52 protein-coding genes (1 of these 52 only partly in view) are annotated in these 57,671 nt (G+C 53.1%); 22 read left to right on the top strand and 30 right to left on the bottom strand.

The annotated features are described in order from the left end of the window. A protein-coding gene (gene metL, locus ATY27_RS07215; protein WP_208931967.1) for a bifunctional aspartate kinase/homoserine dehydrogenase II crosses the window boundary here: on the bottom strand, positions 1-2,355 show its 5' portion. The gene continues 78 nt to the left of window position 1, outside the view; the window shows 2,355 of its 2,433 coding nt (coding positions 1-2,355); the start codon lies at positions 2,353-2,355; its stop codon lies beyond the left edge, outside the window. 5 nt (positions 2,356-2,360) lie between these two features. Further along, a complete protein-coding gene (metB, locus tag ATY27_RS07210; protein WP_208931968.1) occupies positions 2,361-3,644 on the bottom strand; it encodes a cystathionine gamma-synthase in 1,284 nt (427 codons plus the stop codon). Between the two features lie 177 nt (positions 3,645-3,821). Here metB and metJ point away from each other — a divergent pair, with 177 nt between their 5' ends. Beyond that, positions 3,822-4,157 (top strand): met regulon transcriptional regulator MetJ, encoded by a 336-nt coding sequence (gene metJ, locus ATY27_RS07205; RefSeq protein WP_031567174.1) that lies wholly within the window; start codon positions 3,822-3,824, stop codon positions 4,155-4,157. 124 nt (positions 4,158-4,281) lie between these two features. On the opposite strand, the gene ATY27_RS07200 is transcribed toward metJ, so the two are convergent. Both ATY27_RS07200 and rpmE read right to left on the bottom strand, forming a co-directional pair. Further along, positions 4,282-5,526, bottom strand: coding sequence for a malic enzyme-like NAD(P)-binding protein (locus ATY27_RS07200; RefSeq protein WP_208931969.1), 1,245 nt, complete (start codon positions 5,524-5,526; stop codon positions 4,282-4,284). Between the two features lie 515 nt (positions 5,527-6,041). After that, positions 6,042-6,254: a 50S ribosomal protein L31 gene (gene rpmE / locus ATY27_RS07195; protein ID WP_208931970.1), complete on the bottom strand. Its 213-nt coding sequence runs from the start codon at positions 6,252-6,254 to the stop codon at positions 6,042-6,044. 240 nt (positions 6,255-6,494) lie between these two features. On the opposite strand from rpmE, the gene priA reads away from it, so the two are divergent. The 5 genes from priA to ATY27_RS07170 all read left to right on the top strand — a co-directional run bounded on the left by priA (position 6,495) and on the right by ATY27_RS07170 (position 11,634). Next, the gene (gene priA / locus ATY27_RS07190; protein WP_208931971.1) at positions 6,495-8,663 is read left to right on the top strand and encodes a primosomal protein N'; all 2,169 of its coding nucleotides are present in this window, start codon (positions 6,495-6,497) and stop codon (positions 8,661-8,663) included. 99 nt (positions 8,664-8,762) lie between these two features. Beyond that, on the top strand, positions 8,763-9,287 hold the full coding sequence (locus tag ATY27_RS07185) for an SPOR domain-containing protein (protein ID WP_208931972.1): 525 nt from the start codon (positions 8,763-8,765) through the stop codon (positions 9,285-9,287). 80 nt (positions 9,288-9,367) lie between these two features. Further along, the gene (gene hslV / locus ATY27_RS07180; protein ID WP_208931973.1) at positions 9,368-9,889 is read left to right on the top strand and encodes an ATP-dependent protease subunit HslV; all 522 of its coding nucleotides are present in this window, start codon (positions 9,368-9,370) and stop codon (positions 9,887-9,889) included. Positions 9,890-9,898: 9 nt separating this feature from the next. After that, positions 9,899-11,230, top strand: coding sequence for an HslU--HslV peptidase ATPase subunit (gene hslU / locus ATY27_RS07175; protein WP_208931974.1), 1,332 nt, complete (start codon positions 9,899-9,901; stop codon positions 11,228-11,230). 26 nt (positions 11,231-11,256) lie between these two features. Then, positions 11,257-11,634, top strand: coding sequence for a DUF971 domain-containing protein (locus ATY27_RS07170; protein WP_208931975.1), 378 nt, complete (start codon positions 11,257-11,259; stop codon positions 11,632-11,634). A 60-nt stretch (positions 11,635-11,694) separates the two neighbouring features. On the opposite strand, the gene ATY27_RS07165 is transcribed toward ATY27_RS07170, so the two are convergent. From ATY27_RS07165 to ATY27_RS07155, 3 genes are all read right to left on the bottom strand, one after another. Then, on the bottom strand, positions 11,695-13,557 hold the full coding sequence (locus tag ATY27_RS07165; protein WP_208931976.1) for a HAMP domain-containing methyl-accepting chemotaxis protein: 1,863 nt from the start codon (positions 13,555-13,557) through the stop codon (positions 11,695-11,697). An 83-nt stretch (positions 13,558-13,640) separates the two neighbouring features. After that, positions 13,641-14,165, bottom strand: coding sequence for a phosphatase PAP2 family protein (locus ATY27_RS07160; RefSeq protein WP_208931977.1), 525 nt, complete (start codon positions 14,163-14,165; stop codon positions 13,641-13,643). A gap of 81 nt (positions 14,166-14,246) precedes the next feature. After that, positions 14,247-16,256, bottom strand: coding sequence for a bifunctional diguanylate cyclase/phosphodiesterase (locus ATY27_RS07155; RefSeq protein ID WP_208931978.1), 2,010 nt, complete (start codon positions 16,254-16,256; stop codon positions 14,247-14,249). A gap of 162 nt (positions 16,257-16,418) precedes the next feature. Here ATY27_RS07155 and rraA point away from each other — a divergent pair, with 162 nt between their 5' ends. Together rraA and ATY27_RS07145 are read left to right on the top strand one after the other, a co-directional pair. Continuing rightward, positions 16,419-16,904 (top strand): ribonuclease E activity regulator RraA, encoded by a 486-nt coding sequence (gene rraA / locus ATY27_RS07150; RefSeq protein ID WP_208931979.1) that lies wholly within the window; start codon positions 16,419-16,421, stop codon positions 16,902-16,904. Next, entirely contained in the window at positions 16,897-17,955 is a 1,059-nt protein-coding gene (locus ATY27_RS07145; RefSeq protein ID WP_244151356.1) for a formimidoylglutamase, read from the top strand. Before rraA ends, ATY27_RS07145 begins: the two co-directional genes overlap by 8 nt. A gap of 13 nt (positions 17,956-17,968) precedes the next feature. Here ATY27_RS07145 and ATY27_RS07140 read toward each other — a convergent pair whose 3' ends face one another. Next, positions 17,969-19,498 carry a bifunctional diguanylate cyclase/phosphodiesterase gene (locus ATY27_RS07140; protein ID WP_208931980.1) on the bottom strand — a complete coding sequence of 510 codons (1,530 nt, stop codon included), beginning with the start codon at positions 19,496-19,498 and terminating at the stop codon, positions 17,969-17,971. 80 nt (positions 19,499-19,578) lie between these two features. Further along, positions 19,579-20,808 (bottom strand): imidazolonepropionase, encoded by a 1,230-nt coding sequence (gene hutI / locus ATY27_RS07135; protein ID WP_208931981.1) that lies wholly within the window; start codon positions 20,806-20,808, stop codon positions 19,579-19,581. Between the two features lie 191 nt (positions 20,809-20,999). Between hutI and hutC the strand changes: the two genes are divergently transcribed. After that, a complete protein-coding gene (hutC, locus tag ATY27_RS07130) occupies positions 21,000-21,731 on the top strand; it encodes a histidine utilization repressor (protein ID WP_208931982.1) in 732 nt (243 codons plus the stop codon). 38 nt (positions 21,732-21,769) lie between these two features. On the opposite strand, the gene ATY27_RS07125 is transcribed toward hutC, so the two are convergent. Next, positions 21,770-21,991, bottom strand: coding sequence for a hypothetical protein (locus ATY27_RS07125; protein WP_208931983.1), 222 nt, complete (start codon positions 21,989-21,991; stop codon positions 21,770-21,772). On the opposite strand from ATY27_RS07125, the gene ATY27_RS07120 reads away from it, so the two are divergent. After that, the gene (locus tag ATY27_RS07120) at positions 21,990-24,014 is read left to right on the top strand and encodes a methyl-accepting chemotaxis protein (RefSeq protein WP_208931984.1); all 2,025 of its coding nucleotides are present in this window, start codon (positions 21,990-21,992) and stop codon (positions 24,012-24,014) included. The two genes, ATY27_RS07125 and ATY27_RS07120, sit on opposite strands and share 2 nt — an antisense overlap. A 424-nt stretch (positions 24,015-24,438) precedes the next feature. Here the strand turns inward: ATY27_RS07120 and ATY27_RS07115 are convergent, their stop codons facing one another. The 9 genes from ATY27_RS07115 to typA all read right to left on the bottom strand — a co-directional run bounded on the left by ATY27_RS07115 (position 24,439) and on the right by typA (position 33,967). After that, on the bottom strand, positions 24,439-24,990 hold the full coding sequence (locus ATY27_RS07115) for a hypothetical protein (RefSeq protein ID WP_208931985.1): 552 nt from the start codon (positions 24,988-24,990) through the stop codon (positions 24,439-24,441). Positions 24,991-25,114: 124 nt separating this feature from the next. After that, entirely contained in the window at positions 25,115-25,915 is an 801-nt protein-coding gene (locus tag ATY27_RS07110) for a hypothetical protein (RefSeq protein WP_208931986.1), read from the bottom strand. Beyond that, positions 25,915-26,820, bottom strand: a complete 906-nt coding sequence (locus tag ATY27_RS07105) for a bifunctional GNAT family N-acetyltransferase/hotdog fold thioesterase (RefSeq protein WP_244151357.1) — start codon at positions 26,818-26,820, stop codon at positions 25,915-25,917. Before ATY27_RS07105 ends, ATY27_RS07110 begins: the two co-directional genes overlap by 1 nt. A gap of 31 nt (positions 26,821-26,851) precedes the next feature. Then, a complete protein-coding gene (gene dtd, locus ATY27_RS07100; protein ID WP_208931988.1) occupies positions 26,852-27,301 on the bottom strand; it encodes a D-aminoacyl-tRNA deacylase in 450 nt (149 codons plus the stop codon). Further along, on the bottom strand, positions 27,298-28,260 hold the full coding sequence (pip, locus tag ATY27_RS07095; protein ID WP_208931989.1) for a prolyl aminopeptidase: 963 nt from the start codon (positions 28,258-28,260) through the stop codon (positions 27,298-27,300). Before pip ends, dtd begins: the two co-directional genes overlap by 4 nt. Next, positions 28,247-29,185: a virulence factor BrkB family protein gene (locus ATY27_RS07090; RefSeq protein WP_244151358.1), complete on the bottom strand. Its 939-nt coding sequence runs from the start codon at positions 29,183-29,185 to the stop codon at positions 28,247-28,249. Before ATY27_RS07090 ends, pip begins: the two co-directional genes overlap by 14 nt. Positions 29,186-29,292: 107 nt before the next feature. Further along, positions 29,293-30,330 (bottom strand): FAD:protein FMN transferase, encoded by a 1,038-nt coding sequence (locus ATY27_RS07085; protein WP_208931990.1) that lies wholly within the window; start codon positions 30,328-30,330, stop codon positions 29,293-29,295. Between the two features lie 66 nt (positions 30,331-30,396). Continuing rightward, positions 30,397-32,007, bottom strand: coding sequence for a response regulator (locus ATY27_RS07080; RefSeq protein ID WP_208931991.1), 1,611 nt, complete (start codon positions 32,005-32,007; stop codon positions 30,397-30,399). A 139-nt stretch (positions 32,008-32,146) separates the two neighbouring features. Continuing rightward, positions 32,147-33,967 carry a translational GTPase TypA gene (gene typA, locus ATY27_RS07075; RefSeq protein ID WP_208931992.1) on the bottom strand — a complete coding sequence of 607 codons (1,821 nt, stop codon included), beginning with the start codon at positions 33,965-33,967 and terminating at the stop codon, positions 32,147-32,149. Between the two features lie 579 nt (positions 33,968-34,546). Between typA and glnA the strand changes: the two genes are divergently transcribed. The 4 genes from glnA to glnG all read left to right on the top strand — a co-directional run bounded on the left by glnA (position 34,547) and on the right by glnG (position 39,189). After that, positions 34,547-35,956 carry a glutamate--ammonia ligase gene (gene glnA / locus ATY27_RS07070; RefSeq protein ID WP_208931993.1) on the top strand — a complete coding sequence of 470 codons (1,410 nt, stop codon included), beginning with the start codon at positions 34,547-34,549 and terminating at the stop codon, positions 35,954-35,956. A 141-nt stretch (positions 35,957-36,097) separates the two neighbouring features. Continuing rightward, the gene (locus ATY27_RS07065; protein WP_244151359.1) at positions 36,098-36,637 is read left to right on the top strand and encodes a DUF4124 domain-containing protein; all 540 of its coding nucleotides are present in this window, start codon (positions 36,098-36,100) and stop codon (positions 36,635-36,637) included. Positions 36,638-36,708: 71 nt separating this feature from the next. After that, positions 36,709-37,779 (top strand): nitrogen regulation protein NR(II), encoded by a 1,071-nt coding sequence (gene glnL / locus ATY27_RS07060; RefSeq protein WP_244151360.1) that lies wholly within the window; start codon positions 36,709-36,711, stop codon positions 37,777-37,779. A gap of 3 nt (positions 37,780-37,782) precedes the next feature. Continuing rightward, a complete protein-coding gene (glnG, locus tag ATY27_RS07055; protein ID WP_208931994.1) occupies positions 37,783-39,189 on the top strand; it encodes a nitrogen regulation protein NR(I) in 1,407 nt (468 codons plus the stop codon). Positions 39,190-39,302: 113 nt separating this feature from the next. Here glnG and ATY27_RS07050 read toward each other — a convergent pair whose 3' ends face one another. Continuing rightward, the gene (locus ATY27_RS07050; RefSeq protein WP_208931995.1) at positions 39,303-39,743 is read right to left on the bottom strand and encodes a Spy/CpxP family protein refolding chaperone; all 441 of its coding nucleotides are present in this window, start codon (positions 39,741-39,743) and stop codon (positions 39,303-39,305) included. 196 nt (positions 39,744-39,939) lie between these two features. On the opposite strand from ATY27_RS07050, the gene ATY27_RS07045 reads away from it, so the two are divergent. Genes ATY27_RS07045 through ATY27_RS07035 form a run of 3 tightly spaced genes read left to right on the top strand, consistent with a single transcriptional unit; the run spans position 39,940 to position 43,030 of the window. Beyond that, positions 39,940-40,635 carry a response regulator transcription factor gene (locus tag ATY27_RS07045; RefSeq protein ID WP_208931996.1) on the top strand — a complete coding sequence of 232 codons (696 nt, stop codon included), beginning with the start codon at positions 39,940-39,942 and terminating at the stop codon, positions 40,633-40,635. Beyond that, a complete protein-coding gene (locus tag ATY27_RS07040) occupies positions 40,635-42,026 on the top strand; it encodes an ATP-binding protein (RefSeq protein ID WP_208931997.1) in 1,392 nt (463 codons plus the stop codon). Before ATY27_RS07045 ends, ATY27_RS07040 begins: the two co-directional genes overlap by 1 nt. Further along, complete coding sequence (locus tag ATY27_RS07035) at positions 42,023-43,030, top strand: alpha/beta fold hydrolase (protein WP_208931998.1); 1,008 nt, start codon at positions 42,023-42,025, stop codon at positions 43,028-43,030. Before ATY27_RS07040 ends, ATY27_RS07035 begins: the two co-directional genes overlap by 4 nt. Here ATY27_RS07035 and ATY27_RS07030 read toward each other — a convergent pair. Beyond that, entirely contained in the window at positions 42,987-43,874 is an 888-nt protein-coding gene (locus tag ATY27_RS07030; protein WP_208931999.1) for a cation diffusion facilitator family transporter, read from the bottom strand. The genes ATY27_RS07035 and ATY27_RS07030 overlap by 44 nt on opposite strands. A gap of 25 nt (positions 43,875-43,899) precedes the next feature. Continuing rightward, a complete protein-coding gene (locus tag ATY27_RS07025) occupies positions 43,900-44,364 on the bottom strand; it encodes a tRNA (cytidine(34)-2'-O)-methyltransferase (RefSeq protein ID WP_208932000.1) in 465 nt (154 codons plus the stop codon). A gap of 158 nt (positions 44,365-44,522) precedes the next feature. Between ATY27_RS07025 and ATY27_RS07020 the strand changes: the two genes are divergently transcribed. Next, the gene (locus tag ATY27_RS07020) at positions 44,523-46,280 is read left to right on the top strand and encodes an EAL domain-containing protein (RefSeq protein ID WP_208932001.1); all 1,758 of its coding nucleotides are present in this window, start codon (positions 44,523-44,525) and stop codon (positions 46,278-46,280) included. A 14-nt stretch (positions 46,281-46,294) separates the two neighbouring features. On the opposite strand, the gene gpsA is transcribed toward ATY27_RS07020, so the two are convergent. The 4 genes from gpsA to ATY27_RS07000 are packed head-to-tail and all read right to left on the bottom strand — an operon-like array spanning position 46,295 to position 48,517. After that, entirely contained in the window at positions 46,295-47,293 is a 999-nt protein-coding gene (gene gpsA, locus ATY27_RS07015) for an NAD(P)H-dependent glycerol-3-phosphate dehydrogenase (RefSeq protein WP_208933450.1), read from the bottom strand. 17 nt (positions 47,294-47,310) lie between these two features. Continuing rightward, complete coding sequence (gene secB / locus ATY27_RS07010) at positions 47,311-47,793, bottom strand: protein-export chaperone SecB (RefSeq protein WP_208932002.1); 483 nt, start codon at positions 47,791-47,793, stop codon at positions 47,311-47,313. A 21-nt stretch (positions 47,794-47,814) separates the two neighbouring features. Then, positions 47,815-48,078 (bottom strand): glutaredoxin 3, encoded by a 264-nt coding sequence (grxC, locus tag ATY27_RS07005; RefSeq protein ID WP_208932003.1) that lies wholly within the window; start codon positions 48,076-48,078, stop codon positions 47,815-47,817. 13 nt (positions 48,079-48,091) lie between these two features. Further along, positions 48,092-48,517, bottom strand: a complete 426-nt coding sequence (locus tag ATY27_RS07000) for a rhodanese-like domain-containing protein (protein ID WP_208932004.1) — start codon at positions 48,515-48,517, stop codon at positions 48,092-48,094. A gap of 225 nt (positions 48,518-48,742) precedes the next feature. Here ATY27_RS07000 and gpmM point away from each other — a divergent pair, with 225 nt between their 5' ends. The 3 genes from gpmM to ATY27_RS06985 all read left to right on the top strand — a co-directional run bounded on the left by gpmM (position 48,743) and on the right by ATY27_RS06985 (position 52,568). Next, positions 48,743-50,287 carry a 2,3-bisphosphoglycerate-independent phosphoglycerate mutase gene (gene gpmM, locus ATY27_RS06995; protein ID WP_208932005.1) on the top strand — a complete coding sequence of 515 codons (1,545 nt, stop codon included), beginning with the start codon at positions 48,743-48,745 and terminating at the stop codon, positions 50,285-50,287. Next, positions 50,287-51,444, top strand: coding sequence for a peptidoglycan DD-metalloendopeptidase family protein (locus ATY27_RS06990; RefSeq protein ID WP_208932006.1), 1,158 nt, complete (start codon positions 50,287-50,289; stop codon positions 51,442-51,444). Before gpmM ends, ATY27_RS06990 begins: the two co-directional genes overlap by 1 nt. Positions 51,445-51,509: 65 nt before the next feature. After that, positions 51,510-52,568: a divergent polysaccharide deacetylase family protein gene (locus tag ATY27_RS06985; protein WP_208932007.1), complete on the top strand. Its 1,059-nt coding sequence runs from the start codon at positions 51,510-51,512 to the stop codon at positions 52,566-52,568. 116 nt (positions 52,569-52,684) lie between these two features. Here ATY27_RS06985 and rpoH read toward each other — a convergent pair whose 3' ends face one another. Continuing rightward, a complete protein-coding gene (gene rpoH, locus ATY27_RS06980; RefSeq protein WP_208932008.1) occupies positions 52,685-53,539 on the bottom strand; it encodes an RNA polymerase sigma factor RpoH in 855 nt (284 codons plus the stop codon). A 271-nt stretch (positions 53,540-53,810) separates the two neighbouring features. On the opposite strand from rpoH, the gene ATY27_RS06975 reads away from it, so the two are divergent. Then, on the top strand, positions 53,811-55,034 hold the full coding sequence (locus tag ATY27_RS06975; RefSeq protein WP_208932009.1) for an HDOD domain-containing protein: 1,224 nt from the start codon (positions 53,811-53,813) through the stop codon (positions 55,032-55,034). 9 nt (positions 55,035-55,043) lie between these two features. On the opposite strand, the gene ftsX is transcribed toward ATY27_RS06975, so the two are convergent. From ftsX to ftsY, 3 genes are read right to left on the bottom strand one after another with little or no spacing between them, the layout of a single operon-like run. Beyond that, positions 55,044-56,018 (bottom strand): permease-like cell division protein FtsX, encoded by a 975-nt coding sequence (ftsX, locus tag ATY27_RS06970; RefSeq protein ID WP_208932010.1) that lies wholly within the window; start codon positions 56,016-56,018, stop codon positions 55,044-55,046. Then, positions 56,015-56,698, bottom strand: coding sequence for a cell division ATP-binding protein FtsE (ftsE, locus tag ATY27_RS06965; protein ID WP_208932011.1), 684 nt, complete (start codon positions 56,696-56,698; stop codon positions 56,015-56,017). The genes ftsX and ftsE overlap by 4 nt, the downstream gene beginning before the upstream one ends. A 2-nt stretch (positions 56,699-56,700) precedes the next feature. Next, the gene (ftsY, locus tag ATY27_RS06960; protein ID WP_244151411.1) at positions 56,701-57,669 is read right to left on the bottom strand and encodes a signal recognition particle-docking protein FtsY; all 969 of its coding nucleotides are present in this window, start codon (positions 57,667-57,669) and stop codon (positions 56,701-56,703) included. Positions 57,670-57,671 lie beyond the last annotated feature (2 nt).

Genomic DNA, 57,671 nt, shown 5'->3' with positions numbered 1-57,671 from the left:
GGCCAGGATCGCGAGGTCAGCGTGAATGCCACCTGCAGTGACCTGACGGCCAGCACCTGGCCCTTTTAGCACCAGCGGATTAGCCTGATACCAGTCACTCTCAATGACAAACACATTATCGCAGGCCTGGATCGCCGCCAGCGGATGATCAGGTGCCACTGTCAGCAGCTCGACCCGGGCTTGCGGGCCTTGTGGAGTCACTGTCAGCGTTGCGACATACCGCAGCACTTTACCGGCCGCTTGAGCGCGGGCATAAGTATCGGCAAGAGCATTGTCGAGCTCGGCCCGACGCGCCCAGAACTCGTCCCAGCTCAGCGTATCCAAACCGGCCGGCAGCAACGGCGTTAATGCGATGTCGCTGATATCCAGGCTAAGACCCAGCTCCCGCGCCAACACCAGTAATTTACGTTGTACGTCTTTGCCGGACAGATCGTCACGCGGATCCGGCTCAGTTAATCCCTCCGCCTGCGCCTGCAGCACAAACTCGGAGAAAGGCGCACTGCCGTCGTATTTGCACAATAACCAGGACAAAGTGCCGGAGAAAATGCCACTGATTTGCTGGATCTGGTCACCGGAACTTTGTAACTCCTGCAACAGCCGCTGCACCGGTAAGCCGGCGCCACAAGTGGTATTGGCCTGCCAGCTGACCTGCTGTTCTGCTACTGCGGCGATGATCTGCTGATACTGCGGCAATGGCAGCGTGACGCCTTGTTTATTGGCGCTGATCAGATGGCAACCGGTACGGACGATATCAACATAATCTTCGGCAAAACTGCGGCTTGGCGTGATATCGACCAATACTTTGGGATCCGGTAACCCGGTCAGATAATCCAGCAGATCCTGCTTTTGATATGGTGCTGCAGTGGCTAAGGTTTGCTGCCAGTCGGCAACATTGATCTGGTCACTAAACTCAGCCCGACGCGAATTAAACAAACCGGCCAGGCGCAATTCAATTTGACCGGCATAAGCTTGTTGCTGTTTCGCTAACAGGCTCAAAAACTCTGAGCCGACATTGCCGGTCCCTGCCACCACAATATTCAGCCGCACTGTGCTTGGCAGCAGCAACTGGTGTAATTCGGTCAGTTCGTTGGCCGTCAGCGCCGGGCTAAATAACCACAATGCCAGTTCGTCATCCTGGAAACTATGCACCGGTTGTTGCCGTTCCAGCCAATGCGCGGCCTGCAGCGGCAGCTGGCGTTGTTGGCGGGCGGCCGGTTTGAGCCAGGCGACGGCATAAAATTGTTCAGAGCTGACGCGTGGGTAAATTTGTTGCTGACCAAGGAACTGCAACAAAACTTCCAGATTTTTCTGCGCCACCAGCCATTGTTTGCCGTTGGTTGCCGGCGCGGCAAAGACCGGAAACTGTAATGCCGCCGCCGCTTGTTGCGGACTGACTTTACAATGCGCCGGTAATGTCAGCAGCACAGCATCAGCCAGATCTGTGACAAATTGCACTTCAATCGCACTCTGACGGCTGACACGGCAACCCGGTTGCTCCGGTTCATAACTACTGCGCACAATCAGTTCCGCCGGATGTTGCAGCAGTGGATTCAGCGTTTTGGCATGCAGTACCGGATTGCCCAGCTCCGCCAGCCGGATCGCCAGTGGCCACGGCACCTGGCGGTATGCACGCGCAGACGGCACTTTACGTGGATCAGCACTGTAGATCGCATCCACATCTGTCCAGATATGTACGGCATCGGCTTTGATCAGCGCTCCGACTATCGTCGCCGAATAATCACTGCCGTTGCGGCCCAATGTGATGCTGTTATGCTGCGCATCACGGGCAATAAAGCCAGTGACGACATTAAATCCGCGTTGCTGCAGCGGGGCCAATAATGCGGCCGATTGCTGCCACAGTACTTGCGCATCACCAAGCGGTTGCAGTTCAAGGCGTAAAAAATCACGGGCATCAATGGCTTGGGCTTCATTGCCACGCTCTGTCAGTACCGCACTTAACAACAAAGCTGATAATTTCTCACCGGTCGCCAGTACTTCATTGTGCTGACCCGCCTGTACCAACGCCGGCAGCTGCGCCAGCCAGTTATTTAGCGTATTCAGTGCCTGTGGTGCAGTTAACGCGGTTAGAGTCCGATTGACCAGTAAGCGCAGCTGCGCCGACAGTTGCTGCCATTGGGTGTCAAAACTACCTGCATCCGCTGCAGCAGCGATTAGATCCAGCAAATGGTCGGTGGTATCGCCCGGCGCCGATACGACGACCCAGGCACTGCGTTGCGGTTGCTGCAGCAGAATATCTGCCACGGCATGAAAACGTTCGGCGGTGGCCAGGCTGCTGCCACCGAATTTATGTACGATGACCTTGTCGGCCTCGGCGGAAAGTTGTTGTAGTGCCATGATCATTACCAAAAAGCGGCCAGGGCTGGATTCAGCCGGAATTGTTGTTCGTTGTGTGCGTTTGCCGGTTTGACTGCGCCCGGTGCAGTGTCATGACCTGCTGCGGCGTTGCCACCATCTGCCCGGATTGCCACTGCAACGGCAGTAAATGCCTGCTCCAGATCGGCCAGCAAATCGCGTGGATCTTCAATGCCGACCGACAGACGGATTAATGTCGGGCCTATGCCGGCGGTTTTTTGCGCGGCGGCGTCCATCGACGCATGTGTCATAGTGCCGGGATGGCAAATCAGGCTTTCAATACCACCTAACGATTGTGCCAGCGTGAAACACTCCAGCGCGGCAAAAAAAACAGCCAGATATTTGGCATCTGCCGCTAAATCAAAGCTGATCATGGCGCCAAAGCCATGTTGTTGCGCTTTGGCAATGGCATGGCCCGGATGGTCTTTTAAGCCCGGATAATAAATCTTACCGGCCAGCGGTTGCTGTTGCAGGTAGTCCACCACCAATGCAGCATTTTCCTGATGCGCTTTGATCCGCGGTAACAAAGTGCGGATGCCGCGCAGTGTCAGATGCGAATCAAAGGCACCGGCGGTGACGCCGAGACAATTGGCCCACCATTTCAATTCATCACCCAATGCAGCGTCTTTCACAATCAAAGCGCCGCCGACAATATCACTGTGGCCATTTAAATATTTGGTGGTGGAATGCAACACCAAATCGGCGCCGAGCGCGATCGGGTTTTGCAGTGCCGGTGATAAAAAGGTGTTGTCGACCAGCACCAGTGCCTGCAGCGTTTTCGCCAGGTCACAGACAGCACGCACATCGGTGATTTGCAGCAACGGATTGCTTGGTGTTTCCAGCCAAATCAGTTTTGGTGCTGCGGCGCTGACCAGTTCTGCCCAGTTATCTTGCTGAAAATTGACGATCACTAACTTAAAGGCGCGTTTTTTATTGGCCAGATTGGTGAATAAGCGGTAGCTGCCACCGTAACAATCGTGCGGGATCACCAGAGTATCGTCCGGCGTCAGCACCTGTAGCGCCAGCACACAGGCCGACATGCCGGTATTGGTCACCAGAGCCTTGGCACCGCCTTCGAGTTGACACAACGCATCACCCAGCAGGTCACGGGTTGGGTTATTCGACCGTGAATAATCGTATTTTCCCGGCTGTTTAAACGCTGGTAATTCGTAGGTAGAGGTCAGATACATCGGCGGCGTCACGGCACCATACGCGGGGTCCTGCGCGATACCGGCGCGGGCTGCAACTGTGGCGGAGCGACGTGTGGACATATCAACCTCATACTTTTAGATGTTTAGACGGCTAAAAGTATACAGCGCCGAAAAAGGATGTCAAAACATTTAGACGTCTATCATGATTATTTCTTGCGCAGCGTTTGTTTATACGCGTATAAAGAGATAAAATTTCGGGCCAAAACGCACAACAAATAATTAAATCAAGGTACAACTATGGCAAAGTGGAATGGTGAATACGTTCACCCCTATGCAGAACACGGCAAGAAATCAGAACAGGTGAAGAAAATCACCGTCTCCATCCCCCTGAATGTATTAAAAGTTTTAACTGATGAGCGCACCCGCCGCCAGGTCAACAACTTACGCCACGCCACCAACAGCGAATTATTATGCGAAGCTTTTTTGCATGCATTTACCGGCCAGCCACTGCCTGCCGATGAAGATTTACGCAAAGATAACCCACATCAAATCCCAATCGAAGTGCGCAATATCCTGACCAGCATGGGTAAACCCATTCCGGACATTCAGGAAGCTGAATCAGACGAAGAATAAAGACCGACGCAACCGAAAAATTAACAACGACAGGTTGCCGCAAGAGTCGATAATAAATTCAAACAACAGGCATAAAAAAAAACCGCGGCTCGCCGCGGTTTTTCTTTTTATTGCAGCGGAAAAATCAGCTTTCCATATAGTGTTTTGGCATTGGGATGCGCGCGACACCTGAGGCGACAGCCGCATCGGCCACCGCTTTGGCCACGCGCGGCAACAGGCGTGGGTCCATTGGTTTTGGAATGATGTATTCAGCGCCAAATTCAAGCTTAGCGACCTGCGCGGCCTGTAACACTTCCGCAGGCACCGGCTCTTTGGCGATGGCGCGGATCGCATGCACAGCGGCAATCTTCATCTCATCGTTAATGACACTGGCCCGCACGTCTAATGCGCCGCGGAAAATAAACGGGAAACACAACACGTTATTGACCTGGTTCGGATAATCCGAACGGCCGGTGGCCATGATGATATCTTTGCGCTCGGCATGCGCCAGCTCTGGCTTTATTTCCGGATCCGGGTTTGAGCAGGCAAAAATCACCGGATTCGCCGCCATCAGTTTCAGCGCTTGTGGTGGCAATGCATCAGGCCCGGACACACCGATAAAGACATCTGCACCATCCAGTGCGTCTTCCAGCGTGCGTTTATCCGTGTTATTGGCAAACAAAGTTTTGTATTTGTTCAGATCTTCACGGCGGGTATGGATCACGCCTTTGGTGTCCAGCATGTAGATGTATTCGCGTTTGGCGCCGCATTTAATCAGCAGCTCCATACAAGCGATTGCGGCAGCGCCGGCGCCCATACAAACAATGGTGACTTTACGGATATCTTTGCCCTGAATTTCCAGCGCGTTTAACAGACCGGCCGCGGTGACAATGGCGGTGCCGTGTTGGTCGTCATGGAATACCGGAATATTGCAGCGTTTGATCAGCTCTTTTTCAATCTCAAAACATTCCGGCGATTTGATATCTTCGAGGTTAATACCGCCAAAAGTGTCGGCGATATTCGCTACTGTATTGATGAAATCTTCAGTGGTGCGGTGCGTCACTTCGATGTCAATCGAATCCAGATTGGCAAAACGCTTGAACAACAGCGCCTTACCTTCCATCACAGGTTTAGACGCCATCGGGCCCAGATTGCCTAGGCCTAAAATCGCGGTGCCATTGGTGATCACGGCCACCAGATTGCCTTTGCCTGTGTATTTGTAAACATTGTCGATGTCGTCGGCAATTTCGCGCACCGGCTCAGCGACACCGGGGCTGTAGGCCAGCGCTAAGTCTTTGACCGTCTCAGCCGGTTTGGTGATTTGAATGCCGATTTTGCCCGGCGTGGGATTGGCATGATAATCGAGCGCTGCTTTCCTGAAATCTGACATGGTAAGAGTCCTGAGGCTTAGCCCTGTGGGCTTTATGTTATTTGCCAATACTTTTGCGAGGGTAAGCGCAAAAGGCGGCCCATTGTAAAGAGCCTGACGCGGCATGCCTATTGACTTCACGCTGGTTGTACCTCTGTCCAGAGTGGCCTTGTGAACACAATAGTTGCCTTTTTACGTGGAGGAGCGGCGGAAAATGTCTGTGCACTTTTTGGCCATCAGGCTTGTTATAACAACTTTTGGCCGTGGTGCCAAGCGACAAAATCCCAAGAGGTAAGACCAGCAACCGCAATTTGCTTAAAGATGCAAGAAGCTGTCATGAAAAGGCAGATAGTTGTGCAGACTGGCTGAATTTACATGCACACTCGTAGCGAAGAATATCGCTAATTGATTGATTTTAAATAAACTAAATAGATTTCATTTCGAAGATGAATAAATAATAGCCAAACAGGTTATGCAATAAGTTACAGGCACAAAAAAAGCACCCGGAGGTGCTTTTTTGCGGTAACGCGACTGGATTATTTGGCGCCCAGTACTGCGAAACGTTTCTTGAAGCGGTCAACACGACCACCTACGTCCAGAACTTTTTGCTTACCTGTGTAGAACGGGTGGCAAGCTGAGCAAACGTCCAAGTGGATGTCTTTGCACAGTGCTGAACGGGTTTTGAATGCATTACCGCAAGTACAAGTTGCAGTGATTTCTTTGTATTCCGGGTGGATACCTGGTTTCATGGCTTACCTCGTTAGGCCGTATCGCTATCTGATCAGCTCACTGTCAGACACCATACGCATTTCAGTTAATTTAGGGCGCGTAGCTTAATAGATCCGACCTGCCGGTTCAACTTTTTCTTCATTTTTTGCAGAAAAAAGCAGCGGATTGTTGCCGTTGCTGAGCTGCACTGAAAAAAGCATTGTGGCAGGTCAGCCCGACTCGCTACACTTTGCCGCATTCTGGCCCTGAGATCTTGCCTGTTGAACCGAGTCCGCGTCGCACTGCCTGTCCCGCTGCATCAGCATTTTGATTATTTGTTGCCCGAGGGTATGCAGGTCCAGGTCGGTGTGCGGGTACGGGTGCCATTTGGCAAGCGGGAACTGATTGGCATTGTCTGGCAACTCGAGCCGGAAAATGCCCATCCGGATAAGCTGAAAGCGCTGCTGGAGGTTCTGGACCAGACGCCATTATTTGGCAATGAAATCAAACAGTTGTTAAGTTTTGCTTCAGACTACTACCATCATCCGCTCGGCGAAGTGCTGGTCAGTGCCCTGCCAGCGCTGCTGCGGGAAGGCAAGTCTGTGTTAGCCGGACACGGCCGGTTGCTGCAACTGACCCCACAAGGCAGCAGTCTCAAACCGGATTCGCTGCAACGCGCGCCACGCCAGCTGGCGCTGTGGCAACGCCTGCAACAGTCCGCTTGCCGTGAAGATGAACTCGTTGGTGAAAGCCCGCAAATTAAAGCTTTGCTGGAAAAAGATTTGGTAGCATGGCAAGCCATTGAATTTAAGCCTTTTACACCACAACCAGACCGGCAGACGCCATTACAGCTCAATCCGGCGCAGGCATTGGCGGTTAGCGCTATCAATCAGTCGGCCGGTTGCTTCAGCCGGTTTTTACTGGAAGGTGTCACCGGCTCCGGTAAAACTGAAGTCTATCTGCAATGTATCAGCCCGGTACTACAGCGCGGCCAACAAGTGCTGGTCTTGGTGCCGGAAATTGGTCTGACCCCACAGACGCTGGCGCGTTTTGCCAAACGCTTTGCGGTGCCTTTGCAGATTTGGCATTCCAACATGACCGATCAGGAGCGATTACTGGCCTGGCAACGCAGCCAGAGCGGCGATGCCGCGATCACCATAGGTACCCGTTCCGCGCTGTTTTTGCCGTTTTTACAGCTCGGCTTGCTGATCATTGATGAAGAACACGACGCTTCATTAAAGCAACAGGAAGGCTTCCGGTATCACGCCAGGGATCTTGCCGTGAAGCGCGCCGCACTGGCGGGTTGCCCGATCGTGCTGGGTTCGGCCACCCCCAGTCTTGAATCGTTGTACAACGTGCAGCAGGGCAAATTTGCCCATTTACCATTGCCAGAGCGCGCCACCAGCCAAAAAGTGCCCAAAATTGAGCTGATGGATTTAAAGCAGCAGGTACTTAAACATGGCCTGGCGGATGGCACGCTGGCCCAGATCAAACAGCGGTTGCAACGCGGTGAACAAGTGATGTTGTTCTTAAACCGCCGCGGTTTTGCCCCGGCACTGATCTGCCATGAATGTGGCTGGCTGACCGAATGCCAGCGCTGCGCCGCCTTTACCACGTTTCATAAACAAAGCCGCCAGCTGGTATGTCACCATTGCGGCGCCAGCCGGCCGGTTCCACATCAATGTGGTCATTGCGGCAGCACGCAGCTCGCGCCGGTCGGGCAAGGCACTGAACAGCTCGAAGAGCAGCTACAACAGCTGATCCCAGACTTCCGGGTGATCCGGCTCGATCGCGACAGCACGCGGCGTAAAGGCAGTCTGGAAGCCTTGCTGGAGGAAATTAATCAGGGCCAGCCGGCCATTATTGTCGGCACTCAGATGCTGGCCAAAGGCCATCATTTCCCCAAAGTCAGTCTGGTGGTGATTGTTGATGTCGACAGCGCTTTGTATTCCAGCGATTTTCGCGCCTCTGAGCAACTGGCGCAGCTGCTGACCCAAGTGGCAGGCCGGGCCGGGCGTGGTGATGTGGCCGGCACTGTGTTGCTGCAAACCCATTATCCGGGTCATCCGCTATTACAGGACGTGATCCAGAATGGTTACAACTCGTTTGCCCGCAGTGCTTTGCTGGAACGCCAGCAAACCCGCTTGCCGCCTTATCAGCATCTGGCGTTATTTCGTACCGAATCTTTTGACAGCAATGACGGTCTGATGTTTTTAACCGGCATTCAGCAGCTGATCGCCGCTGAATGCCCACAAATACAATATTTAGGCCCGCTGAAACCACCACTGGAACGAAAAGCCGGCAAATTCCGCTGGCAACTACAGCTGTTTTGCCGTGATCGCCGACAACTGCATCAGGCGCTGGATCTGGTGTTAAACCAATGTTGCAGCACTGCACTTTCGCGCAAAATCAAATGGCAACTGGATGTCGACGCGCTTGATCTGAGTTAAAAACCGCTGGCGCCAGCGTGCAGAAGCGCAATTCAACCTTACTTTTTTGCCGCCAAATCCAGTACAATCCCCTCACATTTGTCGCCGCAAGAATTTGGCATGCCTCATCAAGATTATGTAAAAACGGCCCGGCCAGCACCGCGTCCGAAGAAAAAACCAAACGAAAAGAAACCACTACCAGTATTACTGATAGGCGTCGTGACCCTATTGCTGGTCGCATTTAGCGCTTTTTTATGGCACATCTCACACCGGCCAGGCGCGGATGCGGCGGCTGAACAGGCCAAAGCAGCGGTAGCGACCCCACAATCGTTGGATGAATTGCCACCAAAACCGGCCAAAGAGCCGTATACCTACATCAAAGAGCTGCAAACCAAAGAAATTCAGGTGGAAGCCGACCAGCTCGCCACCAAAGCACCGGCCAACATGTTTTGTGGCACCTTTAAAGCGATGGACGGTGCGCAGCAATTAAAAGCCAAAATGGCTTTTGCCGGTGTCAGTTCGGAGATCCGCGAATCTTCCGGCAAATACCGGGTGGTCTCCGGCCCATATGTCAGCAAACGTCAGGCCCAAAACGACAAAAACAAACTGCTGAAACAAAAAATAGCCAACTGCTGGGTACTCTAAATCCCAACACGGGCCGCACGCTTGAAAAATGCGGCCCTGCCCCACATATCTGCGTTATCTGTCCTCTTTGAATTGATGTTATGACCACTATTGTTTCTGTACGCCGCAACGGCCAAGTTGCGCTCGGTGGTGACGGCCAGGTCACCCTCGGTAACACTGTGATGAAAGGCAACGCGAAAAAAGTGCGCCGGCTTTATCACGGCAAGGTACTGGCTGGTTTTGCCGGTGGTACAGCGGACGCTTTCACACTGTTTGAACGTTTTGAAGCCAAGCTGGAACTGCACCAGGGCCATCTGATGCGCGCGGCTGTGGAACTGGCCAAAGACTGGCGCACCGACCGGATGCTGCGCAAGCTCGAGGCTTTGCTGGCAGTCGCCGATGCCAACTGCTCGCTGATCATTACCGGTAACGGCGATGTGATCCAGCCAGAGCAGGATTTGATTGCCATTGGTTCCGGCGGGCCATTTGCTCAGGCTGCTGCCACGGCGTTACTGAATAACACTGAATTACCCGCCAGCGCTATTGTCGAAAAAGCGCTGACTATCGCCGGTGATATCTGCATTTACACCAATCATCATCACACGATTGAAGAATTAAAATAAGGCCATCTGATGTCGGAAATGACTCCCCGCGAAATCGTCCACGAACTGGACCGCCATATCATCGGTCAGCAAGGTGCCAAACGCGCCGTGGCTATTGCACTGCGTAACCGCTGGCGCCGGATGCAGCTTGACCCAGCATTGCGTCAGGAAGTAACGCCAAAAAATATTCTGATGATTGGCCCGACCGGCGTTGGTAAAACCGAAATTGCCCGGCGCCTGGCTAAACTGGCTAATGCTCCATTTATCAAAGTGGAAGCGACCAAATTCACCGAAGTCGGTTATGTCGGCAAAGAAGTCGACAGTATCATTCGCGATCTGACCGACAGCGCAGTGAAAATGGTGCGTGAACAGGAAGTGGTGCGGAACCGTTTTCGTGCCGAAGAAGCCGCTGAAGAACGGATCCTGGATGTGTTGTTACCACGCGCCCGCAACAACTGGGGTGAAGTAGACAATAACGACAGCGATTCCAATACCCGGCAGATCTTCCGGAAAAAACTGCGTGAAGGGCAGCTCGACGACAAAGAAATTGAGCTGGATCTGGCGGCAGGCCCGATGGGCGTTGAAATAATGGCGCCACCGGGCATGGAAGAAATGACCCAGCAACTGCAGTCTATGTTTCAGAATCTCGGTCAGGAGCGCACGAAAAAACGCAAACTGAAGATCAAAGATGCTCTGAAGCAACTGATTGATGAAGAGGCCGCCAAACTGATCAATCCGGAAGAGCTGAAAGCCAAAGCGCTGGAAGCCGTGGAGCAAAATGGCATCGTCTTTATCGATGAAATCGACAAGATCTGCAAGCGTGGTGAAAGCAACGGGCCAGACGTATCCCGCGAAGGTGTACAACGCGATTTGTTACCGTTAATCGAAGGATGCAGTGTCAATACCAAACACGGCATTGTCAAAACTGACCACATTCTGTTTATCGCTTCCGGTGCTTTCCAGCTGGCCAAACCGTCAGATCTAGTGCCGGAACTGCAGGGTCGCTTGCCGATCCGGGTTGAGCTGCAACCCCTGACTGCGGCGGATTTTGAGCGGATCCTGACTGAACCTAAAGCCTCGCTGACCGAACAAACTGTGGCGATGCTGGCAACAGAAGGTGTCCAGCTGCAATTTACAAACGATGGTATTAAGCGCATCGCTAATGCGGCCTGGCAGGTCAACGAACGCACCGAAAATATCGGAGCCCGCCGCTTGTACACTGTGATGGAACGCCTGCTGGAAGACGTGTCGTTCGACGCGGCTGACCATCAGGGCCAGCAAGTGACGGTGGACGCTGCTTATGTCGACGATCACCTGGATGCGCTGGTGCAGGATGAAGATTTAAGCCGGTTTATTCTGTAACTTTGCAGGCATCTTAAGGACTCCCCATGCAGCAGGTCAGCAAATTGCATTATCACCGCCACAGCAAACTGCTGGATGTCTGGTTTGCCGACGGCCTGCAGGTGCAGTTCAGTGCAGAGATGCTGCGGGTATTGTCGCCCTCTGCGGAAGTGCGCGGTCATGGCACACCGCAGCTGGTTGCCAATAAACGCGATGTGGCCATTAGTCAATTGTTACCAGTCGGCCAGTATGCCGTGCGGCTGGTCTTTGATGACGGCCACAACAGCGGGCTGTACAGCTGGAGCTATCTGCGCCAGCTCCACGAACAACGCGACACTTTGTGGCAGGATTATCTGGTCAGGCTCAAAGCGGCCAATGCAGTTCGTGATGCAAAACTAGAGGTCCGGTTTCATAGCGGCATTTAAATCCTCGAAAGAAAAAAACCAGCAAATGCTGGTTTTTTTTCGCCACCAATACAGGACAGATCAGGCTTTAAACTTGTCTACTGTCTGATGTAACCGAGCTGCCTGCGCTGCGACCTCTTCGCTGATTTGTGCATTATGTTCGGCAATTTTCAGTGATTGCTCGGAAATATCCCGGATACGAATGACATTTTTATTCACTTCTGCGGCAACATGACTTTGCTCTTCCACGGCCGTCGCGATTTGCGTAGTCATTTCCATAATATTGGTAACATCACCGGTGATTGCTACCAACAACTTACTGGCAACACCCGCCTGCTCAGCACCACTTTGGCCACGTTCCCGGCATTGTTGCATCGAATTGACGATAGCGCGGGTCCGGCCCTGCAAACTGGAGATAATTTGCTCAATCTGCCGGGTCGATTCGGCAGTACGCTGTGCCAGACTGCGGACTTCGTCAGCGACCACAGCAAAACCACGGCCTTGTTCCCCGGCCCGAGCCGCTTCAATCGCCGCATTCAGTGCCAGCAGGTTGGTTTGTTCAGCAATGCCACGGATCACATCAATGACGGAGCCGATAGTCGTGCTGTCCTGTTCCAGTTCCGCCACCACATTGGCGGCTTGTTGCAATTCATCCGACAAAGCCCGGATCCGGCTGACCGTTTGCTCAACCTCTTTCATACCCTCTGCAGCATTTTGATTGGTCGCATCGGCTTTGTTGGCGGTGTTTTCGGTGTTACCGGCGATTTCATCAATAGTGGCGCCCATCTCGGTTACGGCCGTGGCGACCATGTCACTTTCGAGTTGTTGCTGCGCCATACCACGACTGGTCTCCGCCGTCGATTGCGCCAGCTCGGCTGTGGCCTGATCCAGCATTTCCAGCGCCTGATTGACACTGCGGACTAAATCCTGAAAATCGCTGAGCATCGCGTTGAAATCCTGCGCCAGCAACGTCATTTCATCGCGGCCCTCCACGCTGACCCGTTGCCGAAAGTCATTGTCTTTGCGGATCACCCCGATGGTGCGACAGACATTCTGAATGGGTTGCAGGATGCTACGCGAGGTCAGCAGCACCAGCACTATCACCACCGCCAGCACCACAAAAAACAGTGTGAAGGCCAGATAACGGGCCGCTGCAGATGCTTTCTGCAGTGCTTCGTTGGCTTTCGTGGTTAAGGTACTGAGACTGGTCTCTGTTTCATGCACGGCTTTACGCATATCGCCCATAATGCCGGCATCATGTTTCAGCCCCATCTGCTGGCTGCCGCTGACCAGATTGCGATATGCATCAGCGTAGCTGTCGGCCGCACTTTGCAGTGCACTGCTGGCTTGCTGGCCATCTAACAACGACTTAAAACGGCTGAATTCGGCATTAAAGCTATCGAGGTACTTCAGATCGGAGCGCAGCATGAAGTCTTTTTCGGCGCGACGCAGCTGCAGCAGACTGACCAGCAACGTGTCGTTATTAATTTGTTTAAACTCATTTTCCAGTTGATGTGCAGCAGCCCTGAGCGCGCCATACAAACCAGACTGAGGATCTAATCCAACCCGCTCAGCGGTACTGACCAGTAGCTCAAACTTCTGCTGGTAGCTGGCGGTCTGGGTGCGGAAATTCTGTAATGCAACAGTATCAATGTCATGATCGATTAAATTGGCTTCAAGCTTAGACAGACCTTGATTCAGTTCCTGCATGGTCTTGTTGAATTTATCTTTATAAGACAAATCCTTACGCATCAGAAAATCTTTTTCGTGCCGGCGCAGTACCAGAACATCACGCTCCATTGCTGCGATCTCGACATTAATCGCCGACAGGCCACTGAACTGCATATTCTGAAAAACTAACAATAACAACATCACCAGCATGGCGGCACCAACCACCAGACTATTCACCATCAAACGATTCTTGATTGATAAATTGCGTAACATCCCACCCTCCTGCAAACCAGCTAACTGCCTAATCATAGGTAAGAAAATCAGTGCTGCAGGAATTTACCGGGAATTTTTATTTTTTAACTGAGTGTAAAGGCGGCCAGCAGCACGCTGCCAGTGCCCAGCAGCATGCCCGCCAGAATATCGCCGGGAAAATGCACGCCCAGCAGTACACGCGACAGGCCAACGGCCAGTCCCCAGATAAGTAACAACGGCAGCCAGATGGGGGCATAAAGTGCAATGACGCTGACCAGCACAAAAGCGCCGGCGGTATGGCCAGACGGCAGGCTGAAACGATCGGAAGGTTCTATGTGGGCGCGGATCTGTCCGGCCAAAGCCACGGCAGGCCGTTGCCGGCGAAACAGGTTTTTCAGTAACAAATAGGTAGGTAATTCAATGGCAAAAGCCAGTGCCAACAAGCTGACCAGCTGCAGCGCGACTGCATCACCCTGCCAGTATAACCACAGCGCCAACAGCGCATACGCCGGGCCGTCCGCCGACTTTGACACCCAGTAGCTGAGCCGGCGTAAACGCCCTTGCCCAAGCCCCAGAAACAAACGGGCGAAACAGCGCTGATCCAGTTCTATCCAACGTTGTCTGTACATGGCGCGCTCCGGTCACTGTTGCTGCCTGCAAACAGGCTAACCAGTGACCGTGACAGCGATATGACAAAGCCTGCGCCGGCCTCAGAACGACAATTTTTGTTGCAGCAGTGCCAGCGCATCCAGTTCAGGTAACGGCTTCGCAATCAGATAGCCTTGCGCTGCATCACAAGCCATATGCTTGAGCAACAGCAGCTGATTGGCGTCTTCGACCCCTTCGGCCAGAATGCGTTTGCCAAGACCATGCGCCAGCGTGATCATAGTTTTGACGATCATCATGTCAGAATCACTGCCGGCCATGTCCATGATAAAACTGCGGTCAATTTTGATTTTGTCGATCGGCATCCGGCGTAAATAACCCAAAGACGAATAGCCGGTGCCGAAGTCGTCAATTGAAACACGGATCCCCATCTGCTGCAGTTCCGTCACATAGTTACGGCCCTGCTCCATGTCGCCCATCGCAGTGTTCTCGGTGATCTCCAGTTCCAGCATCGTTGGCGGCACTTCGTATTGTTGTAACAGTTGCTGGATCCGTTGTTTCAGGCCCGCCTGTTCAAAATGGATTGGCGACATATTCACTGCCACCGACAGCTGTACCTGCTTTTTCCGCCAGCGCCCCAGTGTCTCCACTGCCTGTTCCAGCAGCTGCATATCGAGCTCACGCATCAGGCCAATTTGTTCCATTTGCGGTAAAAACTGTCCGGGCATCAGGATGCCGCGGTCCGGGTGATGCCAGCGCACCAAGGCTTCAAAACCATCGATGCGTTGTTCCCGGATATTCCACTGTGGCTGGTAATACAACACAAACTGTTTCAGTTCCAGCGCCTGCAGCAGTTCTTTTTCCAGCATCAGTAAGCGGGCCGTTTCTTCTTCCATGCCCTGATGGTATTGGATCCAGCGCTGTTGCTGCCGCTTGGCCTGGTGAAAAGCGATGTTAGCTTTTTGCAGCAAAGACTCGGCACTGGCGGCATGTTCCGGAAACTGCGCAACACCAATAGTGGCGGTCAGTTTTAGTAAACCAGAATCAAAATTAAACGGTTTTTCAATCAATTGCTCGATGTGGTGCAGGCAGAACTGGCGTTGTTTGTCGGTCAGAATGTCCTGTAATACCAGCGCAAATATATCACCGCCGGTACGCGCGACCAGTCGTGGCTTCAGGATGCTGGTATCAAAACGCCGGGTGACTTCCCGCAGGATGCGGTCGCCCTGCTTCAGGCCTACTGTTTCGTTGACGGTTTTAAACCGATCCAGCCCGATCATCACCAGTAACAGCGGCTGTTGCTGCGGTAGCTGGATCAGGCCGGATAACTCCTGTAACAAGGCATCCCGGTTCAGTGAACCGGTTAACTGGTCGTGGGTATCGAGATAACGGGTCTTTGCTGTCAGCTGCTGATTGGTGCTGCGTTCATCATCCTGCAACCAGACTACCAACCCCAGCCCTAACAAGGTCTGGAAAAACAATTCCAGGTGTTTACAGACGACCACCACACGCAAAAACGCCTGCCCTTCACCGAGCCAGCCCGACAACATCGCCATGACAAACATCAGCAGGCCCCACAGCATAATGGACAGGGCAACCAGCTTGGCAATCAGGATCCGATGTGGCAGTGCAAACAACCAAATCCCGCCAACAAATAATGCCGCACCGATAAACAGCAAACGTAAATTCAGCTGGACCGTCGTTTTCCACACCGACGGCTCAGTATCTGTCACAAACAGCGCCACCGAGACAAACGCCAGTGCAGCAACCAGTAACAGTAATTGATTGACCAGCCGGCTGGAGATCCGCTCTGTGCTGACCGCTTCACGCACCCCGACCAGAATAAAAATAGCGAAGGCGTAACTACAGAATAAATAACCAAATTCCAGCCCCAACAACGGCCAGAATAACCAGTCTGTGCGCGGGCCAATCAGGGCGTAGCCCGTTAACATCAGCAGATACAAAGCGAAAACAGCAAAGGCCACTGACCAGGATTTCAGGTAATGACGCTGATAAATCCGGTAGAAGTACCACAGAATAAAACTGAGAGCGCAAGCCAGTCCGGCCTGGATCAGGAACAACGAGATGCGGGCCAGTGTCAGTTCAAAGCTCAAGGGGTAAGACCAGAATCGACAAAATTAAGCAAAAACTAACACAGCTGAACTAGTTTTGCACTGTGATTCCCAATTGAATTCCGCCAAAGTTGAATGCTTGAGCTTAGGGGAGATCCGTTTATACTGTTCCCCTAACCAATTGATCAACAGGCGGGAAATACCATGCAATACAATACTTCTGAGTTATGTGATCTGTATGCAGACATGATTGATGTGGTGGAGCCTATTTTTGCCAACTACGGCGGTCGCCGCTCGTTTGGTGGTGTGATCCATACGGTGAAATGTTTTGAAGACAATGGTCTGGTGCGTCAGATGCTGGCGGAGCCAGGTGTTGGCAAAGTGTTGTTGATTGACGGTGGTGGTTCAGCACGTCGGGCGCTGATTGATGCCGAACTGGCGGCGCTGGCCTCTGAAAACGGCTGGGAAGGGATTATCTGCTACGGCAGCGTGCGCGATGTTGATACGCTGGAAGATTTTGAGCTGGGCATTCAGGCCGTCAACGCCATCCCGGTTCGCGCCGATGACCAGGGGTTTGGTGAAACGGACGTACCGGTTAATTTTGCCGGCGTGACCTTCCTGCCGGAAGACCATATTTATGCCGACAGCACCGGTATTATCCTGTCCGCGGAGCCGCTGGACATTGAGTAATCACCTGCAAATCATGCAGGCCGCCGATTTAGCGGCCTGGCAACAACACCGTGCCGGTGAGACCCGGCTCGGTGCCGCTTTACAGTTTCTGAACCCGTTATTGCCGCTGGAAGATGCACTCGCGAGCGCCGTGCAACATGGTTGCCGCTACATACTGCTCGGGATCCCTGAAGATATCGGTCCCCGTGCCAATCTGGGCAATGGCGGCGCCGATCAGGGTTTTGCCGCGTTTTTAAGCCGGTTTATCAATTTGCAGGACAATGTGTTCGCCAAATCGGGTGAACTACTACTGGCCGGGACTATAGCCTGTGCCGATTTGCAGCAACGATCACAAAGCCTCGACAGCAACGACGCCACGCAGCTGGCACAGCTGCGTGCACTGTGCGCCGAGCTTGACCTGCGCGTCAGCACTGTATTACGCGCTTGTTTTGATTCGGGTCTGGTCCCCATTGTGATTGGCGGTGGTCACAATAACGCTCTGCCGATTTTACAGGCCTTGGCGGCACATGCCGGTCAAAGCGCCGATGCAATTAATCTGGATCCGCATTGTGATTTTCGCTTGCTGGAAGGCCGTCACAGCGGCAATGGCTTCAGCTACGCCCATCAGGCGGGCTGGCTGCGCAAATATTTTGTGTTGGGTTTGCATGAACTAAAAAATTCACAGGCGGCTTTGGCGCAATTACAGCAGGCTGGCGCAGCCTTTTGTAGCTATCAGCAGATTTGGCAACGCCGACAGCTGACGTTACAGGATGCTATTGCGCAAGCCATTCGCTTTGTTGGCGCCGAAGATACCAGACCACTTGGTATCGAACTGGATACAGACAGTATCAGCGGTATGCCGGTCAGTGCCTATACCAATTGTGGTGTGTCAGTGGCAGATGCTGAGTGTTATGTCTGGCAGCTTGCACAGTTACCGCGGGTGCGATATCTGCACCTGGCCGAAGCGGCACCGTCGCAACATCCGGCCGGACTCAAAGCCGGATTCAATGAAGCGGGTCAAGTCCTGACCGCGTTGGTGCTGGCATTTCTGCAGGCAAGGCAGCAACAGTGAGCAGCGGCGGCCTTTACAGCGTGCCTGGCCGCTCTATGGTGCCGCTGTTAAACTGATGCTGCCGCATCCACGCCGGTAATCCGGCCAGTGCAAAAGGCTGACTGAATAAAAATCCCTGTGCCCGCAAACAGCCCATCCGCGTCAGTTTCTCGGCACAGGCCTGCTCCTCTACCCCTTCTGCAACCACGTCAAGTTTCAGATTTTTTGCCAAATCAATAATGGCGCCGGTGATGGCCACCTGCGCCTCCGACTTATGCATGCCACTGATGAACTGTGCATCGATCTTGACTTGCTGTAACGGAAACTCGCGCAACATGCCGAGCGACGTATAGCCAGTGCCGAAATCGTCCAGCACCAGCATCAGGCCCAATGAGCGTAAGCGTTGCAACATGGGCAGCACCGCCTCTGGGTCAGCCATTAACGCCTCTTCTTTCAGTTCGAGGATCAGTTGGCCGGGCTTTACCTGATATTGCAACAACAATTGCTGGATGTGTTCCACCAGTTCGATTTGGAGCAAATCGCTGCTGCTGATATTAACCGCCAACTGCACCCGGATCCCCTCTTGTTGCAGGGTCGCCAGCATCTGTACGGTCTGACGCAGTACCCAGCAGGTCAGCGGAAACATCAGCCCCATGCTCTCGGCGAGCGGAATAAACTGTTTAGGCGCTAACAAGCCGTGCACAGGATGAGCCCAACGCAGCAAGACCTCTGCCGCGACCACCTGCCGATCGGGCAATAACACCTGCGGTTGCACATCTAACTGCAATTGCTGCCCGGCTATGGCCTGCTGCAGTTCTGCCATCATTGCCAGCTTGTCTGGAGTGGTCGCGGACATTTCCACCTGATACAGCGGCGAATCGTAGCCGGATCCCTGGCGCTGCTGCAGCGCCAGATGGGCTTTTTCCACCAGCTCAGCAAAATCAATGCCGTGCTGCGGATAACAACTGATGCCAGACAAGATCTGATAGTCCACTGCGCAGCCACGCAGTAACAATGGTTCCGCGATGTCATGTTCCAGCTGATGCGCCAGATACCCGGCCTGATGTTGTTTGCCTTGTTGATCCACCAGCAACAAAAAATCGACGCCACCGAGGTGTGCCACCCAGGCATCTGTGCTACTGAACGCAACAATGCCATGATGCTGGCTGGCAGCCTGATTTAACCGGCGTGCGATCTGGCTCAGTACCAGATTGGCATGACTGTACCCCAGCAACTGGTTGACCCGGTCAAAGCGTTCAATTTTCAATAACACCAGTGCCAGCTGTGCCTGCGGGTGCGACGCGATAAACTGTTGGAAGTCGTGCCGGGCCAGCCATTTGTTCGGCAAACCAGTCATTTCATCATGCAATAACTGATAAGGCGGCGCTGCGGGCGGATTGACCGGTGGCGCGCTTTTTCCACGCAACCACAAGCCGATAGTGGTCAGCCAGCCAATGCCACAAAGCAACAAACTGGCCCATAACCACATGGTGTTGGCGGACTCCGGTTGTTGTGCTGCAACCGGAACCGAGGCGACAAGCAATACAGCGGCAAATCGTCTCATTTGGTGATCACCTGCAAAGACCGTTTTTTGCTGAGCTTACGCTTTTTTGACTGCTTGTAAAGCGACGCAATAATGCGGATTTAGCCGGGATTAATGACCTTGCCACCAATCACCAGCTGCCGCAGCTGACTGACACCAAACTGATAACACAGCTCCGCCGGCTGACTGACCTGATACAAGGCAAGATCAGCCCGCAGACCGGTGCGCAGCATACCGCGGTCGGCCAGACCCAAAGCCCGGGCCGCATGTCGTGTGACTCCCGCCAGCGCTTCGGCCGGTGTCAGCCGGAACAAAGTGCAGGCCATATTCAGCATCAACGGCAGGTTACATAACGGCGATGTGCCCGGATTCAGATCTGTTGATACCGCCATCGGCACCTGATACTGACGCAGCAAGTCAATTGGCGGCATTTTGGTCTCACGCAGGAAATAATAAGCGCCTGGTAACAGCACCGCGACGGTACCGGCACCGGCCATATTCGCGACATCCGCCTCGGTCAGATATTCAATGTGATCGGCCGACAAGCCGCCGAATTCGGCCACCAGACTGGCACCGCCCAGGCTCGACAACTGCTCGGCGTGTGCCTTTACCGGCAAGCCAAGCGCACGGGCTTTGTCAAACAATCGCCGGCTTTGTGCGACTGAAAAACCGATGCCTTCACAAAATACATCCACCGCATCGACGAGGCCCGCCTGATGCAGCTCAGGTAACATGCTGTCGACCACTAAATCCATGTAACCATCGCTGTCACCGCTATATTCCGGCGGTAACGCATGCGCGCCAAGGAAAGTGGTCTGGATCGCAACCGGATGATGCTCGCCGAGCAACCGCGCCACTTCGAGAATTTTGCGTTCATTGGCAAGGTCGAGGCCATAACCAGATTTAATTTCTACACAAGTCACGCCCTGCGCCAACAACGCGTTCAGCCGGTTTTTTCCCAGCACAAACAGCTCTTCATGCGACGCGGCGCGTGTAGCGGCTACTGTGGATTTAATCCCACCGCCACTTTCGGCGATTTGCTGATAGGTCGCGCCGTTTAAGCGCAGCTCAAATTCATTGGCGCGGCTGCCGGCATAGACCAGATGGGTATGACAATCGATAAAACCTGGCAACAACCAGCCACCCTGACCATCAAAAGTTGGTGTCGCCAGTGCATCGTATGGCGGCAGCTCCGCACGCGGGCCACAAAACGCAATCAATCCATCGCGGATAGCCAGCACTGCCTGTTCCACAGCACCATAAGGACCGGGCCGCTGCGGGTCCATTGTGGCGATATTAACATTGTGCCAAATGGCATCGAAATGCTGCATATTCTCATCCTGTTGATTGTTAATGGTTTGCGCCTTACAAGCCCGAATGCAGCGCTTTATTGTGGAAACCGCCGGCCGTTATCACTGCGCAGACCCGCAATAATTCTACCGCACTCACTTGTATATACAATCAAGAGCCGCTATTTTTTGTTCCACATTCCGCACATATTTTCAGACCAGAGTGCAACCCGATGCAACGCAGCAACGACAGCGGCACCCCCAAATTCGCCGCTATCAAAGAGTTTATTCTCAGTCAGATTGAAAGCGGTAACTGGCCGGAACACAGCCGGGTTCCGTCCGAACATGAGCTGTGTGACCAGTTTGCCGTCAGCCGGATGACGGCGCGCCGCGCCTTGCAGGAACTGACCGAACAAGGCGTGTTATACCGCACCCAGGGCGTCGGCAGTTTTGTCGCATCACCAAAATCGCAGTCTGCATTGCTCGAGATCCGTAATATCGCTGATGAAATTCAGGCCCGCGGCCATTTTCACAGTGCGCGGCTGGTTCAGCTAACCAGCCTGCCGTGCCCGACTGTGGTCGCCACTGCGTTGGGTCTGGTCCGCAACGAACCGGTGTTTTTCTCGCTGATTGTACATTTTGACAACCAAACCCCGCTGCAGCTGGAAGCACGCTACGTCAATCCCCGCATGGTGCCGCTGTACCTGCAGCAGGATTTCGGCTTCCAGACACCCCACGAATATCTGAGCGCTGTTGCGCCTCTGACCGAGGCCGATCACATTATCGAAGCGGTGTTAGCTGACGAATTTACCTGTAAGCATCTGAAAATCAGCGCGCATGAGCCATGTCTGCGGCTGACCCGTCGCACCTTCAGCCGCGAAGGTGCCGTCAGTTTTGCTTATTTAACCTCCGCTGGCAGTCGTTACCGGCTGGGGGGACACCTGAATATCACTCCGCAGTCATAAAGGTGCAGGCTACAATTGTCGCGGTTTTAGACCTGCTATTAACTTCGTTTGCTGATGGTGTTACCTGGCGTTTTTCCACAATTCGCCGCCTGTTCATTACCGGATCTGCCATTTTTCATTATGCATTTTTTCTGATGTACTGGCTGGACCAGCAGATTTAACTCTGTTAACTTCCTGATCCTCTTTGCATATAGATGAACTTCGTCAATACTAAAATCACTCCAGACGAAGAAGACAAATGAGACAACAGGATCAGACATGAAACTCACCGTGGCTCACAAAGTCATCCTCGGCTTTGGCTTTATTGCATTACTGTTATTGTTCGCCAGTTTATCGTCTTTATGGAGCTTCGCTGTGGTGTCCGAATCGGGCAGCCGTGTCAACGATATCGCTGTGCCGGTGCAGCAACAAAGTAATCAGGCCGAGATCCAGTTGTTGAAGCTCGGCAAGTTATCCGCGTTGGGGTTTATGGCTGACCAGGCTAAAACTATCAGCCAGTTTCAAACTGACTTTGACAACGCCAATAATGATTACCAACAAAAGGTCAGCGCACTGCGCGCCCTGACAGCATCAGATCCAACGCTGAATAAAGCGCTGACCACCGCCGAGCAACAACATGAACTGTACAGCACGGCAGTCAATAACATGTTTAAGGCCAAGCTGACCACGTTACAGGCCGGTGAGGCTGCTGCAGCCGAGTTGAAGCAACTGGTCCAGCTGATTGATGACGCCGGCGCCACGCTGGTGGATTTGTCTTATCTGGAAACGCCGGGCAAAAAAGCTCAGATTGAGCTGCTGGCAGGCGCGGCATCGCGGGTGGACGGCCAATTGCTGACGCTGATGCAGACAGTGCGGGAAACCGCGGCCTTTACCGAATTAAGCCAACTGACAGAAAGTCAGCAAAATATTGAGTTTGCCCTAAGTGATATGCAGGGGAATCTGGATTACATCGGTAATCTGGTCGACGAAGTGGATGCAACGGACTTGTGGCAAACCTTTAACGAGCAACTCAGCGCGGTCAAAGCCCGCGTAGCGATAGAACAAAATCTGGTTAGCCTGAAACAACAACAGCTAACTGCTTTGCAAGAAGCCCGTGCGCAGCTGGCCAATTCAGAGCAGGCGATTGGCCTCGCTATTGCGGCACTTGATCAGCTGCTCAAAGCCGCCGATCAACAATTTACCAGTCTGCAGGCCGAAGTGTCGTCGGCATTATCTTTTGGCAAAGCCCGCACCATCGTCATCATGGTGGTATTGGTGGCACTGGCCGGCGGCGCGGCATTTCTGACCATCAATGCGATGTTAAAACCACTGGCGGGTATCAACAAAGTGCTGGGAGAAGTAGCAGGTGGAGATTTAACAAGGCGCCTGCACATTGAGCAGGAAGACGAATTTGGCGCTTTGTCGGCCAAGGTCAACAGCCTGATCGAAGCACTCAGCCAGCTTATTCACCGGATTGTCGCCAGTTCTGGTGAGCTGCAGCACAATGCCAGTCGTTCCAGAGATGAAGTACAGGAAATTAATCGCGCGCTGCAAACGCAACAGACGCAAATCCATGACGTCAACCAGACCACCCAGCAACTGAACGACAATACCCACAACATTGCACAACAAGCCGAACAGGCTGTCGAGGAGATGCAGCATGCGTTGGGGCAAAGTCAGCAAATCGATAAAATTTCCGGCGAAAACAATACCCTGATCAGTGGACTGGCCGGTCAGTTGGCCAGTACCGCGGACATCATGCTGAAGGTCAACACCCACTCTAACAACATTGGCGGTATTCTGGCCACTATCCGTGGCATTGCGGAACAAACCAATCTGCTGGCGCTGAATGCCGCGATTGAAGCAGCCCGCGCCGGTGAACAAGGCCGTGGTTTTGCCGTTGTTGCCGACGAAGTACGCTCGCTTGCAGTACGCAGTCAGGCCGCTGTTGATGAAATACGCCAGATGATCCAAACGCTGCAACAGGAAAGTACTGCTGCGGTCAGCGCGATCAACCGCGGTAAAACTGACGCCGAATACTGTGTGAATCACACCGCTGATTTGGTGCAATCGCTGGGGCACGTTAATCAGGCTATCAGTCAGATGCATCACATCAGTACCGCGATCGCCAGCGCGACCCAACAACAGCTGGCGCTTGGTGATTTGATTTCTGATCACATGAGTGCAATGGTCCAACTGTCCGCGCAAAGTTCGGAAAAAGCCGATCGCACGCTGCAACACAGCGCCGCCGTCAGTGACAACGCCGGGCAGTTAACAGCCGCTATCAGTACGTTCAAAATCTAACATCTGCAGGCCCTGTCAGCAGACAGGGCCTCTGCGCACAGTCTCCTGCCAAAACGATTTCAAACTGCACCTGCGGCAGATGCCGCTGGTTTGCTTCGCCTGCGCTGACTGTGGCGATGATGGCTTTGGCTGACCTGGCTTCGCCTAAGATTGCATCGACAAATGCTGCTTAGCCGAAACTGGCGTGAATCAACATAGCTTTGATGGACATGAATTGGTCTGGCAGATGGTCAGAAGCGGCATTCTGCCACCGGGAGCACAAGATAAAAAAAGGCTGGAACAAGTCCAGCCAGGCAGGCGGTGTTTCTACCCAATCCCAGGTATTTGTATCGGTCCTTCAGCGTTTTACGCCAGATCAATTTGCCAAAACAGAGACAGAAAAACCTTACCAAACTTTGATATTGTGCCTAAAAAGTGATTTTTTTTAAGACTTTATCCAGTTCCGCAGTTGCTGTTTATCCAGAATGCGGATATTGGCTTCTAACGCAAATATTTGGGCAGGACTTTGCATCTTGTCAGGAACCAGCGCCAACGCACTGTGACATTGATGGCGTAACATCTGCTGAAAAATGTGCCGGAGTTGTACGATATCCAGCGGCATATCCACGCCGGTCTGCACGTAATACAACACACCATATTCACGTTGCAGGTAGTAATTTGTTTCACCGGTTAACGGGCTGGCCGCCTGTTGTCGCAGAAACTGTTGAGCTAATTGGGTGAAATGACTGAGATCATCTTTATCGCGCGACACGACAAATAAAGGCGTCCGGTGAAAATCGACACCAAAAATCGCCAGCACATTCAGCAACAGCGCCAGCAGCAGCATTCCGGAGAAAAACAGCAACAAAGGTTGCTGATACCATTGTTGACTGACCAGCATGGATTCTGCCGGGCTGTCATATAAATACACAAAACCGGCGGCCACCCCTAACGCAGTGCAACACCCCGACCCCAGCAGCCATTTATTGAGATCCAACCGCAGCATCCTGAATCATGTTCCTATTCTGCTCATGTTGCCGTTTTACTGCAGGAAAAAGACGATTAAGCTTTGATAAAATTTTGATATTGCGCCAATTCCTTTTGGTGCAATCAACCTTGCTTTATAAACTGGCGAGATCCGGCTGCTGATAGGAAAAATCGGGCATTTGCAAACTTAATGCAGCGTTGACCCGACGCGATGGCTCAGTCGCCGCAATAAATCGTGGCACCTCCAGCCCCTGTTGTTGGCAAGCCGCAGTGTAAAACTCGGCTTTGCTGCACGTGACCTGCGCGCAAAGATTGACCACAGTGCCGGGAAAAGCGCCGGGATGACGCAATAGTAAATTCAGCCACCGGCAGATATCCGCGCTGTGGACCAGATTCACCGGTTGCTCTGGTCCTGCCATCACACCGCGCCGGGTGAAATTCGCCGGGTGCCGCCCAGGTCCAATCAGACCAGCCAGACGCAATACATAACGTTGCGGGACCAACGGCGCCCCCTTTAGCATCAACTGCTCCGCCTGCCAGATCAGTTTTGCCCGAGGCTCAGGTCCCGGCGCATCGGCTTCGCTGACCTCACCAGTAAGGCCCGCATATACGCCACTGGATGAACACAGCACCAACGCTTGTGCTGCGTCAGCCTGCGCCAGCACAATCTGCAACGAACGCAGATAGGCTGCACCACCATCCTGTGCGGCAGACGGCGGCATGGCCAGAACCAGCCAGCTGCCGGGCAACAGCTGACAAATCTGTGGACTTAACGGACTCACGCCATCCCACAGCAGCGGTTGGATTGCAGCTGGCAAGGTGGCAAGCCGTTCCTTGCTGCGCCGGCTGCCCCAAACCTGATGCCCTTCTGTGCTCAGCTGCACACCAAGTTGAGTGCCCAGCCAGCCACAGCCGAGAATAACGACCGACGCCATTAACCGGCACTCGCTGCGACTGTGACCGGCTTCACGACAAAACGACCATGAAATTCGGCCAGCAGCCGCTCGCCCTGAGTCAACCGCACCAACAGTAACTGGCGCACGCGCCGGCCCTGGTTCAGCACCGTCAGATCACCGACAGCATCCAGTAATTGCACCTCTGCACGGGCATCTAGCTCTACCGGCGCCAGATAACGGATATCAGCGTCGGCCAACACAATGTCGCCCTGCAGACCCAGCGCCCGCAATTGCAGCCAGATCAGGCCCCAGCCGGTTAACGTCAGCAGGCTATAGATACTGCCGGCAAACATGGTGTGATGCAGATTCTTGTTCGGCGCCAACGGCGCCTGACAGGCCAGCAGATTGCCATCAAACTGCTGTATCTGCAGCTGCATAAAAGCCGACAACGGGATCGTCTGATGCCAGGTTTGCTGCAAATCGGCACACCAACGGCTAAATTGCGCGGCATCACCGGCCAGCCGCAGCCGTTTGGTCATTTGCTGATGCGGGATCCCATATAATGGTTCAAGTGGTTTGCCAGTCTTGTAGCCAAGTTTCTGATAAAAATTAAAGGCGTTTTCGCGGGCATTGAGCGTCAGTTGATCACAACCCCAAGCCAGACCTTGCTGTTCCAGCGCACGCAATACTAATGCCCCCTGGCCTTTACCACGGGCAGATTCTGCCACCGCCATATAACGCACTTGACACCAGCCATCAACCAGCTGATGCAGGCGGCCAACTGCCAGCAGCTGACCATCTGCCGCCCGCACCATGCGATGGGCACTGCTGGCTTCCAGCTCATCCTGCTCTGAACCCGGCGGTTGCCCCCAAGGTTCGCGCAACACCTGATAGCGCAGCTGATAATAATCCAGCCAATCCTGCGCACTGTGCGGACTTGTCACCTGATACTGCATCGAATACCTCGTAAATGACTCAGGCTGCCGGAGGCACCTGCAGCCAGAATGTGACCGGGCCATCATTGACCAGACCGACCTGCATATCGGCGCCAAACTGACCGGTCGCCACCGTCATTCCCTGCGCACGACAATAATCTACAAACTGCAGATACATCGGCTCGGCCACTTCAGGCCGTGCCGCCGGCGTAAAACTCGGCCGCAAACCGGAATTGGTGTCTGCTGCCAGCGTAAATTGCGACACGACCAGCAGCTGACCGCCGGCCTGTTGCACATTCAGATTCATTTTGCCGGCTTCATCACTGAATAAACGATATTTCAGCACTTTGTCGGCCAGCTTGCGCAGCTCCGCCGTTGTATCGCCGGCTTCCACGCCGAGCAACAGCAGCATACCGCTGCCAATAACCCCGACTACTTCAGTGCCGACTGTAACGTCCGCGCGTCGCACGCGCTGGATCAACGCAATCATGACGCCTGCCGCAAGCGGTTAGCCAGTTGCAACGACGCATCGTACAACGCACGGCTGATACCGGTTTCACTGGCGGAATGGCCGGCATTGGCAACAATGGTCAGCACCGAATCGGGCCAGGCCTGATGTAAGGTCCAGGCATTTTCCAGCTTACAGACGATGTCGTAACGGCCATGAATAATAAAACAAGGCAAGTGCTGCACTTTGCCGAGTTCCGCCATCAGCTGATCCGGCCGCAAAAAACAATGATGCAGGAAATAATGGTTTTCAATCCGCGCCAATGGCAATGCAGACTCAGGCTCTGTGGCGCCGTCGCGCATCGCCGCATTGGGCAACAAGGTTGCAACCCGAGCTTCCCATAAACTCCAGGCCTGCGCGGCATGCAACCGGATACTGGCATCGGCATGCTGCAACAGCTGCTGATAAGCCACCAGAATATCTAGGCCTTTCATCGCGGCCACCGGCGCAAAAAAATCAGCAAAATAATCCGGGAATAATTGACTGGCACCGCCACCGGGCCGGTACAGCCAGTCGATATCTTCAGGCCGGCCAAGGAAAATGCCTCGTAGGATCAGGCCAAGACAATGCTGCGGATATTGCCCGGCATAGGCCAGTGCCAGCGTACTGCCCCAGCTGCCCCCGGCCACTACCCAGCGGTGAATGCCCAGATGTTGCCGGATCGCTTCAATATCACCGATCAGATCCTGTGTAGTATTGTGCTCCAGGCTGGCAAAAGGGGTCGACTGACCACAACCGCGCTGATCAAACAACACAATCCGGTACTGCTGCGGGTCAAACAAAGTGCGCTGAAATGGCGAACAACCACCACCAGGGCCGCCATGACACATCAGCACCGGGATCCCCTGCGGGTTGCCACTTTGTTCCAGATACAACCGATGGCCGTGCGGCCTTGACAGAAATTCACTGTGGTAACAATCAACAGGTTCAGTGCGATACATCAGAAGACTCCGTCGACACAGCACCCGGCGTTGCAGCCACTGGCTGTGTACGCTGGGTTTTATGCTGTAATAACTGCAATGCGCGGCAATGTTGTTCCTGCAAAAGTGCCGTTAGCTCGGCGCCAATCAACACCACCAACCAGGACAAATAAATCCAGACAAATAAAATCGGTACCAGCGCCAGCGCGCCATAAATCGCCTGATAGGACGGGAAATGCTGGATATAGAGCGCAAATCCGTTTTTCAGCATTTCAAACAAAATACTGGCAAGCAAAGCGCCCCAAAAAGCATAGCCATAGCGGACTTTGATATTCGGCACCAGCTGATAAAGCATAAAAAACGCCAGCAATGACATGCCATATGGCGTAAACGACAGCAGGAAATTCGATAAACCGGGCGTGTAATTGTCCGCCAGATGGCTCAGCGACGCCAGATAAGAGGTCAGCGCAATTGAGCTGCCCAGCAAAATCGGACCGAGCGTCAGAATCATCCAATAAATCGACAACGAAATCATCAGCCGCGGCCGTTTTTGCACGCGCCAGATCTTGTTCAGCGTCTTATCGATATTATGAATAAGCATCAGGGCAACCAACACCAGAAACAACACACCAACGGTGGTCATCTGACCGATGTTTTCGACAAAGCCGTTGATATAGGTCTGAATTTCTTGGCCACGCGACGGCACTATATTGGCGTAAACAAAGGCCTCGATTTCGCCACGCAGCCCGGCAAACATCGGAAAAGCGTTCAGTACCGAAAATGCCACAGCAACCAGCGGTACCAGTGATAAAATCGAAATATATGCCAGATAACCACCAATCATACCGATTTGGTCGTGCTGACAACGTTGCAGATAAAGGCGGCAAAAACGCACACTGTTCAACCCAAGGGTAACAGTGCGCTGAATAATCGAATCGGGCATCATCCTGTCCTGAGCAGACACCTGTCTGGGTGCCGGAAGTTGCAGCCTATCACAAAGCGCCCCGGTGCCGACAAGCAGACCCGGACAGATCGCAGCAAAATGCCGCGTTGCTATTGCAGGGATACATCCTTGCTTTGTACCAGCGCCTGGCTGGATTTTTCAATCAGTGTTTCGCCCTGCTGGTCAATAAACAGCACTTTCAGACCTAATTCGTCGGCCACTTTCAGCCCGGCTTCACTGCCCAGACATAAAAACGCGGTCGACCAGGCATCACCAAAAGTGGCATTGTCGATCAACACTGTGGTCGACACGGTATTGTGCCGCACGGGGGCGCCGGCGCGGGCGTCCAGCACATGGCTGAAACGTTGGCCATCGGCATCAAAATAATGCCGGTAGGTGCCGGATGTCATGATGGCCAATGGGGCATCCTGGTTAACAGTGATGATTTTCTGCAAATGTTGATCGCCTGGCAATGGCTTTTCAATCGCCACTTTCCACGGTTGCCCTTCCGGTTTTTTGCCCCGCACCTGCAATTCACCGCCGACTTCAACCAGATAATTGGTCACACCAGCTTGCTCCAACAGCGCCGCCAGCTTGCGCACGGTATAACCCTGTGCAATGGACGACACATCAACCCGCATCTGACCGATGGCCTTGCTCATCTCGCCAACTGGCGTCGTGCTGATTTTATCCATACCAACCCACTGCATGGTCTGACTGATCTGCGCAGGTGTCGGCTGATTAAACTTATCTGCTTTGAACCCCCAGAGTTCAAACAGCGGTTTGACGGTCAGGTCATAACAGCCATGACTGGCTTGGGTGACTTGGCGGGCATCTTCCACCAACCCGACCAATTCAGCCCCTACCGTCTGCGGATTGCTGTGCTGCGTGGCATTAAACTGTTCAATCACTGAATCGGGGCGGTAATTCGACATCACTAAATCGATTCGTTCCAGTTCCTTTACAATCTGTTGTTGCAAATCTGTGGCCTTGACCTGCGGTTCGGACCAATAACTGATGTTGTAGGTTGAACCTTGCGCCGGACCGGAAAAGCGCTGGATCGGATCGGCTGGCGTACAACTCAGCAAAACCAGCGGCAGAAAAACAGCGGCACAAAGGCCAGTGAACGAACAGATTTTGACAGACATCGGCGCTTCTCATTGCAGGAAAACCGGCGCAGTGTAATTTATGCGCCGCACAAATGCCAGCCAGGTTCAGAGGTCCAGATGGCCCATAATCACCTGATAGCGTTTTTGTTGATCGGCCGGCAACTGCCCTGCCGCAATCAGATCGATACAGTGCTGCGCCAACGCTTTCAGATCGGCATTCAGGGTCTGGCGCATACTCAGCGCCTGCAGCAAATTCAGCGCAATGTTGACATTTGCCGGCATCGATTCGAGCGCAGTACGAAAATAATCGATGGCCATCGAAAAATCGCCGCTGCCATAGGCCTGCATGCCCGCGGCATTGCGATCCATCAGTTGCTGGCGCAATTGCTGATGTTTCTTTTGCTCATGTTGCATCATCAGGCTGATGGCACTGCAATACAGATTGTCGTCTTGCGTTAATGCCGACAGCGCAGCCATATAGTGGTCGCACATCGGCAGATTGCCGGCTTCAAAATACGCCCGGGCCCGGTCCAGCATCGCGGCCGGCGATAAATGTTTTTCCAGACTGAGTTGCTCACTGTGCTCCAGTAAACGCAGTGCTTCTTTGGTTTTGCCTTCCAGCAGCGCAACACGCGCATCAACGACCAGCCGGTCATGTTCATAACTGGCCGGATGGAAACGTTTTTTGATAGTCGTCAGGAATGTATCCAGCCGGCGCATCGTTTCCACCCGGCCTTTGGGTTCCTGATCTTTCGCCTGCTCCAGCAAAGCGCGGGCAAAATTGAGCATATTATCTGCGGTGTCATACATCGAATAACGGGCAGCAGTCAGCAAGCGCTGGTGCACCTGCACCGCCAGATCTTTGCGGTTGTCGATGACCGCAAGCGTGGCCAGCACATGCTGGCGCAAATAGTTACGCGGCGAAGTTTTGGCGACTTGTTCCACCGCCGCCAGCGCTGCCGCTGGTTTTTGCTGGCTGATATACAGGCGGGTCAGCCAGTCCAGTGCTTCAATTCTTGTTTCTGCTTGTCCGGACAACAGCTGTAACGCCACTTCCGCCTCGTCACTGCGTCCCTGATACCCATAGATCACCGCTAAACCCAGCCGCGCCCAGGCAAAATCGCGAACGGTCAGCGCCCACTGATATAAATGCTCGGCCTCATCAAATCGCTCCAGCCGCACCAGCAGTTCTGCTTTGAGCCGGGTCGCATGCAGTGCGTACTTGCTGCGATGATCCACCACATGATCACAAGCCTGTACAGCATCGGCGAATTCACCTTGCTGAATTGCCTGATAAGCCAGTTTTAAAGCTTGTTTGATGTGGTAAGCACGGGTGATCCGTCGTTCCAGTTCGGCATAGCTGAAGGGTTTCAGCAGATAGTCGTCCGGCTGATATTCAACAATGCCATACACGGCCTGACGCTGGCGTTCAGCACTGACCACCAGAAAGCAACATTCAGCTTTTAATAGCTGTTCGGTGCGCAGCACTTCAAATAATTGATAGCCGTCCCGCCCGACGCCTAAATGAAAATCACACAAAATAAAATCAAAAGGGATCCGCCGGCAACATGCCAGCGCCATATCCGCATCACGCGCCAGCGTTACATCATCAAATCCAATCAGCAACAGCATACTTTTGAAATAGCTGCGGATTTGGTCAGAATCATCCACCACCAGCACAGTTTTGTTTTTATAAAACGACCGGCGTGAGGTCATTGCGGCAAAGCTCCATGCAACAAATAAGTAACGTTTTCTCTGCGCTGCACAATACACAGCATTGGCTGGCATCGCCAGCGCTTTGTCCCAAAAAACAAAACCCGCGTCTGGGCGCGGGTTTTATCATTCACAACCGGAATTAAGCGCGGCTGGCGCGTTTACGGTCGTTTTCTGTCAGGTGACGTTTACGGATCCGGATAGACAGTGGCGTCACTTCTACCAGCTCGTCGTCATCGATAAACTCCAGCGCCTGTTCCAGCGTATAACGGATTGGCGGCACTAAGTTAATCGCTTCGTCTGTGCCAGAAGCACGGACGTTCGTCAGCTGTTTGCCTTTTAAGCAGTTGACCGTTAAGTCATTGCTACGGCTGTGAATACCGATGATCTGGCCTTCATACACTTCATCAGCATGACCGATAAACATCCGGCCGCGTTCCTGCAGAGAGAAAATCGCATAACCAGCGGCTTTACCCATCGCATTAGAAATCAGCACGCCGTTCATCCGCAGACCGATTGAACCGCCTTTGAATGGACCGTAGTGATCAAAGCTGTTGTACATCAGACCTGTGCCTGAAGTCAGCGTCATGAACTCGGTGCGGAAACCAATCAGACCACGGCTTGGCATCTGGAAATCCATCCGGATGCGGCCTTTACCGTCTGGCTGCATATTGGTCATTTCGGCTTTACGCTCACCCATTTTCTCCATGATAGAGCCCTGGTGCTGCTCTTCCACGTCAATGGTGACGTTCTCAATTGGTTCCATTTTCGCGCCATCAACCACTTTCATGATTACTTCTGGGCGAGATACGGCCAGTTCAAAACCTTCACGACGCATGTTTTCAATCAACACGCCTAAGTGCAGTTCACCACGGCCTGATACTTTGAATTTGTCACCGTCTTCAGTTTCTTCCACGCGCAGCGCGACGTTGTGTTTCAGTTCGTTAGTTAAACGCTCTAAAATCTGGCGGGAAGTAACGTATTTGCCTTCTTTACCAGCGAATGGCGACGTGTTGACCTGAAAGGTCATAGTCACTGTCGGCTCATCAACTTGCAGCGCTGGTAATGGTTCCAGATTGGTCGGGGCACAGATAGTGTCAGAAATTTTCAGTTCGCCTAAACCGGTGAATGCAATGATATCACCCGCGTTTGCTTCCTGAGTTTCGATCCGTTCCAGACCTAAATAGCCGAACACCTGACCGACTTTGCCGTTGCGTTTTGAACCATCAGCACCTAATACAGTGACCTGCTGGTTCACTTTTAACGTGCCGCGTTTGATCCGGCCGATACCGATAATGCCGAGGTAGCTGGAATAATCTAATTGCGATACCTGGATCTGCGTGTCGCCATCCAGTTCAACTTTCGGTGGTGCCACGTGCTCAATGATTGCAGCGAACAAGTCATTGATATCAGTTTTTGGTTCGTTGTAATCCAGCGTCGCCCAGCCATTGATGGCTGATGCGTAGACGATTGGGAAATCTAATTGCTCGTCAGTGGCGCCTAAGTTGTCGAACAGGTCGAATACCTGGTCAATAACCCAATCCGGACGTGCGCCCGGACGGTCGATTTTGTTCACCACAACAATTGGTTTTAAACCGTGGGCGAAAGCTTTTTGTGTTACGAAGCGGGTTTGTGGCATTGGGCCTTCAACCGCATCGACTAATAATAAGACTGAGTCAGCCATTGACAGAACGCGCTCAACTTCACCACCGAAGTCGGCGTGGCCTGGTGTGTCCAGGATGTTGATCTGATAGCCGTTCCAGCGTACAGAAGTGTTTTTAGCCAGGATGGTGATTCCGCGTTCAGATTCCTGCGCGTTTGAATCCATCATCCGTTCCTGCAATTTAGCGCGTGCATCGAAAGTGCCGGACTGTTGCAGTAATTTGTCAACAAGTGTAGTTTTACCGTGGTCAACGTGCGCGATAATGGCGATATTACGCAACTTGCTGATATCATAAGACATTTATTTGGTGCTCGCTTAGTGTAGTGTAAATGTGTACCCGCTTGTAGTCACCCACCGCAAGTACCCGAAAAATTGGTGCGCGTATTTTACCTGCTTTACGACTGACTGGGAAATTTATCTGGTCCGCGTTTGCTGTTTTTTTCATCAGCCCCAAGCTGAATGCCGCTTTGCGGCCAGTAACACCGCATCGAACTTAAGCAAAAGCTCTGCCATCCTGACAGCAACTCCTGTGCGCTTGCGCTGATTCTCCACTTTTACCAGTCATTTTGCTGCCTCGTCCTGTGCTGGCTGTGCGGCAATTTTATTTTTACTTTGCCTGACTGAATTCAGCCGAATTCTTGCTATCGTTATCGCTGCCGTTGACCACTGCACAGAAGCAGAGCAAATTCAGACAAATTGCACCACGGCTGTGCATGCATGCACTTTATTGGTGCAATTCTCTGGTATTTCAGTCTGAATCTGCACTAAATACATTTTAAAATCATATATTTAGGATTCTGGCACAGCTTTGGCATAACAAGCGCAAACCGGCGGCAAGCCGCACCTGAACCTTAGTTTGAGTTGAATCCGGAGGAATGCATGTCTGCATCGAACGTTCTGAGTTTTATGAAAGAAAACGACGTGAAGTTTGTTGATTTACGTTTTACTGACACCAAAGGTAAAGAGCAGCACGTTACAATTCCTGCCAGCCAAATTGACGAAGACTTCTTCGAAAACGGCAAAATGTTTGACGGCTCTTCAATTGCCGGCTGGAAAGGCATCAACGACTCAGACATGATCCTGATGCCGGATGCCAGCACCATGCTGCTGGATCCATTCTTCGAAGAAACCACCATTCTGATCAGCTGTGACGTGATCGAGCCAAGCACTATGCAAGGTTACGATCGTTGCCCGCGTTCTATCGCCAAACGCGCGGAAGAATATTTGAAATCAACCGGCATCGCTGACACTGTATTGTTTGGACCTGAGCCAGAGTGGTTCATGTTCGACGACGTGCGTTTCAAAAACGACATGTCAGGTTCTTTCTTTAAAGTTGACTCTTCAGAAGCAGCCTGGAACTCAGACGCTGAATATGAAGATGGTAACAAAGCCCACCGTCCAGGTGTGAAAGGCGGTTATTTCCCGGTACCACCAGTAGATCAACACCACGATATCCGCAGCGCTATGTGTATGGTGCTGGAAGAAATGGGTCAGGTTGTTGAAGCGCATCACCATGAAGTTGCCACTGCCGGTCAGAACGAAATCGCCACCCGTTTTAACACACTGACGAAAAAAGCCGACGAAATTCAGCAACTGAAATATGTTGTTCATAACGTTGCTCACATGTACGGCAAGACTGTGACTTTCATGCCAAAACCAATCGTTGGTGACAACGGTTCAGGTATGCACTGCCACCAGTCACTGGCAAAAGATGGTGTAAACCTGTTTGCCGGTGATAAATATGCCGGTCTGTCAGAAACTGCACTGTACTACATTGGCGGTATCATCAAGCACGCGAAGGCAATCAACGCCTTCACTAACCCGTCAACCAACTCTTACAAGCGTCTGGTGCCACACTATGAAGCGCCTGTAATGCTGGCATACTCTGCCCGTAACCGTTCTGCTTCTGTGCGTATTCCATTGGTACCAAGCGCGAAAGCCCGTCGTATTGAAGTCCGTTTCCCGGATCCGGCAGCGAACCCGTACCTGGCATTCGTTGCTCAGCTGATGGCTGGTCTGGATGGTATCCAGAACAAGATCCACCCAGGCGATGCAATGGACAAAGACCTGTATGACCTGCCACCAGAAGAAGAAGCACTGATCCCACAAGTTTGTGGTTCACTGGACGAAGCTCTGGATGCACTGGAAGCGAACCGTGCGATCTTCACCAAAGGCGGCGTCATGTCAGATGAAATGATCGATGCTTATATCTCTCTGAAGCGTGCAGAAGCCAAACGCGTCTCTATGGCTGTGCACCCACTGGAATACGAACTGTATTACAGCGTGTAATTTTCAGCGCTAACACACTGATTTATAAAGTGTGATTTGCACAATACCAAAGCCCGCTTCTGCGGGCTTTTTGTACTGGTCAAAGCCAGAAAAGCCAGTTAGAGTAAATCTATCAGCCATTTGATCAGCTTGGACTCTGTGATGAACATTACCGGTTGGCCGCTATTTTTACTGATCGCGCTGACAATATCGGCGTCGCCGGTGCTGGCACAGGCAAAAAAGGACGACAAACCGGTGTTTGTCACAGTAGATAAAAATAACGTTCCGGTATTTTCCGACAATCCGGTCCCGGGCGCCTCGCAGTTGCAACTGAAAGAAGGCAACCGGATGCCCGCCGTCACCCCCACCGAAATCAGTCAGCGTAGTATTGATCACACGCCACAGTTCGAAGTATTCATCACCAAGCCGGAACCTGAAGGCACTGTGCGTGAAAATAACGGCACTATCTACGTATCCGGCCAGGTAAAGCCGTTGTTTGCCCAGGGCCTGCGGGTGCGGCTCTATCTGGATGGCCAGGCGGTCGCCGGCCCCAGCAGTAATGCCAATTTCATCCTGCATAACATTGACCGGGGCGAACATCAGCTGATGCTGGAGTTAAGCGACCAAAACGGCAAGGTTATTGCTACCAGTTCCGTAACGACGTTTTTTCTGCACCGAGCATCATCAATTACCCCAAAATAGTGCAACACGGCACAGCTTAGCCGCTAGACTAAGCGCCATGAGCACCATTTTGGTGCAATAAGGGATTTGCCGTGACACACGCACATATCGCTCTTGAATTACCAGGGATTAATCTGGCCGAACAACTGACCACCGCCGTGCTGGTGCTGGATGCGCAGTTACAGGTGTCCTGTTTTAATACCGCCTGTTGCGCTTTGCTGGGTATTGGTGAAAAACGCCTGCAACAGCAATATTTTCCCGGACTGTTTCAATACAGCGATCTCAGTGCAGCCCAACTGGTCAGTACTTTAAATACCAAACAGGGTTTTGGCATCAGTGACGTGCATTGCGTGATGCCGGATGGCCGCCATCTATTACTGGATATGACAGCGACCTGGTTGGAGACCGAACAACCCAGTCTGGTGATGGAATTACGTCAGGTCGATCAGCAACGCAAGATCAGCATGGAAAGTCTGCAGCAACATCAGCATCTGGCGGCGCGCGAACTGATCCGTGGCCTGGCCCATGAGATTAAAAACCCACTTGGCGGTTTACGCGGTGCGGCGCAATTGCTCGAAGAGTCACTGAATGAAGAGCAAAAAGAATATACCCAGTTGATCATTGCCCAGGCCGACCGGCTGCGGAATCTGGTCGATCGGTTGCTTGGTCCCTACAAGCCGCCGCATAAAGTCGTGTCTAATCTGCATGAAATTATTGAACGCGTCAGCCAACTGGCGCAGATGGACAATCCGCATGCCGTGCAATTTATCCGCGATTATGACCCGAGCATTCCGGACTTCTCACTCGATCCGGAACTGCTGGAGCAGGCCCTGCTGAATATTGTCCGCAATGCCCAGCAGGTGCTGACTCAAGGTGGTCAGATTGTGATGCAAAGCCGGATTTTACATCAGCACACTATTCATGGCCGCCGGCATAAGCTGGTCGCCGTGATCCGCGTCATCGATAACGGCCCCGGTATTCCACCGGCGATTAAAGATACGTTGTTTTATCCAATGGTCAGCGGCAAACCCGGCGGCACCGGTCTTGGTTTGTCGATTTCACAAACGCTGATCCATCAGCATGGCGGCTGGATTGATTGTGACAGCTGGCCCGGCCGCACCGAATTTACCCTGTATTTACCGATAAGCGCAGAAGGAGCTTAACCCATGACGCAGAATGTCTGGATCATTGACGACGACAATTCCATCCGTTGGGTATTGGAAAAAGCCCTGTCACGCGCGGGTATTGTCTGCGAGAGTTACGCCTCAGCAGATCTGATGCTGCAACGGCTGGAATTTGATCAACCTGCGGTCGTGGTGTCCGATATCCGCATGCCTGGCACCGATGGCATGCAGTTATTAAGCAAACTGCAGGAACTGGCGCCGGAATTGCCGGTGATTATTATGACAGCGCACTCCGACCTCGACAGCGCCGTCAACGCGTTTAAACGTGGCGCTTTTGAGTACCTGCCCAAACCATTTGATGTCAATGAAGCTGTGGCCCTGATCAGTCGTGCACTGGAACATGCCCACGCGAAAAAACCCCGCGCCAGCACCAGCGCACCATCGCATGTACCCGAAATCATCGGTGAAGCACCAGCGATGCAGGAGGTGTTTCGTGCCATTGGCCGCTTGTCCCGCTCCAGTATCAGTGTGCTGATCAATGGTCAGAGTGGTACCGGTAAAGAACTGGTGGCGCACGCACTGCACAAGCACAGCCCCAGAGCCGAATCACCGTTTATAGCGCTGAATATGGCGGCTATTCCAAAAGATCTGATTGAATCGGAATTATTTGGCCACGAAAAAGGCGCTTTTACCGGCGCCGCCACTTTGCGCAAAGGCCGGTTCGAACAGGCCGACGGCGGCACTTTGTTTCTTGATGAAATCGGCGATATGCCACTCGACGTGCAAACGCGCCTGTTGCGAGTGCTGGCCGATGGGCAGTTTTATCGCGTTGGCGGTCATCAGGAAGTCAGTGTCGACGTACGGATTATTGCCGCCACTCACCAAAACCTGGAGCAACTGGTCGCCGAAGGCAAGTTCCGCGAAGACTTATTCCACCGCCTCAATGTGATCCGGATCCATATTCCGTCGCTGCGCGACCGCAAACAGGATATTCCAAAGCTGACCCGGCATTTTCTGGCACAAGCCGCACGCGAAATGAATGTCGAAGCCAAAGATCTGGCGCTGGAAACCGAAAAATTTCTGGCTCAGCTGGATTGGCCGGGCAATGTACGACAACTGGAAAACACCTGCCGCTGGCTGACCGTGATGGCGTCCGGCAAACAAATCCTGTTATCTGATTTACCGCCGGAACTGACCAGTGCGCCAAAACCGGTGACTATCAGCAGCGATGGCCAACACAGCTGGCAGGATTTACTGGCGCTGTGGGTCACACAAAAACTGGCCACCGGCGCCGAAGATATTCTGGCTGAAGCAGGCCCGGAGTTTGAGCGGATTGTCCTGAAGCAAGCTTTACAGTTTACTCATGGCCATAAACAAGATGCAGCCAAACGCCTCGGCTGGGGCCGCAATACACTGACACGCAAGCTGAAAGAACTGGATATGGAATAGCCATACGGCTGCGCCTGCAAAAGCTAAAAAACCGGGCTCAGGCCCGGTTTTGTCTACTCACAGCGCTGACAGTTCAGGCGCGCCGGCACCTGAACTGCGACATAACTTCTCGCTTAGTCGTCTTTACCTGTACGCTCGGCCATCCGTTCCCGCATTTTCACCATCCGTTCGTCCAGCTTGGTTTTTTGCTCGTCGGTTAATACAGCACGGATCTGATGTTGCAGTTTCAGCCGTGTCAGCTGATGCTCCAGCATGCTGGCTTGTTGTTTCTCCAGTAGCAACCGGGCCGCCGCTTCATCAAATTGCGGCGCTTTGATCAACGCCTGCAGGGCATCGTGCTGCTGCTGCCGTGCTGCCAAATCAGCTTTGTCGGCTTTACTGGCTGCCATCAGGACGCGGATTTGCTCCCGTTGCGCGTCGGTCAGGTCCAGGCCTTTTAACATCCGCACCGCCGGGTCACCACCATGCGGACCGTGGCCGGCAACTGCAGGCTGAGACAGCAGCAGCGCGGCGCTGAATAAAGCAGGGATTAATAATATTTTCAATGTGTTCATTTTTGTCTCTCCAGTAGGTTCGGGCATTACAAACAGCGGTCTGTTTTGTATGATGCAAGCATAAGCGACTGGCTGCAAAGCAACGCAAAGCCGCCGTAAAGGTTTGGTAAAGACACTTGTCCGGGCATGTCTGCTGCTTACACTGAGCGCACCACCCACAGTGATGACCCTATAGCAGTAGCTAAGAAGGTTTCCGATGCAACACCCGAATATCCTGCTGATTGATGATGATGAGGAGTTAAGTCAGCTGGTCACCGACTATCTGACGCTGGACGGTTTTAGTCTCGACCATGCCGCAGATGGTATCAAAGGCCTGCAGAAGGCGCAGACCGGCGCTTATCAGCTGATCTTGCTGGATGTGATGCTGCCTGGCCTCGATGGCCTGTCTTTATTGCGCCAGCTGCGCCAGACCAGTTATTGCCCGGTGCTGATGCTGACCGCCCGCGGCGACGACATTGACCGCATTCTGGGTTTGGAACTTGGCGCCGACGATTATTTGGCCAAACCGTTTAACCCGCGTGAACTCAGTGCCCGGGTGCGGGCTATCCTGCGCCGGGTCGAACTGGCGCAGCAACCGCAACAGCATCAGGCCCCATTGTTAGAACTGAATCAGGTCACGCTGAACCGGCAAAATCGTCAGGTGCACTGCCAGGGCTTGGCCATTGTCCTGACCGCGACGGAGTTTCAGTTGCTGGAGTATCTGATGAACCATGCAGGTCGTGTGGTCAGCAAAGAAGAGCTCAGCAAAGAGGTGATGGGCCGGGTGCTGCAACAATATGACCGCAGTCTGGATATGCATGTCAGCAATATCCGCAAGAAACTGGCGCAGGGCAGCGACCATGAAAAAATCCAGACGCTGCGCGGCAGCGGCTATTTGTTTCTGGAGTCCTGATGCAACTGAACTGGGTCAATCCATGGCGTTTTCTGGCATTTCGGCTCTTCAGCTGGTTCTGGCTGGTGCTGCTGCTGACGATTGCTGCCGCCTGGGTGCTGGCCAAAGCTTTTCTCGATGACACGGTGATCCGCCGCCTGCCGCCTGGTGTGCATGAACATGCCGAACGCATGTTGCACAGTCTGCAACGTTTTGACAGTGTTGAAGATTTATTGCAGCGACTGAACCGGCGCGAGAATAATCGCTGGTTACTGGTCGACCCGGTCAGCCAGCGGATCCTGAACGCGCACATTCTGCCACGCGGTTTTGACCAAAGCTGGCTGACCGAATTATCACAGTTTGAAAAACCACGTTTGTTTTTGCATCGCCATATCAGCCTGGCCGGGCCGTTTTTTGTGCGTTTGAATGGCCAGCCGCTGGTGTTATATCAACAACAACCCCGCCCTGACCGGCCCGGCATGTTGGGCCTCGCGCAGTTACCGGAATTGACCATCCCGCTGCTGTTTTTACTGGTGTCAGCCCTTGCCAGTATTGGCCTGGCCCTGACGATCACCCGACCGCTGCGCCAGTTGCAGCAGCAAAGTTTGCAATTCGCCAGCGGTGACTTAACCAGCCGGGTGCAACAAGCCGCCGCCCGCAATGACGAGATCGGTGAGTTAGCGCGTGGCTTTAATACCATGGCCAGTCAAATCGGCGCTTTATTGCAAAATCAGCAGCGCCTGCTGCGCGATATTTCGCATGAGTTGCGCTCACCGCTGACCCGTGCGCAGCTGGCCATCGCGCTGGAGCAACGACAAGGCGGTGGCAGTCAGCTGCCACGCTTATCACAAGAGCTGGATAAAATTGACAGTATGCTCGATGAGTTACTGACATTCAGTAGGCTCGATGCCGGCCAGTATCAACTGCAATTGCAGGACCTTGATTTGACCGAACTGCTGGAAGAAATTATCCAGGTCAATCAACTGGAAGCCAGTCAGAAACAACAACAAATACAGCTAAACGCACCACCGCAGTGCTGGTTACAGGCCGACAGCCGGCTGCTGGCACGTGCTGTGGAGAATGTGCTGCGTAATGCGATTAAATACAGCCCGGCCGGCTCGATAATCACAGTGCGGCTGCAGGCAGATGCCGGGCAACTGCAGCTCTGTGTATCTGATCAGGGTCCCGGCATCCCGGATAGCGCTTTGCAGGCGATATTTGAGCCGTTTTACCGCGTATCTGATGCGCGCACAGCTGGCGCGGGAGGTACCGGGCTGGGTCTGGCGATCGCCGCGCAGGCGATGAAACAGCATCAGGGCCAGATCACGGCTCAAAATATTTATCAGGCTGATCAGGTTGGTGGTTTGCAAATTTGTCTGCAAATGCCGGCACAGCAGGAGCTGAATCTTTGAAGTATTTTCCGCCGCTACAGGCGCAGCTGCAGGCTGACGCACTGAATGACTCCAGCGTTCGCCTGCAACTGCAACAATGCTGGCAACAATTTGTTAAAACCGAGCTTTACGGCCGCGACGGTACTCGTTTTTGTCTGTACAGCCGTACCAGTTTACCAGGCTGGCGCAAACCGCATGCGGCCCTGCTGATCGTGCCGGGGCGGATCGAAGCTGCACATAAATATGCCGAGCTGGCGCAGGATGCACTTTGCAGCGGTTATCAGGTGTTTGTGATCGAGCATCGCGGCCAAGGCCTGGCACAGCGGCCTGAACCGGATCCACAACTGGGCGATGTGACAGATTTTCGCCGCTACAGTGATGACCTGATGCAGGCCATCAGCCTGATCCGCAGTCAAACCGACTTACCGCTACTGGCGTTGGCGCATTCGATGGGCAGCGCCATCCTGTATCGCTATTTGCAAATGACGGCTCTGCCGCTGCTGGATGCCGCCATTTTCTGTGCGCCAATGTTTGGTATTGCCACCGGGCCGCTGCCACGGGTGACGCGCGCCTTAGCTGCTCTGATGCAGCGACTGAACCAGCGCTGCAGTCAGGCTGGCTGGTATGTACCAGGCCAGGGGCGCTATCAAAATCTGCCTTTTGCCGATAATGCCCTGACACAGAGTGAGGAGCGTTATCAGTGGTTTCGGGATTTATATCAGCAGTATCCGGCGTATCAGCTTGGTGGGGTCAGCTGGCGCTGGCTGCATCATGCGCTGCAAGCGTGTCGGCAGATCCAGCAGGGCCTGGTGCCGACAGTGCCAATGCTGATCCTGCAGGCGGGGGCCGATACAGTGGTGGACAATCAGGCGCAAAACAAGCTGGCCGCGCGTTGCGCCATCGAGCTGCATCGCATCGACGGTGCCCGGCATGAATTACTGGCAGGCACCGATACGCAGCGACAGCAGGTGTTTAGTCTGATTAATCAGTGGTTGCAGCGTGTGGCAACGGGTCCGGGTGAATAATCACTTCCGCATCGCGGTAAAACGCCGCGATTTGCTGCTCGGCCAGGTCGGTCACCTGATGTGCTTTTTGTAAACTCCAGTCCTGCGGTAATAACAGCCGCAGCTGAATAAAAATACGCGGCCCGGCACGGCGGGTGCGCAACTGCTCAACGCCGAGCACTCCGGGCATTTGCAGCAGATGCTGCAAAATTTGCTGCCGTTCGGTTTCCGGCAATTCCTCATCCAGCAGATGCACCATGCTTTCGCGCAGTAACTGCGCAGCATTAAACAACAAATATACAGCGATCAGAATGGCGATGGCTGCGTCCGCCCACAGCAGACTGTTTTGCACTAAATACAAAGCTAATAACACTGAGGCATTCATCAGCAGGTCACTACGATAATGTGCCTGATCGGCCGCTACGGCCAGAGAACCGGTTTTTTTGATGATCCAGCGTTGCAGTAATACCAGCGTCAGGGTCAGGCCACTGCACAGCAACATGGCCCAGATGCCATTATTGATGGCGCCAATTGGCGCCGGCAGATAAATCCGGTTTACCCCTTGATACAACAGGACAAATGCCGCGCCGGCCAGAAAAGCTGCCTGACATAACGCCATCACCGCTTCAGCTTTGCCATGACCAAACCGGTGGTCGTCATCCGCCGGTTTTAATGCATAGCGTAACGCGACAAAGTTCAGCAAGGACACAGCGACGTCCATCATCGCATCCATCAACGACGCCAATATTGACGCAGCATTGGTGTCGATAGCGGCAAATAACTTGATAACGACAATAATTAGCGCAATGCCAATCGTCAGTTTGCCCGAGCGGCGTACCCACAGATTGTATTCATGGCTGGTCATTGCAGGTCCTTGTCAGTGTGCAGAGTTACAACGCGCCGGCAAACTGCTGCTGGCGCCACGCTTCATAACAGACGATCGCCACAGAGTTGGCTAAATTCAGACTGCGCGCATCAGGCATCATTGGGATCCGCAGGCGCTGTTCAGCCGGTATGGCATTGCGGATCTCATCCGGTAACCCGGATGTCTCAGAGCCGAATAACAACAAATCACCAGCCCGATATTGCAATTCAGTGTGAGGCCGGCTGCCCTTGGTGGTCAGCGCCAGTACCCGCGCCGGCTTCACCGCATCTAACATCGCCTGATAATTGGCGTGGCGGCTGACATTGGCCAAATCATGATAATCCAGCCCGGCACGACGCAGCTTTTTTTCTTCAAAATCAAACCCTAATGGTTCAATCAAATGCAAAAAACAGCCGGTATTGGCGGCCAGCCGGATGATATTGCCGCAATTTGGTGCGATTTTGGGTTCAAATAAAGCGATATGAAACACAACAACTCCTGCGCCATAGCAAAGCCCAAGTATACCGTAGTCCGGCAGCGCAGCGTGACAACGACGCGCAGACTGGCGCCAATTTTTCCCGCTGTTAGTGGCGATTTTTTAGACAGACACTTATAGTTGAACGGTATTGCTGCGCAAGGAATGCCAAAATGACTATACCACTATGGATCCAATACCTGCTGGCCATCGTCAGCGGTTTTCTGCTTTGTCTGATGCTGATCCAGATACAACGCACCCGCCGCACCCCATTACAAAACTCGCCGTTGTTGCAATTTTTACAACAACAACCCCATGCTTATTGGCTCACGGATCAACAGGCGACACCGCTGTGGCACAATCACGCCACCCGCCATCCTGCAGCCAACAGCAGGCTGGACCAACAACTGTTTTTTTCCGCCGCAGGATTGGATCCTGGCCTGCCGGATATCCTGGCGATGCTGCAGATCAGCCCGCACTGGCAAGGTCAGGTCTGGATTGGCAGCACAGAGCGGCAAGCCTATCAGTTGAATGTGCGGGTACTCAGTGGCTATCGCCAGCGCTTTTTACTCTGGCATTGGCTGCCGCTGCAAGCGACGCTGGATAACACACAGGCGCAGATCTGCGCGTATTCAGATACGGTGACCGGACTGCCTGCTGCAGCGCTGTGGCGCTACTGGCTGCAGTCGCAGCTGCAGCGCCATCAGGCTAAATATCATAGTTTTGCCGTCTTGCTGCTGGAGCTGAATGACTATCCCGCCATAGTGCGGAACTTTGGCCAGACCGCTGCAGATGGTCTGTTGCAGCAACTGGTCAACAATGTTCAGGCGGAGATCCCAACCGGCGCTTTTATGGCCCGGTTAGCTCCGCATCAGCTGGCATTGCTGCTCAGCCTGGACGGTCATGGCGAGCAGGCTGAACAGCAGGCGATCCAGCTCGGCCGGGAAATACTGCAGTTTTGTCAGGGCCCATTTTTTATTCCACAGGCTGAACTGCGGCTGGATTGCCGCGCTGGCATCGCGATTTTCCCTGAAGCCGGCCACGATGCTGACGAACTGCAGGCCCACGCGTCACACGCGCTGCATATTGCGGCAACGGTGCCGGAGCATCTGCATCTATGGCAGATGCAGGGACAGAATCCGGTGCCGGGTCTGCAACTGCAATATGAATTGCAGCAAGCATTAACCCAATATCAATGTGAGATCTGGTCGCAACCCGTGATTGAACTGGAGACCGGCATCGCCATGGCATTCCGGCTGGAACTGTATTGGCGTTCTCCACAACGGGGCTTATTAAGTTATACCGAATTAAAGCCTCTGGCAGAGAAAACCGGTCAGTTGATGGCGCTGGAACGCTGGGCTTTTTGTCAGATTTGTCAGTTGCTCGAATTGTGGCAACGTCTGGGCCCGCTGCCACCGCTACAGGTCGAATTGTCTGCGACGAACTTTCGTCACAGTGGACTGCTGAATTTTTTGCAAAGCCAGCTGGAGGACCATCAACTACAGGCCAATAAGTTTGTGCTGTGCTTGCGGGAAGACGGTTGGTTACAGGATCCGGCAGGTTTCAGCAAACAGGCAGAGGAACTGAAAACGGCCGGATTTGGCTTGATGATCGTTGAGGTCGGCAATGGCTTAAGTTCGCTGCAATTATTGCAGCAACCATTCTGGCAGGCGGCAGAACTTTCAGCGGCAATGATCAAGCAACTGGAAGAATCGGAGGCACAACGGAATGCTTGCGCCAGTCTGATCAGGCTGCTGATCCATCAGGGATTACAAGTCAGTGCCCAAGGCACCGACAAAGAAATGCAAGCGTATTTACTGCATGTGATGGGCTGTTATGGCTGTCGTGGTGAGCTCTTCAGTGCCATGCGGCTGGTCGATGGACGACAACAGCCCTATGGCGGACAACAACAGTGGCGCATGGCCGGCTAAACGTTGTCGCTACGTTATTCGTCGCGTTTTTCGCGGCCCAGCAGGTCAAGCGCCGCGGCACGGGCATCTTTGCCCTGATACAGCACCTGATAGATTTGTTCGGTGATCGGCATTTCCACACCAACCCGGGTCGCCAGATTGTAAACTTCGCGGGCGTTACGATAGCCTTCAACCACTTGTCCGATCTGGGTGATGGCGTCTTCAACGCCAACGCCTTGCCCCAGCAGCAAGCCAAAACGGCGGTTACGGGACTGGTTGTCGGTACAGGTCAGGACTAAATCACCTAAACCGGCCATGCCCATAAAAGTTTCTTTTTTCGCCCCTAAAGCACAACCTAAACGGCACATTTCGGTCAGGCCACGGGTAATTAATGCCGTGCGGGCGTTCGCGCCAAAACCAATGCCATCTGCCATGCCGGCACCAATCGCAATGACGTTTTTCACCGCGCCGCCAAGCTGCACGCCGATAAAATCAGGGTTGGTATAAACACGGAAGGTTTTGCCGCAGTGCAGCAAATCCGACAGCACGGTAATAAATTCGGCGTCGGTCGATGACAAAGAGATAGCAGTAGGCAGGCCTTTTGCCAGTTCTTTGGCAAAAGTCGGACCGGATAATACGGCCAGCGAAACATCGTCACCGAGAATATCGCGTGCTACATCCTGTAATAACCGGCCGCTGTCCGGCTCCAGGCCTTTCGTAGCCCAGGCCACACGGGCGTGTGGTAATAAAAACGGTTTAATTTGCCGCAAGGTATCGGCAAAAGCATGACTGGGCACTACCACCAGCACATTCTGGCTGGCTTTGACAGCGCCTTCCAGATCAGCGGTCACTTCCAGCTGCTCTGGTAACACAATCTCCGGCAAATAACGATGATTGATCCGATCCCGCGTCATCGCCGCGATATCGTCAGCATTGCGGCCCCATAACAAGGTGTGATGCCCGTTACGCGCCAGACAAATTGCCAGCGCCGTGCCATAAGAGCCGGCGCCCAATACCGTAATTGCCGAAGTCATGTTCATGCGGCGGCTGCTTAGTTTGGCAGCTGCGCCTGAGCTTCAGCCTGACGTTGTTGCACATATTGGGCAAACAGCGCGTCAAAGTTGACCGGAGCCAGGTTCAGTTGTGGGAAAGTGCCACGGTTCACCAGATTTGCCACAGTTTCACGGGCATATGGGAACAGAATATTCGGGCAGAAAGAGGCCAGCATGTGGGCCATTTGCGCGTCCTGCAGTTCAGGCACAGCAAATATACCGGCTTGTTGCACTTCACACAGGAAAGCCGTTTCACCGCCTACTGTCGTGGTAACAGTCAGCGACAGGATGACTTCAAACATGTTGTCTTCCAGTTTCTCGCTGCGCGTGTCCAGGTCCAGCTTTACTTCTGGTTGCCATTCTTTGCGGAAAATTGCCGGTGCATTTGGTGATTCGAACGAAATGTCTTTGACATAAATACGCTGGATTGCAAATGGGACTTGCTGCTCATCCGCAGCTGGGTTCAGTTGTTCGTCGGCCATGATGGTTCCCTGAAAATACGGTTAATGTTGCAGCAGTGTGTCTAACCGACCCTGTGCGTCAAGCGCATGCAGGTCGTCACAGCCACCGATATGTTGGTCATTGATGAAGATTTGCGGCACTGTGCTGCGTCCGCCCGATCTTGCAATCATTTCGGGTCTGAGCTCAGGTTGTGCGTCGATTTTGATTTCGTTAAACACAACACCTTTGTGGCTGAGCAGAGCCTTTGCGCGCACACAATACGGACAATATTCTTTAGTGTAAATAGTGACGCTGGGACTGCTCATGGACCTGCTCCGGTTATTTTTTTACCACAGGCAAACTGGCTTCCGCCCATTTACCCATACCACCGCTCAGTACGGATACGCGACTGAAACCGGCGGCTGACAGTTGTTTGGCTGCACCTTGTGCGGACATGCCTGCCTGACAGACCACTATAATGGGTGCGTCTTTGGCCTTTTCAAGGCTGCTGATTTGGCTGGAAAGCTGCGCCAGAGGAATATTGCGGGCGCCGGTGATGTGGCCACGTTTAAAATCATCAATGCTGCGGATGTCCAGCACCAGCGCATCTTCACGGTTGACCTGCAAAGTCAGCTCAGTCGGGCTGACAAATTTGATTTTGGAAAACAATGACTGCACATAACTGACGATAATCGCCAGCAGCAGACCTACCCAGATCACCACGACAATCGGGTGATTTCCGGCAAATTCGACGTATTGTTGCATAACATTCCGTTCAGTTGGTCAAAGCTCAGGCGCCGGAGTATAACGGGTTTCAATGGCAAAAACAGCCCTTCGCCCCCAGCCAGAATACGCATGTGGTAAAGGCTGCGGCTGATTGCGCAGTTTCTGCACAGCATTGATTGGAGTCACCGCTGAATTTCGGTAAGATGCACAGTGAATCGGGAAAAAGAAAAATGTTGATCAAGCAACGAGAAAGCGGAGCATGTTATGGCGAAGTCTGGCAAACCCCTGGTACTTTTGATTCTGGATGGATGGGGCTATCGCGAAGACCCGGCTGATAATGCCATCGCGCAGGCCAATACCCCGGTAATGGACCGGTTGTGGCGGGATTGTCCGCACAGCCTGATTTCAGGTTCTGGTCTTGACGTCGGTCTGCCTGATGGTCAGATGGGCAATTCTGAAGTGGGCCATGTTAACCTTGGTTCAGGTCGGGTGGTATATCAGGAACTGACCCGCATCACCAAAGCCATCAGCGATGGCGATTTTTTCGAAAACCCGGTGTTAACCGGCGCTGTGCAAACCGCAGTACAAGCCGGTAAAGCCGTGCATTTAATGGGTTTGTTATCGCCAGGTGGTGTGCACAGCCATGAAGACCATCTGATTGCGATGATTGAACTGGCGGCTCGTCAGGGCGCTGACAAAATTTATCTGCATGCCTTTCTCGATGGCCGCGACACGCCGCCACGCAGCGCAGAAGCATCATTATTACGCGTGCAGCAGCGTTGTGCTGAACTGGGCAAAGGCCAGATCGCCAGTGTGGTTGGCCGTTATTTCGCGATGGACCGTGACAAACGCTGGGATCGCGTCGAGCAAGCCTATGATTTAATTGTAGATGGCGTTGCGGCCTACACGGCGACAGACGCAGTGTCTGCACTGCAGGACGCTTATGCGCGCGGTGAAAATGACGAATTTGTCAAAGCGACTGCGATTGTCGGCGACGATGGTGAGCCGGTGCAGTTACAGGATGGCGATGCACTGATTTTTATGAATTTCCGTGCCGATCGCGCCCGTCAGTTCAGCCGCACTTTCACAGAACCTGCTTTTGCTGATTTTGCCCGCAAACGTGTCGTGCAACTGGGCGCTTTTGTCCAGCTGACTGAATATTCCGCTGATATCAAAGCGCCGGTCGCCTATCCGCCGGAAAGTCTGAACAATGTGCTTGGCGAATGGCTGGCAAAACATCAGAAAACCCAGCTGCGTATTTCCGAAACGGAAAAATATGCCCATGTCACTTTCTTTTTCAGTGGCGGCCGTGAAGACGTATTCCCAGGCGAAGAACGCATTTTAGTGCCATCACCCAATGTCGCGACTTATGACCTGCAGCCAGAAATGAACTCCACGCTGCTGACCGACAAACTGGTGGATGCCATTCACTCTGGCAAATTTGACGTGATTATCTGCAATTATCCGAATGGCGATATGGTTGGTCACACCGGTATTCTGTCTGCAGCCATTAAAGCGGTAGAAGCCGTGGACCACTGTATTGGCCGCGTGGTTGCCGCGCTGGAAACAGTCGGTGGTGAATGTATCATCACCGCGGATCATGGCAATGCCGAGCAGATGGTCGACCATGAGTCCGGTCAGGCCCATACCGCCCACACCTCAGATCCGGTACCACTGATTTATGTCGGCCGGCCAGCAGACGTGGTTAACGGCGGTATTCTCAGTGACATTGCGCCCACCATGCTGACATTGCTTGGCATGCCGGTGCCGGCAGAAATGACCGGTAAAGTACTGTTCCACGTCCGGTGATGCGACCAAATCGCCAGCGGGCGCGGCCGGTACCAATAAGCTTTAGTTTGTTACTGAGCCTGTTGCTGAGTCTGTCAGCACAGGCTCAGCAATCTGACACGGCTAAAGCGCGGCAGGAACTCAAATCGGTGCAGCAGGATATCAGCCGCACCGAACAACAGCGCCGGCGGCAGCAGCAACAACTGCAAGACACAGAACAGCAGCTAAAACAGGCAGATTTACGTTTAGCCGAAGCGGCCGCAGCAGTGGCTGTACAACAGCAGCAGCTGCAGGCTCTGGATGAAAAAATGGCCGAACTGGCCACCCGGCAACAACAGCTGGAGCAACAACGGCAAACTCAGCAGCAACTGCTTGCCGCTCAGGTCAAAGCCGCTTACCAGGTTGGCGGACACGATTACACCCAGCTGCTGCTGAATCAGCAGGACGCGTTAAAGCTGGAACGCCTGCTGACGTATTACCAGTACTTCAATAACGCCCGGATCCAACAACTCCAGGCGCTGAAACAAACAGTCAGTGAGCTGCAACAGCTGACCACAGTGCAGCAACAAACCCGGCACGAACAAAGTTTGCGGCTGGACGAGCTGACTTCACAGCAACAGGATTTAGTCACAGCGAAAAATCAGCAACAACAAAGTGTGCTGAAACTCAGACAGCTGCTGGATGAGCAAAAACAACAGCTGGCGTACCTGAAGAGCAATGAAAAAAGTCTGCAAAGCACTATCACCAAGTTAAAGGCTGAAGCGGCTAATCGCAGACTGACTTATAAAGGCAAGAAACAAGGCCAGTTACCGTGGCCGGTGCAAGGTGCGTTAGTGCAGAAGTTTGGTGCAGCACAAGGCGGGCAGACCACGGCCAGCGGGATTTTAATCCAGGCCAGCAATGGCCAGCCAGTGCGCGCAGTTGCAGATGGCCAGGTGATTTATGCCGATTGGTTACGCGGTTATGGTTGGGTGATTGTGCTGGACCACGGCAACGGCCTGATGAGTTTATATGGCCACAATCAAAGTTTGCTGAAATCTCCGGGCGATGTGGTGCGCAGTGGTGACCATGTGGCGCTGGTCGGCCAGAGTGGTGGCCGGGATCGCAGTGGGCTTTATTTCGAAATCAGGCAAAAAGGTGCGGCGGTTGACCCGTTGCGCTGGTTGCGAAATCCATAACAACAGGCATAATGCCGGCCTGAAATTCAGCCGGCGCTTTGCCAACATCAGTGAATCAATCCAGCGTGCGTATTCTCCAGTCGTTATGTGTTCTCAGTTGTTTCTGGTTGTCGGTACAGGCGCAGTCGCTACCGCCGCAAGTGGCCATTATTATTGATGATATCGGTTACCAGAAAGTCGATCCGGACATTATCCGGCTGCCCTATCCACTGACCGTCGCTGTGATGCCATTTACACCGAATGGCCATGAAATGACGGCATTGGCCAGCCAGCATGGCAAAGAAATCATGTTACACATGCCGATGGAAGCCGTGGCACAGAACCATCTGCTCGGCAAAGGTGCGCTGCGTCGCCCGATGAGCAAGCAGCAGGTGCAGCAAGCACTGCACAAAGCCCTCGACAGCGTGCCACAGGCCATTGGCATTAATAACCACATGGGCAGCCTCTACACGTCATTACCGGAACAGATGGATTGGGTGATCGAGGTGGTTGCCGAGCGTCAGTTGTACTTTATTGATAGCAAAACCACCGGCAAAAGCGTGGTAAGCGCCATCACGCAAAAGCATGGGGTGAAAAGCCGCAGCCGGGACGTGTTTCTTGATAATGACAAATCTTACAAAGCACTGGACCGCCAGTTTAATCAACTGATCCAGCTGGCAAAACAACATGGTCATGCCATCGCCATCGGCCACCCTTATCCGGAAACTTACCGTTATCTGAAGAAAAATTTACCGCGGTTGGCACAACAAGGCATTAAAGTGGTGCCGGCATCTGCGTTACTGGATTTACCGGCTGCGCCGGCACAGTTGATTGCCAGCACTACTAAACACCCGACCCACCAGCCGGCAATAGCGAAACCAACGGCGATAATACCGCCGACAGACACAACCATTATGCCTGCAGCGCCCCCAACGCTGGATGCAGAACCAACGCCAACATTGGTGATTGACGTCGTCGAGCCAGTACCGGAACTGATCCCGTGGCATCCGCCTTATCTGCCGCAACTGCCTGGTTTTGACACGCCTGCGGCGTTACCGGTGGCTGAACCCGTGTGGCGGCGCTTTTATCCGCAACCGGCGGAACAGCCAGCCCCGGTATTGCCGCTGCCGTTATTGCTACGCTAAACAGTCATTCCATGGACATCGCCGAAAATTGCTCCTGCATTTTCGGCATACCGTCCTTCCATGGACATAAAAAAATGCCAGAGCAAGCTCTGGCATTTTTTGTGGACAAGAAAAACTCAGGCAACCATCGCCGCGTGTAATTTTTTCATCGCATTTTTTTCCAGCTGGCGTACGCGCTCAGCCGACACCTGATAACGATCTGCCAGTTCCTGCAGCGTCAGCTTTTCATTATCCAGCCAACGGGCACGGATAATATCCTGACTACGTTCATCCAGCGTGCGCACTGCGGCCTGTAAGCGTTCCAGGGCAGCACCTTCACTTTGATCTTCTTCAAAGTTGTTCGCCAGATCAGAGTTTTTATCGTCGAGGAAAAACACCGGCGCACTGAAGTTGTTGTCATCATCGTCGTCCTGCGCATCAAATGCCAGGTCGTGGTTGCTCATGCGCGCTTCCATTTCCCGCACTTCATATTCAGGCACACCTAAAGATGCAGCGACGTTTTTCACTTCATCGTGGCTGAACCAACCCAGGTTTTTCTTGGATTTACGCAGATTAAAAAACAGTTTGCGTTGTGCTTTGGTGGTCGCGACTTTGACGATACGCCAGTTTTTCAGCACAAATTCATGAATTTCGGCTTTGATCCAATGTACAGCAAAAGACACCAACCGCACGCCAACAGACGGGTCAAAGCGTTTCACCGCTTTCATCAGGCCGATATTGCCTTCCTGCACCAAATCGCCAATCGGCAGACCGTAACCTGAATAGCTGCGGGCGATATGCACAACGAACCGTAAGTGGGACATAATCAGCTGGCGGGCGGCATCAAGATCGCCGTGCTGCTGCAGACGTTCAGCCAGAGCGCGTTCCTCTTCAGCCGACAGCATCGAAATAGTGCTGACAGCGTGAGTATAAGCTTCGAGGCTACCGCTACCGGCGACTGACAATGTCATCAATTGATTCGCTTTGGTCATGAACAAACTCCTGTGGAGATCTGAAAGTGGACTCATGTTAGCACTCTTTGACAGAGAGTGCTAATAGCAGTTCCCGCGTTTTTAAGAACCGAATTGTATTAAAATGTGAATTTGAGAATATAACTTCATAAGACAAACGCCGATTTTCCGATATGCTCAAAGTATCTCATCAGCTGTCTGGTCCACTTTAAAACATCGGACGTTGGCTACCGCCAGACCTGAATTCCGCTATGCTTACGGCCGGTTGCGGCCTTTGGTTCAGGAGTTGTCGATGTATTGTTACCTGGCGCGCCAGCCGATCTTAGATCAGCATAAAAATCTGTTTGGGTATGAATTATTGTTCCGCGACGGCGTGCAAAACAGCTTTCCCAATATCAATGCCGACGAAGCCACATCAAAATTAATCACAGAACATCACTTGCTGATGGGCGTGGAGAAAATCACCGGCGGCCATCAGGCCTTTATCAATTTCTCTGCCGACACCTTAATCCACCATTTCCCGACATCGATCAACCCTAAAAGCATGGTCATTGAAGTGCTGGAAACGGTGCCTATCAGTATGGAGTTACTGACGGCTTGCCGCGAGCTGCACCGGATGGGCTATAAGCTGGCACTGGATGATCACGACTTTGATCCGAAATGGGATATTTTCCTGCCTTATATCAGCTTTATCAAAGTCGACGTGCGCCAGTTTAATATTCTGCAGATCAGTAAATATGTGTCGCGGGTGAAACATCACCCGGTGATCTTACTGGCGGAAAAAGTCGAAACGCAGGCTGAATACGAAAAACTGCTGCAGCTTGGCTTTACCTTATTTCAGGGTTATTTCTTTGCCCGGCCAGAGATGCTGAAACACAAAAAAATCGCCAGTAGCAAACTGAATCTGCTGTTACTGATCGCTGAGTCCAGCGCCATCCGCCTTGATTTTGAAAAGCTGACCGCGATTGTCGAACGCGATCTGGGCTTGTCGTATAAGTTGCTGCGTTTTGTTAACAGCGCCAGTTTTGCCCGGGAACAAGCCATCGGCTCACTGAAGCACGCCATGGTGTACATGGGTGAAGGGGAACTGAAGAAATTTATCGCGCTGTTAGCACTGGCCAATCTGAAAGAAGATGGCCCGGATGAACTGTTACATATGTCGATCGTGCGGGCGCGGTTTTGCGACCAGCTGGCAGCCATCATGGGTGACGCCGACAATCCGCCGGCCGCTTTTTTAACCGGATTGTTTTCGCTGGTGGATGCATTACTGGAGCAACCGCTGCAGTTGCTGCTCGACGACTTACCGATCCTGCCGGAGATTAAAGCTGCGTTGCTGGAACATCAGGGCCGGCTGGGGTTGTATCTGTTGCTGACCAAGGCTTATGAAAATGGCGAGTGGGAACAGCAGCAACAACTGACGCTGCAACTGTTTGGCAAGGCCCGTGATTTGAGCATGACTTATCTGGACGCGGTCAGCTGGGCACACGGCCTGATGCAGGAAGCGACGGCTGGCTGACCCGTCGACCTAACAGGGCTCGATGGCTTTAATATGACTGCGGACTGCCAGATAGGAACCGACCAGGCCGAGGCCAATGGCAATCAGCATCAGAATGCCAAACTCCTGCAGCGTCAGTACATTTAAACTGAATCCGCTTTGATACAGCTGAGTGACGTTGGCAATAGCGCCACGTAACCAGAACAACATCAGTTCTATTACCAAAAACGCCAGAAAACCACCAAATACCCCTAACCAGATACCGGTGTACAAAAACGGTCGCTGAATAAAACTGTCGGTGGCTCCGACCAGTTTCATCACTTCAATTTCGGCTTTTTTATCCATGATCAGCAGACGGATAGTATTACCAATCACCAATAAGGCACCGCACAGTAACAGCGCCGCAATGGTATAGACCACTTGCTGCACCAGCGACATGATGGCCGCGAGCCGCTCCAGCCAGCTGATGTCCAGCTTGGCCAGCTCAACAAAACGTTCTTTTTGCAGTTTATTCAACAAAGCTTCGGCTGCGGCCGGCTTACTCTGGCTGGGTGTCACCAGCAACACGTCCGGCAGCGGGTTCTGATCCAAAAAAGTGATCGCTTCGCCAAAACCGGAGCCCTGTTTAAATTCAGCCATCGCCGCAGTTTTATCGATCAACCGCACTTTGCCGACGTCGCGGTCGCCCTGCAGCAGCGTGACTAAAGTCGCAATATCGGTTTCGGTGACATCATTTTTCAGGAACAGACTGATCTCAAACGACTGGTCGTAATTGCTGCTGACTTGCTGCAGATTTTTTACCAGCACATGCAAAGTCGCCGGTAACGTCATGCTGACGCCGAGTACCGCGATAGTCACCATAGTCCAGACCGGACTGCGCCACAATTCACCGAGGCTCGATACCGCCTGACGCAGATGGGTCACGATCCCCATCACAAATTTCTGCAGTAAACCGGGCGCGCTGTCACTGGCGCCGCTGGCGCGGCCGTTAAACAGGATACTCATTCGGCCTCCTCGTTGTGCATCAGGCCATCATTAATCATTTTGCCGGATTTCAGCGTCATCGTGCGATACCGCATCCGGGCGATCAGGCTTAAGTCGTGGCTGGCAACCAGAACTGAGACGCCGGCCTGATTAAAGGCTTCAAAAACCCGCATAATATCTTTGGACAGATCCGGATCTAGGTTACCGGTCGGTTCATCCGCCAGCAATAATGGCGGTTTATTCACCACAGCCCGCGCGATGCCAACCCGTTGTGCTTCACCGCCGGATAAAGTCGCCGGCAAACAACGCGCTTTGTCGAGCAGCCCCACCTGGTCGAGCGCCGCATGCACCCGACGCGCCATATCGCGACCGGTAAACCCTTCAATCACCAGCGGCAGTGCCACATTATCAAACACCGTGTGATTCATCAGCAGCCGGTGATCCTGGAAAATCATGCCGATATCGCGCCGTACATAAGGAATTTGGCTAGGTTTGATGCCTGACAGGTCGATGCCATTGATGACTACCCGCCCCGTCGATGGCCGTTCGATCAGGCTGATAAGCTTGAGCATGGTACTTTTGCCGGCACCGGAGTGACCGGTTAAAAAAGCCATTTCGCCTTTTTGCAGTTCAAAACTGACCCGATCCAAAGCGACAAAACCACCCGGATAGCTTTTGCTCACCTGCTCAAATCGAAGCATGCTCAGAATTCCCTGTTAAACAGTGCGCGGATAAAGTCTCTGCTCTGGAACACCCGTAAATCGTCAATGCCTTCGCCAACGCCGATATAACGGATTGGCAAACTGAACTGGTCGGCAATCGCGAAGATCACGCCACCTTTGGCTGTGCCATCGAGTTTGGTCAGGGTGATGCCGGTCAGCTGCACCGCTTCGTGGAACAATTTGGCCTGACTGAGGGCATTTTGACCGGTGCCGGCATCCAGCGTCAACATCACTTCATGTGGTGCGGCGCCGTCGATTTTTTTCATCACCCGGACAATTTTTTTCAGCTCTTCCATCAGATGCGCTTTGTTCTGCAGACGACCCGCTGTGTCTGCGATTAACACGTCGACTTTGCGCGCTTTGGCTGCCTGATAGGCATCAAAAATCACCGATGCACTATCGGCGCCGCTATGCTGGGCAATCACCGGGATCTCGTTGCGTTCGCCCCAGACCTGCAACTGTTCAACTGCAGCAGCCCGGAAGGTATCGCCCGCAGCCAGCATCACAGATTTACCCTGTTGCTTAAATTGCTGCGCCAGTTTACCGATGGTGGTGGTTTTGCCAACGCCATTGACGCCAACCATCAGAATGACGTAAGGCCCGCTGCTGCTGTCGATTTGCAGGGGTTGTTCCACTTTATCCAGTAACAACGCCATCTCGTCCTGTAATTTTTCGTACAGCACTTCGGCGTCTTTCAGCTGACGGCGATTGGCATCCGCGACCAGCTGTTTAATTAGTTTTTGCGTAGTCTCAACGCCGACGTCGGCCAGTAACAGCTGGGTTTCCAGCTCTTCGTACAGCTCGTCGTCGATTTTTTTACCGAGAAATAAGCTGGCAAGACCAGCACCCAGATTCTGGCTGGTTTTGGCCAGGCCTTGTTTCAGCCGGGCAAAAAAACCTGGTTTTTTCGGCTGGTCGGTATTGGCTGGCGCGACGGCTGCTGCAGCAATAA

It is taken from the genome of Rheinheimera sp. F8 (assembly GCF_001518915.1).
The sequence above is the reverse complement of the archived record's forward strand: the minus strand, read 5'-3'. Positions and strand labels throughout refer to the sequence as shown.

Excerpts from the sequence above, each read along its gene's own strand:
- metB (WP_208931968.1), bottom strand. The coding sequence starts at position 3,644 with ATGTCCACACGTCGCTCCGCCACAGTTGCAGCCCGCGCCGGTATCGCG.
- metJ (WP_031567174.1), top strand. The coding sequence starts at position 3,822 with ATGGCAAAGTGGAATGGTGAATACGTTCACCCCTATGCAGAACACGGC.
- ATY27_RS07200 (WP_208931969.1), bottom strand. The coding sequence starts at position 5,526 with ATGTCAGATTTCAGGAAAGCAGCGCTCGATTATCATGCCAATCCCACG.
- rpmE (WP_208931970.1), bottom strand. The coding sequence starts at position 6,254 with ATGAAACCAGGTATCCACCCGGAATACAAAGAAATCACTGCAACTTGT.
- ATY27_RS07185 (WP_208931972.1), top strand. The coding sequence starts at position 8,763 with ATGCCTCATCAAGATTATGTAAAAACGGCCCGGCCAGCACCGCGTCCG.
- hslV (WP_208931973.1), top strand. The coding sequence starts at position 9,368 with ATGACCACTATTGTTTCTGTACGCCGCAACGGCCAAGTTGCGCTCGGT.
- hslU (WP_208931974.1), top strand. The coding sequence starts at position 9,899 with ATGTCGGAAATGACTCCCCGCGAAATCGTCCACGAACTGGACCGCCAT.
- ATY27_RS07170 (WP_208931975.1), top strand. The coding sequence starts at position 11,257 with ATGCAGCAGGTCAGCAAATTGCATTATCACCGCCACAGCAAACTGCTG.
- ATY27_RS07165 (WP_208931976.1), bottom strand. The coding sequence starts at position 13,557 with ATGTTACGCAATTTATCAATCAAGAATCGTTTGATGGTGAATAGTCTG.
- ATY27_RS07160 (WP_208931977.1), bottom strand. The coding sequence starts at position 14,165 with ATGTACAGACAACGTTGGATAGAACTGGATCAGCGCTGTTTCGCCCGT.
- rraA (WP_208931979.1), top strand. The coding sequence starts at position 16,419 with ATGCAATACAATACTTCTGAGTTATGTGATCTGTATGCAGACATGATT.
- ATY27_RS07140 (WP_208931980.1), bottom strand. The coding sequence starts at position 19,498 with ATGAGACGATTTGCCGCTGTATTGCTTGTCGCCTCGGTTCCGGTTGCA.
- hutI (WP_208931981.1), bottom strand. The coding sequence starts at position 20,808 with ATGCAGCATTTCGATGCCATTTGGCACAATGTTAATATCGCCACAATG.
- hutC (WP_208931982.1), top strand. The coding sequence starts at position 21,000 with ATGCAACGCAGCAACGACAGCGGCACCCCCAAATTCGCCGCTATCAAA.
- ATY27_RS07120 (WP_208931984.1), top strand. The coding sequence starts at position 21,990 with ATGAAACTCACCGTGGCTCACAAAGTCATCCTCGGCTTTGGCTTTATT.
- ATY27_RS07125 (WP_208931983.1), bottom strand. The coding sequence starts at position 21,991 with ATGTCTGATCCTGTTGTCTCATTTGTCTTCTTCGTCTGGAGTGATTTT.
- ATY27_RS07110 (WP_208931986.1), bottom strand. The coding sequence starts at position 25,915 with ATGGCGTCGGTCGTTATTCTCGGCTGTGGCTGGCTGGGCACTCAACTT.
- dtd (WP_208931988.1), bottom strand. The coding sequence starts at position 27,301 with ATGATTGCGTTGATCCAGCGCGTGCGACGCGCGGACGTTACAGTCGGC.
- pip (WP_208931989.1), bottom strand. The coding sequence starts at position 28,260 with ATGTATCGCACTGAACCTGTTGATTGTTACCACAGTGAATTTCTGTCA.
- ATY27_RS07090 (WP_244151358.1), bottom strand. The coding sequence starts at position 29,185 with ATGATGCCCGATTCGATTATTCAGCGCACTGTTACCCTTGGGTTGAAC.
- ATY27_RS07085 (WP_208931990.1), bottom strand. The coding sequence starts at position 30,330 with ATGTCTGTCAAAATCTGTTCGTTCACTGGCCTTTGTGCCGCTGTTTTT.
- ATY27_RS07080 (WP_208931991.1), bottom strand. The coding sequence starts at position 32,007 with ATGACCTCACGCCGGTCGTTTTATAAAAACAAAACTGTGCTGGTGGTG.
- typA (WP_208931992.1), bottom strand. The coding sequence starts at position 33,967 with ATGTCTTATGATATCAGCAAGTTGCGTAATATCGCCATTATCGCGCAC.
- glnA (WP_208931993.1), top strand. The coding sequence starts at position 34,547 with ATGTCTGCATCGAACGTTCTGAGTTTTATGAAAGAAAACGACGTGAAG.
- ATY27_RS07065 (WP_244151359.1), top strand. The coding sequence starts at position 36,098 with ATGAACATTACCGGTTGGCCGCTATTTTTACTGATCGCGCTGACAATA.
- glnG (WP_208931994.1), top strand. The coding sequence starts at position 37,783 with ATGACGCAGAATGTCTGGATCATTGACGACGACAATTCCATCCGTTGG.
- ATY27_RS07050 (WP_208931995.1), bottom strand. The coding sequence starts at position 39,743 with ATGAACACATTGAAAATATTATTAATCCCTGCTTTATTCAGCGCCGCG.
- ATY27_RS07045 (WP_208931996.1), top strand. The coding sequence starts at position 39,940 with ATGCAACACCCGAATATCCTGCTGATTGATGATGATGAGGAGTTAAGT.
- ATY27_RS07040 (WP_208931997.1), top strand. The coding sequence starts at position 40,635 with ATGCAACTGAACTGGGTCAATCCATGGCGTTTTCTGGCATTTCGGCTC.
- ATY27_RS07030 (WP_208931999.1), bottom strand. The coding sequence starts at position 43,874 with ATGACCAGCCATGAATACAATCTGTGGGTACGCCGCTCGGGCAAACTG.
- ATY27_RS07020 (WP_208932001.1), top strand. The coding sequence starts at position 44,523 with ATGACTATACCACTATGGATCCAATACCTGCTGGCCATCGTCAGCGGT.
- gpsA (WP_208933450.1), bottom strand. The coding sequence starts at position 47,293 with ATGACTTCGGCAATTACGGTATTGGGCGCCGGCTCTTATGGCACGGCG.
- secB (WP_208932002.1), bottom strand. The coding sequence starts at position 47,793 with ATGGCCGACGAACAACTGAACCCAGCTGCGGATGAGCAGCAAGTCCCA.
- grxC (WP_208932003.1), bottom strand. The coding sequence starts at position 48,078 with ATGAGCAGTCCCAGCGTCACTATTTACACTAAAGAATATTGTCCGTAT.
- ATY27_RS07000 (WP_208932004.1), bottom strand. The coding sequence starts at position 48,517 with ATGCAACAATACGTCGAATTTGCCGGAAATCACCCGATTGTCGTGGTG.
- gpmM (WP_208932005.1), top strand. The coding sequence starts at position 48,743 with ATGGCGAAGTCTGGCAAACCCCTGGTACTTTTGATTCTGGATGGATGG.
- ATY27_RS06990 (WP_208932006.1), top strand. The coding sequence starts at position 50,287 with ATGCGACCAAATCGCCAGCGGGCGCGGCCGGTACCAATAAGCTTTAGT.
- rpoH (WP_208932008.1), bottom strand. The coding sequence starts at position 53,539 with ATGACCAAAGCGAATCAATTGATGACATTGTCAGTCGCCGGTAGCGGT.
- ATY27_RS06975 (WP_208932009.1), top strand. The coding sequence starts at position 53,811 with ATGTATTGTTACCTGGCGCGCCAGCCGATCTTAGATCAGCATAAAAAT.
- ftsX (WP_208932010.1), bottom strand. The coding sequence starts at position 56,018 with ATGAGTATCCTGTTTAACGGCCGCGCCAGCGGCGCCAGTGACAGCGCG.
- ftsE (WP_208932011.1), bottom strand. The coding sequence starts at position 56,698 with ATGCTTCGATTTGAGCAGGTGAGCAAAAGCTATCCGGGTGGTTTTGTC.